Source organism: Rhodococcus sp. I2R, assembly GCF_020889545.1.
Taxonomy (GTDB): domain Bacteria; phylum Actinomycetota; class Actinomycetes; order Mycobacteriales; family Mycobacteriaceae; genus Rhodococcoides.
In genome coordinates, this window is sequence record NZ_JAHUTG010000028.1 from 1 (window position 1) to 54,528 (window position 54,528).

Here is a 54,528-nt window from a genome sequence, read left to right on the forward strand (position 1 = left end):
GAAAGACCCAGTGGAACAACCCGGCACGAGAGGTCGGACGATCACCCACGCCCGCACTCCACTCGAAGCCGCACAACCAAACTCACAGCGACGCCATCAGTTGATCGGTGCATTCGGGCTAAGGCTTCCCACTCGACAACACGCGCGTCGTCGAACGCCGTACTCATTGTCTGAACTAGGCGTCGCGCCCGCTGGGCCGCTTCTGCTTCGTCAGTTCCACGTTCCACTAGCTTCCTAGCCTCGTGAAACTCCAGCTCGTCGAGAATCGCGTCCGACCAGAGGGGGCGGTACAGATTCTCGACGGCAAGCGACAGCAGGAAATCTCGCTGCAGGCTGGGCCACAGCACGCACGTATCCAGCACGGCAGCAAACATGAGTCAACTATCTCAGGCGCGTGTTCCGGCCCTTCGCCGAGCCGCACCAGCCTTGCGCGCCTCACGTAGTTGCTCGCGAATTGTGTCGGGGTCTTCTTCGGGATCGACCGAAACCGATGTCTCAGCCAATGCGTCGTACTGGCGTGCACGGCGCGATTCTTTGTACGCGAGCACGTCATCAAGCTGCAATCGGTGCCTGTTGCCCACTCGATCCGCAGCTATTTTGCTGTCTGAGATCAGACGTACGACAGTAGGACGGCTGACCCCGAGGAGGTCGGCTGCCTGCTGAGTAGTCAGCGTCATGCTTTGCGGTGCAAGCGTCACGGCGCGCCCCGTAAGCATTGCCTCGACCGCACGCTTCAGCACTGCGTGAACACCCTCCGGCAACTCGATTCGGTCGTGCTCGTCCACTCCGACCAGCGCGTATTGGGCTTGCACCGTGTTGCCTGTCGCCATCTCATGGGCCTTAAGGAAGCTCAGCACTGGTGCCAGCTGACCAGCTTCTTCTGGCATGAAGGTTTCCGACCTGACTGCCTGAGCCTGTGCACCCATGACTGACCACCGCCTCGCTAGTCGAACGTTACGAAAGTGCTTTCGCTACGTTCGAATACTGGCATTAATGTCATTCGTTGTCTACTCCTGTCGCACAAATCTTTCACGCGCGTATCGCCGACAGTGGCCCATCGGCATGTCGATCAGCGCTACATCGCAGGTGCTGGTGTCAGACCCTAGGTGTAATCTCGTACAAAGAACACGCAAGTGATTACAGTGGCACTGTAGCGAAGGGGTCGAGATGGTTCACGAGCAGAACGGCTTCCTTGAGTACTTGGAGCTCCAAGATGGCCGTTCGAGCCTAGTTACTAAATCGGAGCTACTCGCCAACGTCCGCAAAGCGGGATACTCCATTAGCGACCGGCAACTTACGTTCTACGTTTCCGAAGGCCTCGTGCCACGCAGTGTCAGGGTCGGAACTCGCGCAGGTGCATACCCAACCAGCGTGGTGTGGCTCATGGAGTGGATCCTTGAAGCCCGCGACGCTGGTGCCTCGATCGACGCGTTGAAGGAACTGTTGCCGGTATGGAAGTTCCTCGTTCGCGCCCGTAACGACAACGTTCTGAATTTGGGCGAGTTCGAGTATGTCGCCCGTCAGCACGTCACCTCTTACGAAGCGTCTCTCGATGTGCCGCGTGTTGTCACCTCAGTCCTGATGCGATCATGCTGCTCGCGCTGCCGCGGCAAGATGAGCGTTGTCTACAAAGACGGCACATCTGCATCCTTCAACGACAGCAACGCCACCGTCGGCTTCGCGATCGCACGCACACAAACCGACAGCGAAGAGGCAGGCGGGCCGACGAGCGGGCCTCAGTGGTGGGGATCTGCACGAATCACCCTGTCCGTACCGCTGAATTACTCAACCGACCCCACGACCGTAATTCTGGGAGTCAAACCCAACGACACGCCCCCACCGGATCCACTCGATGGGCCGAATCATCATGAATCAGCAGCAGAGGCGGAGACCAGCATGTAACTGCAAGATTTGGTCGAGACGGGCACTGGCATGCCCATCCCGACCGAGGCCGCTACGCAACCTCCAACAACGAAGTCAGCGTAACGCCCTCACCTAAGTGACGAGACATCCGCATCGAAGTGAGGACTTCACCCCGTGAGACAGACCATCGATAGTGCTTTCACCGTGTTCGACACGTCGCTCAACTTGAACCCCAAGCAGCGCGAACAAGCCGAACAACGACACAACGCGATACGCAAGGTTCTTGACGAAGCTGGTTTCGTCAAGACAAGCTTTCTCCAAGGATCCTTCGCACGAAAGACGATGCTCGCGCCGCTGAAAGACGTTGACATTGTGATCGTCATCAAAGCCGCCCACTGGCAAGAACTTCAAGGACCGAACGGCCCAGCAACCGCAATGGCCTGGTTCAAAAACGCAGTTCAATCACACTGGCCAAACGCAGAGTTCGACCAGGGTGATACCCCATCAGGCAAGGCGCTGCGCGTCACGTTCTCCGACCTTGATTTCGACATCGACCTTGTCCCTGCCTTCGACCTCGACGAAGGCCCTGAGGTCGTCATCGGCGACCGCGAACAACGAAGGTGGGAAGCTAGCAATACACGACGTCAGATCGCCGCGGTCTCGACGCGAAATCAAGGCACGGGCGGGCGGTTCGTGCACCAGGTCAGGGAACTGAAAGCCCTCGTCAAGAATCACGAGGATCAATTGGGCTTCATCAAAGGGATCGTCGTGGAGTCGCTGGCATACGCCGCGATCACCAAGGAGAAAGCGGACAAGCACGCAATTGCGGCGGCACTCTCACACGCCCAGACTGCCGTACGCGGACCGATACTCGAACCAGCCGGAGACGATGACGTGACAGTCAAGTGGACCGCCTCCGATCGCACCACCGCTGGCCTCATGTTCGCCGACTTCGCCGCCAGGGCCGACGAGGCGATCGAACTCGAAGCGCATGGCGACATCGAGGCTGCCAAGGATGTGTGGCACAGCCTATTCGGTGATGCGTTTCCGCCAGCCAGTGCTCGCGCACCCGAAACAGTGTTAGCCACATGGAACAGCCCAGGAACACGAACAAGCACTGGCCGGCCGTCTTTATCGCAGGGCGGACGCGAAGCCAGCACTCCGGGGCGAGCATGGGCACCACGCTGAACGAACTGTTCGACGATCCCAGGTTTGTTGCTACCCGGATCGAACGGTTACATGCAGGGGTAATAGTCGATCAAGCGTGGGCCCCAAGTATCGGCGGCGCTGTCGTTGAGATCACATACACAGCGCCGCCGGAGTTACGAGCGGCTGGATATGGACGAGAACGAGCCCGTACATATTTTCGAGCAGACTGGGATCCTCTAACCTATCCGCTGGGGCCCGATCGCCGCTGGAAGCATCGCTACCCATCACCGCTGGGCCCAGAATTCGGGTACAGCTGCGGGGAGTTGTGCCTTTGGTTCCCTAACGATCCACGTCCACTGCGATGGATTTCGGCCGATGGAGTCGAAGACTATGTCAATCGGGTGCACCGCCACCTATTTCTCGAAGAGCACTGGCGCCGCACGGACGACTGGCCCACCGAAGACACCCCGCACGGCAGTCCTGTGGCGAACGACCTCTCAGCGACGAGCAGCACCTACCCGATCGCAACCCGGGCGTTCCGGAACGCAGTACGCGATTGGTCAGAAGACCGAACTGTGTTGGAGCAGAACGTATCGTGACCGATATTGATGTCTTTACTGAGATCGTGCCATTGGCTCTGGGGTCTTCCGTAGTAGGGGGACTACTAACGGCAGGAATCGCAGGCCTGCGCGAAGCCGCTGCTTCTCGTCGAGAAGGCTACGCCCAGGCCGCCCGGGCACTTGTCGCACGGTCCGAATACCCGTACCGGGTGCGGCGGCGTACATCTGACGACGGGCAAACCCTCAATGTGCTTGCAGAGATCGGGCACGGTATTCAAGAACAGCTGACTGCGTCAAGAATATGGGTCGCATTGGAAAGTCCACGAATGGGCGAACACTACAGACGAGCTCTTGAAAGAATCGATGAAACCGTTCGGCCGGCGACGCAGGATGCCTGGGAGCAGAGCCCCATTGACCGCGGATCTCGAATGAACTTGGACGGATGGGGACCACGGAACCCAGACGCCACCATTGCGGCGTTCGAGCGTGCTGCCAGATGGCGATTCGGCCCTCGTCGACTGATACCCTTCACACCGCACGTGCAATCGATCCGTGCCCCGGTCGACTAGCGGTCTGCAATCTTACTGCCAGAAGTTAAAGTCTGTCGGCATCTGTGTCCGCACCCGTCTACTGCTAGAGACCGATGTCTGCCACGGCGTTACCCACCAGGGGCGCATGTTCACGTCGGTACACCTCCACGGAATCGAGGCTGGCGTGGCCGGTTTGGCGGGCGATGGCGGATCCGTCGGCGCCGTTGCGGGTGCCCTGGGTGACAAACCCAGCGCGGAGCGAGTGCCCGCCCAGTTTGCTCAATGCGGTGGGGTCGTAGCCGGCCTGTTCGGCGCGGCGACGGATGGTCTGGTGGATTGCTGCTCCGGACAACGCGGTGCTGCCGAGGTTCCCGTTCTTGGCGATGGCGCGAAACAGCGGCGCGCGAGCGGCGGTGCGAGGTACTCCCCCACGGCACACGTGCGCGTCGAACAACTCCCGCTTACGGAGTAGGCGGATCACCGACGGCCTGCCGCCGACGTCGAATGCGCCGACGATCTGGACCCAGCGAACGTACGCGCAGGGCGGGCAGGTCTCGTGAGAGTCGGTGTACGGCAGCGCTTTCACCGCGCCTCTGCCCTCTTGGTCGGTCTTCGACTTCCGCAACCGGATGTGGAGGCCGTCGTACCGATGCACAGTGACGTCCCCACACACCATCTCCGACAACTCGCTGCGGCGGTATGCGCCGGCGAAGCCGAGGAGCAGAATTGCGGAGTCGCGGCGTTCGAGGACCTCGTCGGCCCAGCCTCGGCATCGTTCCCGCGCCGTCTCGACAAGGAGTTTGATGTCGTCGACCAGCAATGGGTCTCGCGGGGTGCGGGCTCGGTCCCCCGCGGCGGCGTACTCCCGGCGTATCCCGGACAGGGTGGCGGTGACGAGTTCGTGTGCGGACGGGGAGAGGTGGCCGGTGGTGCGGTGCTGGTGGTTGATCGCGGCGATCCAGGTCCCGAAGGTAGAGACGGCATAGGACCGCTCCCCCGCTTCGGTGCGGGTATCGGCGGCGTCGACGAGATACGCGGCAACGGTGACCGGGTGCGCCGGCAATGCGGCATGTCCCTCGCGTTCGCACCAGCCGACGAAGCGTCGCCACCCGGCGGCGTAGGTGCGCCGCGTCCCCTCCGACCGCGAAGATTCCACCGCTCTCGCGATCCGCTTCGCGACGGCCGGTGGGATCTCCGGCTCCACGGCCGCAGTTGCAAGTTCCACACGGCCGACCGATGTGCTCACCGCGGGTGTTCTGCCTGGTCGGAAGTCCATAGCGGCAGCCTAGCGCAGGTCACCGACAGAGCTGCGGAGCGAAAACTGTGCTGAACTGGCGTTTCAGCTAAGACGGTGCGGAAAATGCAATTTCCGCACCCACGGTGTCCGCTCCACGCCCGATGGCCCCGCGTCGTAGTGGACGCGTGGCTAATCGGTATCGCCACCTGCTCAATGATCAGTCGAGCTGGTGGTGCCTCGGGGCCGGTCGTCGAGGATTTACAAAGGGTGCACATGCCGGCGGCAGGCTGGTTTTTTTCGTCGGGCTCTGCCAGATAACGACGCAGCGTCGAGGCTTGGCCGGTAGCGACCGCCACCTCGGACCAATAGCCGAGGTGCGGGTCGTTCAGATTGTGGCGTAAGCGTCTCGTACGCAGGCGAATTCACAACTGGGACGTGTGAACTCGCGCGCAACCGACCCATGACGTCATCGATGATTTCTCGAAGATGCGATGGGGTGGGTTGCGAATAGCCTTGAAAGGCTGGTCAACACCGATTAGTATCCAAAGGTGAAACTCCTTCCTGCAAGGTAGAGGTTTCGAAAACGTCCTCGGCCTCGGTGCTTGTAACACCGGGAATCGCCGGGGGCGTTTCTAGTTCGTAGGGGTCGGGTGTCAGCGGCATCTCAGGCGACGCCCGAGGTTACTTCCGACTGTGCTTCCAGGCCCTCGATGTATTCGTCGATTGCCGTGTCCGGGATGAGACGCCGCTTTCCGATCTTCACGCTGCGGATCTCGCCTGTAGCGATCTTGTTGAAGAAGTTCGAGCGCCCAAGCCCCGTGCACGCCATGGCCTCCGGGACTGATAGCAACCGTCTGGGCATTTCCTCACCTTCCGTTGGGTTATGTTGCGATCCCATAATTGAGTCCGGAATCGCAGTGGTCCATGTGACTCCAACGCAGATTATCAACTATGTGATCCCGCCGCAAGAACTAGCGAGAATCGGCTAAGCTCTGTGCTCATGACACAGTCTTGGTCAGAATCCGTGGCCGCTCGCATCATGGGCGAGGTGCGGCGCCTAAGAGGGAAAGAGCACTCCGCGCTCTCCGCAGCCAAACTGGCCGAGCGCACCACCGACATCGGCTTCGGCATCTCGCGCAACGTTCTTGCGGAACTCGAAAACGGCCGAAAAAAGAGCGTCGACGTGGCCGAGCTGCTGGTCCTGGCAGCCGCGCTGGGTGTCTCGCCCGCCCAACTCATGTTTCCCGACTTGCCGAAAGGCGAAGTCGAAGTACTACCCGGGCTCCCCCAGGAATCCCACGATGCCCTGCGATGGTTCAGCGGCGAAGCCGGCCTGCTGAAACCATCTCCTGGCTGGTCCGACACGGAGAACGAGGAACCAGTCGAGATGTGGGTGCGAGAACAGTTCGACCCTAAGAACGATCGCGTCAGCATCACGCGAGAGTGGCTACAGGCCCTTCAGACCATGCGTCGAGCACGTGCACAACTGCGGATTGGACTAACGACGAAGGAGTCGGCGGAGCATGTCGAGACGATGCAGATGGCGTACGAAGATGCCCGTCGACGCTCCGAAGTGCTGTTCCACCAGATGACAGACCTTGACATGGACACTGGAGACGACGAAGCAGATGCCTAGAGAGCGACTTCGACTCGGTGAGTGGGGAAAAATTACCACCCTCAAGTCAGGTGGGCGCACGGTCGCACGGACACGCATACGCGATACCGACGGCAAGAAACGAACAGTCGAGGCGAGCGGTAGATCTGCTACCGAGGCGAGAAGTCGGTTGCAGAAAAAGCTCTCCGAACGCACAGTTCCGTCCGGCGAAATAATTCAGGAGCTCACGAAGTCGTCGACGATGTCACATCTATATGCGTACTGGATTGACCAGAAGGCTAAAGTAGTTGCACCTCAGACGATTACAGGCTACAAGCAGGCCTGGTCCTCGTATTGCGCGAGCCCTGTCGGTGAACTTCTGATCCGCGAGATTACGACGGGCAAGATCGATTCGCTTATCTCCTCGATCTCGGAGCGCACTCCCAGCGGCGCACGAATCTCGCGGGTCATTCTCTCTGGGATGCTCGGGACCGCAGTTCGCTTCGATTTTCTCGAGCACAATCCCGTTCGTGAGGTCCCCCGCCCGACAATCAAACGGCAAGCCATTCGAGCACTGACCCGAGACGAGCTCGACGAGCTTCGCGGGCGGATCCAAAACTACTGTCGCCACCAGACTGTCGACCAGCTCGGAGTGATCTCACCAAAACTCGGCCAGAAGCCAGGAGCGCACCTCGAGGACATTTTGATGTTGCTTCTCGCCACCGGTGGCAGAATCAGCGAAGTTCTTGCCTTGACGTGGCCTCAAATCGATCTGATCTCTCAAATTCCGCGCGTCACGATTAACGCGACGCTTGTCGTCCCGCGTGCAGCGGGTGAAAGTCTGTTCCGACAGGAGCACCGAAAAGGCGACTCGCCACCGCTCACGCTGGTACTACCAGCGTTCGCGGCCGATGGCTTACGCCGACGCCAGGAGCTTCCCACGTACTACAACCCATGGAACGCCGTCTTCGTGACCGCCACTGGCAACTGGGTTTCGCCGGCTAACGTCCGCCGATCATGGCGAGCGGCCAGAGGCGACGAATTCGAGTGGGTGAAACCTCACACACTTCGGAAGACAGTGGCGACTCTTGTGAAGGAAACCTACGGCGTCGAGGCCGCACAGATGCAACTCGGGCACGCCAACACACGTGTGACCGAAGCGCACTATATCCAGCGCGTAACCGTCGCACCCGACATGACCAGCGCACTCGACTCTTTCGCACCAAAAAGATGAGTAAAAGGTGGATTCGTGATTTTCGCGCAGAAAGCAAAACACCCCCTCGCCGGCTTTACGCTGGTGAGGGGGTGTTTCAGGGTGCGCCATCAGGGATTCGAACCCCGGACCCGCTGATTAAGAGTCAGCTGCTCTAACCAACTGAGCTAATGGCGCCGATCCGCACCGCGGTCACTTCTGCGGTGCGGGAGAAACTTTAACAGGATCGACAGCCAGATGTGAAATCGGCTGGTCGGGCCTGGTTTCTAGTTGAAAAACCTGCGGACGATCAGTACTGCGACGACTGCCCCGACACCGATGAGGGTGTACTTGACCGGCGGTTCGTTCATCTTCGCCAGCAGCGACTGCTTCGTGTTCTCGGCGATGCGCTTGGGGCTGGCTCGAACGCTGAGCTCGTCGAGGGTGCTCGCGAGCTGGTTGCGAGCGGCCTCGATCTCGCGTTCGATCCTGTCGGTGTCCCTGGCCACGTGTCCTCCAACTTGTCGCTGTATTGCGTGTGTCAACGTCGAGCGTAGAGCACGCATCGTATTGGTTAGTCTCGTCAGGTGACCGACAACAAGAAGCTCGAAGCCGGAGACACCGCTCCCGCGTTCACTTTGCCCGACGCCGACGGCAACGAGGTCTCCCTCGCCGACTACGCGGGCAAGAAAGTGATCGTGTACTTCTACCCCGCGGCCAGCACTCCGGGCTGCACCAAGCAGGCCTGCGACTTCCGTGACAGCCTTGCCGAGCTGAACGGCGAGGGCATCGAGGTCATCGGAATCTCCCCCGACAAGCCCGCGAAGCTGGCCAAGTTCCGCGACGCCGAGGAGCTGAACTTCCCGCTGCTCTCCGACCCGGAGAAGGCGACGCTGGAAGCCTGGGGCACGTTCGGTGAGAAGAAGATGTACGGCAAGACTGTGCAGGGCGTCATCCGGTCCACATTCCTCGTCGACGAGGCAGGCAAGATCGAGGTCGCCCAGTACAACGTCCGAGCCACCGGCCACGTCGCGAAACTGCGCCGCGACCTATCGGTCTGACGCTCCCAGCGTCTGCAGGAACAGAGCTTCGGCGACGGCGAGGTTTTCGATTTCGCTCGGGTCGACGCTTTCGTTCGGTGCGTGGATCCGGCACTGCGGCTCCTCGACGCCCATGAGGACGATTTCCGCGTGCGGAAACGTCTGGGCAAGAACGTTGCACAGCGGGATCGATCCGCCTTGCCCGGCCGAGCCGACAGGCGCACCGAACGCCTCCTCCAAGGCGTCGCCCAGCGCTGCGTAGCCCGGCCCGTCGGTGCGGGCACGAAACGGTGATCCGATCGCCTCGCGCTCGACGCTCACTCGGGCGTTCCACGGCACATGTGCGTGTAGATGCGCCACCAGGGCGTCCTGGGCAACCTGGGCGTCGATTCCCGGCGGTACGCGGAGATTGAGCCGGGCGGAGGCCGTCGGCGAGATCGCTGCCGCGGAACCGACCACCGGCGGACAGTCGATTCCGAGGATTGTCAGCGCGGGCCGAGCCCACACGGCATCGGCTACCGATGCCGACCCGGCCAGGTCCACCCCGTCGAGAACGCCCGCATCGGCCCGGAACCGTTCCGGTGCATAGTCGACCCCGTCCCACGCCTGATCGGCCGGGAGGTCGTCGACGACGGTGTTGCCGTGCTCGTCCCTGAATGTCGCCAGCAGCGCGATCAACGCGGCCAACGCGTCGGGCGCGGGTCCTCCGTACATACCGGAGTGCACTTCTCCGGCGAGCGTGTCGACCCGCACCACCACGTTCGCAATGCCCCGAAGCGTCGTGGTGACCGTCGGTTGCCCGACGGCAGCGTTGCCGGTGTCGGCGATGATGATGACATCGGCTGCGAACAACTCGGGACGCTTCTCGACGAGGTCCTCCAGGCCGCCGGTGCCCATCTCCTCCGACCCCTCGCTGACGACGGTGACGCCGACGCCCCAATCGGACCCGAGGGCCCGTAGCGCCAGCAGATGCATGACGACGTTGCCCTTGCAGTCCGCCGAACCGCGGCCGTACCACCGCCCGTCGCGCTCGGTGAGCTCGAACGGCTCACTGGCCCACAACGCGCTGTCACCGGGAGGCTGCACGTCGTAGTGCGAATACAGCAGGACCGTGGGCGCGCCGCCGACTGCCTTGCGCTGGCCCACGACAGCGTAGGAGCCGTCAATCGTCTCGATCAGTTCCGCCGACTCGATACCGGCGTCGAGGAATGCACCACGCACCCACTCTGCAGCTGCGACGCATTCCTCACGGGGGTACTGCCGTTCGTCGGCAACCGAGCGAAAAGCGATGAGCTCGCTCAACTCTCGACGAGCGCGCGGCATATCCGCCGCAACCGATGACCGAACAGCCGACTCCCGTTTCGCTGACACAGAGTTCATCCTGACACAGCGATCGGCCCGCCACAGGGCTGTCCCAGGCCGAACTCAACGTGTCTGCGAGGTGGGATCTCAGTTCGCGCCGAGTTCCTGCTCCAACCAGTCGGCAGTGTGCTGCCAGTGCCGATCCCAGGCTTCCTGTTCGAGTTGCTCCTGCGACTTGCCCTGTTCGGGGATGACCACGGGCACGGTGAACTGCGGCGGCTCGACCGTCTTTTGGGGAACGACGGCCGCAGCCGGCGGAATTGCCTGCACCGGTATCGGCGTGAGTATCTCGGACCTGGGGTTCGTTGTCGTCGGGGCGATTGTTGGCCAGCCAGCTACGCCTTGCGCGGCGGACGGTTCCGGTGCGGGGGCTCCGTCGGGGACAGGTTCGGGCCCGGGCGGCGGGGGCAACGGGACGCCGGCGACCGGCTCGGGGATTGCAGCGGAGGTCTCGGTGGCCCCGAGATCTTGGCTTGCTTCGACATCGTGCGTGGCCCCGACCAGTGCGGCGTCGGCCGACTCTGCGCCCGCCGGAGCGTCACCGGGCAGGGTGGACGCCAAGGCCACCCCGCCGGACAGAATGCCGACGAGAAGAGCCGCCGTCAGGACGATCTTCTTCCGAGGCACCCGCGGAGACGACTGTGCAGCGGCCACCGGCACGGTCGAGAGCGGTGGAACCACACTCTTCACCGTTGAGCTCGCCGCCGCCGGCGCAGGCAGCGCAACTGTATAGACCTCGGCGGCATGGACCTCGGTGGCAACGGATGCGGCGACGGGAGCGTCGTGGGCGACGGCAAGCGCGGCCACTCGGGCGGCTCCCTCAGCTGCGAGGCGGTCGGGCACCTCGACTCGGATCACTCGGGCACTCAAGCCCAGCGACAGAATATCGGGCAGATTCCGGTCCGCGGATCCGTCACCGAAGAGCGCGACCGCGTCGGGCTTCATTCCTGCCTCGTCCAGGATTTCCCAGGCCAACGGCACCGTGCCGCCCAGATGCTCCGGACTCTTCGACTCCAGCGACGCGTTCCTGGGTGCGGACAGGGTCTTGTTCGCGGTATCCGCCAAGGACATGGCCACTCCGGCAGACCCCACGTGGTAGAGCAGGACGCACTCTGCCGACTGGAACGCCGGCGCTTCGGCCAGCCATCCCAGGAAGGCGGTTTGCGCGGGGACCATCTCGATCTGCCCGACGCCGTGCTTGGCCAACTCGGACGAGAAGAACGCGCGCTCGTGCTCGGTGCGGTATGCAAAGGCCGTCGCCTCGACCTGGACTTGCAGGTCGGCTGCGGCGGCCCGCATGGACCTCATCATCGCCGACAGCGAATCCGATCCGTTGCTGGACGAGTCTTCGCTGGCGAGCACAGTGCCCGCCTCGGAATCGAAGAGGACAGCATGCATCGCGTTGGATTCGATCGACAAACCAATGATCGCCACGTCAAAACTCCTGTGCCTGAGGGTGAGGCTCCCGACATGAGCGCCCACCGAAGCGAACGCACACCCTGCACGAAACGTAACTTCTGCAGTGAACCATACCCGATGACTGTTTTCTTGACGAGAAAACAACCTATCGCCCGTCACAAAGCAATTACAAGGGCACTGTTACGAATGACAGTTCGCCGACCGCCGACACGACGAGGATGTTGCCTGTTACCGCGCGTAGTGGAGTTGATGTGCGCCGGGCCGCTAGCCTGTGCAGGTGGAGTCCTCTGCTAGCGCCCAGTCCGCGAGACGTCTCGACGCCGCGCTCGAATCGACGGCGGAGACCCAAGAGCTGATGCCACGCCGGCGTCCCACCCAGGAACGCAGCCAGCGCAAGTTCGACGCGCTCCTCGCCGCATCGCGTGAGCTCCTCAGCGATGTCGGCTTCGAATCGTTCACCTGCGAAGAGGTCGCTTCCCGCGCCGAGCTGCCCATCGGGACGCTCTACCAATTCTTCGCCAACAAATACGTCATCGTCTGCGAGCTCAATCGACAGGACCTCGTCGGCGTCCAGCAGGAGCTCGCGGAGTTCAACGGCGAGGTGCCCTCACTCGACTGGCTACGCTTCCTCAACAAGTTCGTCGACCACATGGCGGGGCTTTGGATGTCCGATCCGTCGCGCCGCGAAGTGTGGCTGGCGATGCAGTCGACACCGTCCACCCGCGCCACCGGAGTCATCCACGAACGCGAGTTCGCCGACCAGGTCGCCAAGATGCTCGGGCCATTGACACCGCGCACCCCTCGTGCGAAGCGAAACCTGATGGCGCAGGTGCTGGTGCATATCGTCTACTCGATGCTCAACTTCTCCGTCCAGGACGGCCAGAGTCACGAGGACGCAGTGGCCGAGCTCAAGCAGATCATGACCGCCTACCTCCTCGTCGCCGAGAAGCAATCGCGGCGTTCGGGCGCATCGAGCGTCGACTGACAGTCGGTTCGCCGGTCCCCAAGTGACCGAATGTCACCCTCGCTCCGACCCAAGTGACCGAATGCCGCCCTCGCACACTCAGAGTGACCGGATGTGACATTCGCTCGCAAAAAGGTGACCGGATGTGACATTCGCTCGCAAAAAGGTGACCGGATGTGACATTCGCTCACCAAAACCCGCCCACCAACACCAACGCCGGCCCACCCGAAGGTGGACCGGCGTTCGGAGTACTACTGACTCACTCCTCCAGGATCGCGACGGCGGCGGCGATGTCGCCGTCGTGCGTGAGGGAGAGGTGAATCTTCACCGTCGGCAGGAACTCGAGGGCCATCCCGTGCAGCTTGATGGACGGCCTCCCCCACGCGTCGTTGACGACCTCGATCAGCGGATACGGGTTGTCCCCGATCTGCGGGGGCCTGGCGAACCGCGAGGTCGCCCAGGCCTTCAACACCGCTTCCTTGGCGGCCCACCGTGCTGCGTAGTGGCGGGCCGGTTCGGCACTCTTCGTCGCCGCATGCCGACGCTCACCCGCGGTGAAGCTGTCGCGGATCATCGTCGTGCCTGCCTTGTCCATCTGCTCGGCGAAGTCGGACACGGTGACCAGGTCGAAACCTACTCCGAGAATCGCCATTACTTGCACCCCGGCAGACCGGAGCTGTAGACGTTGTCCTCGCCGAGGCGCGCTGCCTCGGTGAGCAGGACGTCGGCTTCGAGCTCGCGCGACGCCTTGGCCGGCGTCCCGTCGTGTCCGAGCCTGCGGTCGTCGGGACGCTCGTACAGGGCGTCACCTCCCACCATCGCCGAGATGAGCCTGCGTTGACCGGCGATGCGGCGCTCGTTCGCCCGGGCCACGTAGTCGCTCCGACGATCGGCAGGTACCGCCTCGAGGAATGCCTGCGGGTGCACCACGGCGATGAGGCCGGATACGTGCCCGAAGCCGAGGCTGGTGAGCAGTCCCGCCTTCAGCGGCACCGAGTCACCGAACCGCAGGGGTTCGCGAGCCCAGACGAGGTGTTCGAACTCGGTCATCTTGTCGTCCACGCAGTCGAGGCTGCGGTTCGGCGGGATGACGCCGTTCGTGAGCACCTGGCAGAGGCCGATCAGCTGGAATGCTGCAGCACCGCCCTTCGAGTGCCCGGTCAGGCTCTTCTGCGATACGACGAACAGCGGCGCTCCGTCGGTGCGGCCGATGGCCTTCGCGAGGCGGGTGTGCAGTTCTGCCTCGTTCGGGTCGTTGGCTGCGGTCGAAGTGTCGTGCTTGGAGATCACGGCCACGTCGTCGGCGCTGACGCCGAGTGCGTTGAGAGACAACGCGAATGACGAGTCCTTGCCGCCGCGCCCGGCACTGAGGGCGCCGAGGCCCGGAGCCGGGATGGAGGTGTGCACACCATCGCCGAACGACTGCGCGTACGCCACCACACCGAGGACGGGCAGGCCCATCTCGAGTGCTAGGTCGCCGCGAGCCAACAGGATGGTGCCACCGCCCTGTGACTCGACGAAGCCGCCGCGTCGGCGATCGTTTGCCCGAGAGAACCGGCGATCGCTGATGCCCTTGGCTGTCATCGCTGCCGAGTCCGCGGTGGCGGACATATCGCCGAAGCCGATGATGCCCTCGGTGCTCAGGTCGTCGAAACCGCCGGCGACGACGAGCTGCGCCTTGCCCAGCTTGATCTTGTCGACGCCTTCTTCGACGGAGACAGCGGCGGTGGCGCAGGCGGCGACGGGGTGAACCATCGCGCCGTAGCTACCGATGTACGACTGAACCACGTGCGCGGCAACGACGTTCGGCAGAGCTTCCTGCAGGATGTCGTTCGCACGAGCGTCGCCGAGCAGGGTGTCGATGTAGAGCGAGCGCATCGACTCCATGCCGCCCATTCCGGTGCCCTGAGTGTTGGCGACCAGCGTCGGGTGCACCCAGCGCATCAGTTCCGACGGGTTGAAGCCCGAGGAGATGAATGCGTCGACCGTGGTGACGATGTTCCACAGGGCAACCCGATCGACCGAGCTGGCCATATCGGGCGAGATGCCCCACTTGGTCGGATCGAAGCCGGTGGGAATCTGTCCACCCACGGTGCGGGTGAGCTTCATCTTCCGCGGCACGCGAATCTCGGTGCCGGCCTTGCGGGTGACCTGCCAGTCGCTCGAATCCGGGACCGGAGTGATCAGCGTGTGCTCGGGGTCCGCCGCGGCGAACGAGCGTGCGTCGATCTCGCTGCCGACCACGAAGGTGAGGTCGTTGTCGAGGAACACCGACGTCATCAGCGGTGCGGTGTTACCGACCATCGCGCCGTCGTCGGCGTAGGTACGGATACCGCACTTCTCGACGACGATGTCGTGGTACTTGTCGGCGATCTCCTCCTCCGGCACGAGGTCACCGGATTCGATGTCGTACCAGCCCGGCTTGGGATCGTTCTCCCAGGCGATGAGCCCGGTGTTCCATGCCAGCTCGAGAACGCCTGCCGCCGAGAGTTGCTCGTCGACCTCCATCTCGAAACGGGTACGCGCGCTGCCGTAGGGTCCGAGCTCCCCGGCGCCGACGATGACGACCAGGTCTTTCGGATCGACATCGAGCGACGGCCAGGCCGGAGCCGTTGTTGCGGTGAGCCGAGGCGGCGCGGGCAGCGCGGCGATGACCGACTCGTCGACGGCTTCCTCGGTCTTGTCCGCAGCGGCAGCTGCGGCTTCGCGAGCGAGTTCGACGAGGTTGAGCTTGGTGCTGGCCAAGCCGCCGGTGAGATCCGCGAGCAGCGGAGCCTCAGCTGCCTGCCGACGAGCGGAGGGCTCGCACAGCTTCAGCAGTTCGGTTGCCATTTCGTCGGTGGACCAGGTGCGTACGCCCTCGGCCTCGACTGCCTCGACGATGGGATCGTTGCCGCCCATCAGCCCGGTGCCACGCACCCAACCGATGTGAGCGTGGGCGATCGAGACGCGTTCGGCCCAGCTCTTCTCCGAGCCCCACTTCGCCGCAATGGCGTCGAGGGCTGCCTTGGACTCTCCGTAGGCACCGTCGCCACCGAACATTCCGCGGTTCGGCGAACCGGGAAGTACCACGTGCAGGTGCGTGTCGATGTCGTTGTCGTACCCGATCTTCGACAGTCCGCCGATGAGACGTTCCACCGACCACAGCAGCACACGCATTTCCATCTCGGCGCGGCCACCGGCGTCGGACAGTTCACCGACCACGCGAGGAGCGGCGAACGGGAACAACATCGTCGGGGTGATACCGGCCTTGACGAGAGTCTTGGCGCCGCCGGCCGTATCGACCTGATCGGTGCCGATCCACTCGATGAGCGCGTCCACATCGGAGTACGACGCGATGTTGGCGGGCACGATCCACAGTGACGCTCCGGCGCGAGCATTCTCGCGGTAGAGGCTCCGGTAGAACGCCAATCGCTCGTCGTTCAGACGCGAGGTGGTGACGAAGACCGTCGCTCCCCCGCCGAGCAGCTTGGCTGCCACCGAAGCCGCGATCGAGCCCTTGCTGCCGCCGGTGACGACAGCAACCTCATCGGACCACTGACCCTGCTCCTCGGTGTGAGCTGCGATCTCGGCGATGCGGCCGTAGGTCTCGGCCAGCACGGCCTTGTGCTCGTAGTCGGCCTTGGCCTTCCACCACTGTGCCTGCGCTGCGACGGCTTTTCCTGCGCCGGCGAAGCTTTCGACGGTCAGCTCGCCCGAGGTGCCGAGCCACAACCGGGCCAGGTCCTCACGGGCGGTTGCCCAACGGTCGTCGATCAGCACGGCCCTGCGGGCGTCGAATGCCGGCGCCACCATTCGTGGCCAGTCCGAACCCAGCTCTGCAGCAACGAGATCGACCAGTTCGGCATCGGGGTTCTCGGCTGTGAGCGCGTTCGGCGCGTCAGCGAGACCCAGCTGTTCGAGCACCAGGCGCGCAGCCGAGGCGAGCACTCCGTCGCGTCCGGTGATGTGTTCGGTGAACTCACCGAGCGCAGCTGCGTCGACGGTTCCCCCGCCGCCGCCACCGGTCTGGGGCAGCGACACTGCGACACCGCGGCGTGCGGCGACTGCGGCCACGGCCGAGTCGATGACCGCGTCCACGGCGGCGCCGTCACCGAGCGCACCGTCGGCGAGGCCACCGAGGGCTCCGCCGCGCACGGACACTCCCTCACGGGTGCCGAGCGCAACCTCGGCGGTGACGTGGCTGGCCCAGCCGTCGCCGAGCTCCCAGGTCTTCTTGACGCGATCCGCGATCGACGCCGGGCGTCGTCCGGACGGTCCGAAGACCTTGCGGAGGTGATCGTTGATCGAGTCGGTCAGCACGGGGCCGAACGGCTTGTACGTACGAGCGAGCTTGTTGACGGTGCCGGAGAGCGCACCCATGTCCGCATCCGCTGCACCGTCGATGGCACCGAGCGACAGCTCGGAGCCGAGGTCGACGAGCAGCTGGTTGCGACGCGAGGAGACGCCGTCGCACAGCGCCTCGATGGTGTCGGCGGGCCCGATCTGGTCGAGCTGCAGCTTGGTCCACAGTCCGATCAGGATCTTCGTCGCGTCCGACGCGCTGAACGCGATGTCGTCGGGACGCGGGCCGCCGGACGGTGCCGCGGCCGGTGCGGAAGCTGCGGCCGGAGCTGCAGCAGCCGCGGGAGCAGACTCGGCGACAGGTGCTGACTCCTCCTCCTCGTCCACCGGAGCTGGATCGGTGTCGGTGCCGTAGACGATCGCGGCCTCACGTTCGACGTTGAGTACCTCGACCGGTGAACCGAAGCGGCCCGGCAACTTCAGCGTCTGCGATGCCAGGTTGGCGACCGTCGGCGTTGCGCTGAGGCCGATTTCGACGAAGCGCTCGACTCCGAGTCCACCTTCGGACTCGTCTGCGAAGAGCAGGTCCTGGGTCTCGATCCAGCGCACCGGGCTGGCGAACTGCCATGCCAGGAGCTCGGTCAGGACGACTCGGCACAGATCGTGCGGTCGTGCAGCCCAGGAATCGAAGTCTGCAAGCACGGTGTCGAGTGGTTCCGACGGAACCAGGTCCGCGATCTCCTGGATGAAATCACGTTCGAGGGAGAACGGCCTCGGCACCAGGTTCGGGACGTAGCGGCCGAGCAGGATCTCGGGGTCGAGCTCGGCGGGCAGCAGTGCTTCGAGACGCTTGCGGAAGTCGTCGACTCCCCCGCGCAGCACCGTCGAGTGGAACGGCACGTCGATACCCGGAACCATGATGTAGGCGGCCTTGCCACCGAACTCGGCGCGACGCACTGCGATCTTCTTCTCGAGCTCGCCGAGCCCGTCGACCGTTCCCGCGATGGCGTATTGCGAGCCGCGCAGGTTCAAGTTGACGATCTCGAGGAACTCCCCGGACTCCTCGGCGACACCGGCAATGAACGCGTGCACGTCCTCGTCGGCGAGACCGATCTGCGACGGACGGATGGCGGCCATCCTGTAGTCGCTTCGACCAGCGGAATCGCGTGGCACCAGAGCGTGCATGGCTGATCCGCGTTGGAAGACGACCTCGAGTACCGCTTCGAGCGGCAGCACACCGGCGACCGCAGCGAGTGCGTTGTATTCACCGACGGAGTGACCCGCGAGAATCGAGTTCTCGACGAACACTCCGGCCTCACGCATCTCGGCAACCTGCGCGACGCCGAGCACCGCCATGGCGACCTGGGTGAACTGCGTCAGGTGCAGCACACCGTCGGGATGCTTGTGGACGGTGCCCCGAGCTTTGAGGGAGGTCGGGTTGTCGCGCACCACAGCGAGAATCGAGAATCCGAGTGCCTCGCGGGTGTGCTTGTCGGCGCGCTCCCAGACCTCGCGGGCAGCCTTGGACCGCGAGCGGGCGTCGAGACCCATGCCCTGACGCTGGATGCCCTGGCCGGGGAATGCGTACACCGTCTTCGGGGCCGCGGTGCGCGCGGTGGCGACCATGACCAGCTCGCCCTCCACCCGGCACGAGACCTCGACGAGCTCGGCGCCCTGGTCGAACCCGGTGCGGTCGACGCGCACGTCGATCTCGGCACCGGGGCGAACCATGCCGAGGAACCGTGCGGTCCAGGCAGTGAGGCGACGCGGCGGAGTCTTGGTGTCCGCGTAGTCGATCGCGGTGACCACTTGCTGGGCCGCGGCGGAGAGCCACATCCCGTGCACGATCGGGCTGCCGAGACCGGCGAGCAGTGCCGCGGCCTCGGAGGTGTGGATCGGGTTGTGATCACCCGAGACCTGAGCAAACGCGGCCATGTTGCGTGGAGCCAGAATCGTGGCCTGACGACGGCGACGGCGCGGAGTGTCCGTGGCGTCGGCGGAGACCGATCCACCGGCGCGTGCCGGATCGACCAGTTCGCCCTTGCCGGTGCGTCCGCGGATAGCGAAACGTTCGACGAGAGTGGCGATGGCCGGGGCGTCGAGCCCCTCCCCGAGCATGGCGCCGATCTCGACGGTGACTTCCACGACGCGACCCAGGTCGGTATCGAGCACCTCTCCGGTCTCGGCCTTGACGACCAGGATGGAGGTGTCGGTCGGCAACTGGCCGACCAGATCGACGCTGTGGTCGAGGTGAACGAGATCGAGCATGCCCTCGATGACGTCCTGGCCGTCCTGAGTCTGCGTCGCACCGAGGACGGCGAACACAGCAGGCCAGCAGGCGCCGACGAGTACGTCGGGCACGGCCTTGCCGCTGACGGTCAGCGATTCGGGCAGACCCGAGCCGGTGACGCCGGCGTGGTCGGCGATCAGATCAGGAATCCAGGCGAGGTTGATACGGGCGACGCCGTTCTTGACCTTCGGAAGATCCTGTCCGGCTGCAACTCCGAGCAGTGCGGACATCGATGCACTTGCGTCCTCGGCGGTGACGACGGGTGCGCCGCCGTCGATGGTCGAGGCCGGGACGGTCAGGCGAATGCGAACCTCTTTGCCGGGGGCCAGCGGAACTGCCAGCTCGACGACATCGGAATCGTGCACGGTCAGCGTCGCACCGGTCTGCGGATGCGCAGCCACCATCTCGGACTGGACGATCCATTCGGCTGGATCACCGAGGCGTGCAACGGGGTTCTTCGTCATGCGCGAAGCCCAGTTGACATCCGGCGCGGCCAGCACGATGCCGAGCAGTCCGGGAGCGATCTCCGCGTGTCGACGGCTGGCGACGCTGACGGCCTCGACACCGCCTGCGACGAGTTCGTCGGCGGCGGCCTTCTCGAAGCGGTTGAGCAGATCTCCGACCGGCTCGTCGACCTCGGTGATGCCTGCCACGGCGACGGTGCCGGGGATGACGCAGACCTGGTCGGCGGAGTAACGCGGATCGTGTGCCTGCCACAGGGAGTCACTGCGCCACCAGCGACGGACATCGCCGTCGACGACGGGGACGAAGTTGACGGGCTTGCCCGGCAGCTTGCAGAGCGAGGTGAAGAACGTGATGTCGGCCGGGTGCAGCACGACATCTGCGGCGTCCGGGAACTGAGCGAACAGCGAACAAAGGGCTGCGCGGGGCCGCTCGAGCGTCTCTACGTCGGCGAACAGTGTCGGGATCGGTCCACGGTCGACCGGGTGCAGACGTGCCTCGGCGCGCTGAAGCATGTCGAGGAAGCGCTTGCGCCAGGTGATGTCGAGCCACACCGATTCGCGAGCGGAGGACACGTCCTCGGTGAACTCACCGCCGCAGTCGAATTCGCTGTGTCCATCGGTGCCGATGGCCAGGTCGAGGTAACGCGTGAGCCACTGCTGGTAGGTCATCTCGGCGACATCGCCGAAGTACGGCTTCGCGGTTCCGTCGAGCGCGGCGATGATCTCATCGCGCCGCTTCGCTACGGCGTCGGAATCTCCGGCGACCTCGTCGAGCAGGCGGCCGCAGCGTGATGCGGCATTGTCGATCTCGTGGATGTCGGCGCCGAGCTGGCTTCGGCCCGAGGCCATTCCGCCGACCGCGGTGCCTGCGCCGACCCAGTCGGGCGTACCCGGGGTGTCGACGAGGAGCTGCTTGACCTCGGGCGCGGTGGTGGCTTCGAGGGTGGCCATCGCGGCAGTTCCGACGAGAATGCCGTCGAGCGGCATCCTCGGGTAGCCGGCGCCGAGCGACCACCGTCCGGAGAGGTATTCGGCGGCGCGCTCGGGGGTTCCGATTCCGCCGCCTACACAGATGACGAGGTTGGGGCGTGCCCGCAGCTCGGCGTAGGTGGAGATCAGCAGGTCGTCGAGGTCCTCCCACGAGTGGTGTCCACCAGCGCGCCCACCTTCGATGTGGACGATCACCGGGTACGACGGCACCTCGTTGGCAATACGGATGACCGAACGGATCTGCGCCACCGTTCCGGGCTTGAAGCAGACATGGGAGATGCCGGCCTCGTTGAGCTCCTCGATGAGCGCCACGGCTTCTTCGAGCTCGGGGATGCCGGCGGTGACGATGACGCCGTCGAATGCGGCTCCGGCGGCGCGCGCTCGCTGGACGAGTCGGCGTCCACCGAGTTGCAGCTTCCACAGGTACGGGTCGAGGAAGAGCGAGTTGAACTGGACGGCGCGGCCCGGTTCGAGCAGCTGCGAGAGCTCCGCGACGCGGTCGTTGAAGATGTCCTCGGTGACCTGTCCGCCGCCTGCGAGCTCGGCCCAGTGTCCGGCGTTCGCTGCTGCTGCAACGATTTTCGCGTCGACGGTGGTGGGAGTCATGCCCGCGAGCAGGATGGGCGAACGGCCGGTGAGCTTGGTGAACGATGTCTCGACCACGACGCGGCCGTCCGGAAGTGTGACCGGCTTGGGTGCGAACTCGGACCAGGACGGCTGCACCTCGGGCGCTGCGCCCGGGGTGAGCAGGTTGCGATGCCCGCCTCGGGTGGAGGCGGCGACGATGCCGACGCCCTGGCCGCGCAGGGCCGGCGTCGTCATGCGGGTGAGGAGGTCACCGGGGCCGAGATCGAGGATCCACGAGGCACCGGCGTCGACCACCGAGTCGATCTCGCCGACCCAGTCGACCGGATCGACCAGGATGCGCTGCGCGAGGTCGCGTGCGACGTCGGTGTCGAGACCGCAGCGAGCCGCCCAGGCCGAGACGAGTTCGACGGCGTCGTTCAATGCCGGGTGGTGGAAGCCGACCTCGACGGGGAGAAGTTCGAAGACGGGCGAGAACACAGCTCCGCCGCGTTTCTTGGCGTCGCGTTCACGCTCTTCCGACGCAGCGATCTGCTCGCACTTTTCCTGCACGCGAGCGAGCTGGGCGGGTGGGCCTGCCAGGACGACGCGGCGACGACCGTTGCGGATGGCGAGGATCGCCGAGCGCTCGGGGGCGCCGGGGATGGCGAGCTCGTCGACGACGGCTTGCAGGCGGGTGGGGTCGACACCGGAAACCGAGACCATGGGTGCGCGGTCCGCGGCACCGATGATCCCGCGTCGACGGGCAACGAGGCCTGCGGCAGCACCGATGAGCTGTGCGACGGCCAGCAGCGAAGCGTCCTCGCCGCCGTTGCTCTTGACGGATTCTGCTGCGATGAGCCCCTGCGAGTGTCCGATGACGCTGACGGGCGGAGTCTCGGCGGGGTCGAGTCCCTGCAGCTTGAGCGCGCGCAGGGCGGCGACCTGAGTCAGGAAGACACCCGGCAGGGAGACCGCTGCGGAGGTCAATGCCGTTTCCGACGGGCCGAATGTGGCTGCGTCGTCGGCATCCTCGGCGAGATCCTGCTCGAGCATCCAGCCGATCGGATCGAAGCCGACGGAACGAACGACGAGAAGTTCGTCGGCGACGGGGGCCAGGATGGTGGCGGATTCGTTGACGAGGTCGGTCAGTTCCGGCTCGAGCGCGGAATCGCGGGCGAGCTCTTCGAGGGAGCTGAGCCACGGTGCACCCTGGCCTCCGAAGGCGAGTGCGTACGGTTCACCGGCTGCGAAGCGGTCTGCGAGCGTACGAGAACCGCCACCGCTCCTGGGGGACCTGCCCGCGCCCTGTCCGTGTGATGGTGTGCTCTCGTTGATCGTCAAGGTGCAGCATTCCTCTCGTGAACGCCTCGAGGGGTGAGGGTTCGTCGGCGACGCCGTCGTCTCGGCGTAGTGGAGCGAAATCGTGGAGCTCGGACGTCGTCGGCGACGTGTGCTCTATCCGCGTGACACCAGGTTGACACAGAATCATGAGGAAATCCTCACGTTTCATTTGATGTCCTACTGCTACCCGCGAGTAGCCCGCCCAGCAGCGATTTTTCGACACCGTGTCGAACTCGCCGGTAACAAACATCGGTGCTGGCAGCGACGCAATTTGCCGCGGCAAAACATGAGGATTTCCTCGCGTCTATCGTTATCATTTCGTTATGTGATGCTGGCCACAGATGCAGTCTCAAAGACTGTCGGTGGCTCGACGTAGCTTGACCCCGACACATCGAACTCGGGGGGATTTCATGTATTCGTCAGTTACACACATCTTTTCGCAACACGACCACGATGCGGTCCGTTTCCACATCGAAGACACTGCGGCACTGACTGTTTCGCCGTTCTGGACACCGGGGTGGCCGGACGAGCTCGAAATCGCGCTACTCGACGCCGTCTTCACCGCGCGAGCTCCCTACGGAGGTCCCGGCAACGGGGTACGCCGAGTCCTCTCCCGCTGGCGCGCATATCGCTCGCTGGAGCTCCACCGACGAGAGCACTTGGACGACATCGGTGCGCTCGCGAATTTCCAGACATGCCCCGAGGACCTCGCCGAGATTCTCGGGAACCGGCAACGCGTGTCCGGTAACTCCACCACCAAGGCAGACGCGGCGGCCCGCGCAGCAGCGACACTGATTTCGCTCGGTGTGCGCACGGCCGCCGACCTCGATGACCACGGCGATCGGCGTCGGGCCGTCACAGCCATCACCGGTGTCGGCTCCAAAACGTGGGAATGCGCCCTCTTCCTCGTCGGCAGACGCACGCCCGACGCCATCCGCTATCTGGTTGCCTTCATCTCGGATGCGGTGGGCCGGGAAGTGGACCTGAGCGAGGCGTCGGGACTGTTGGGCGCTGCGGCCGAGACGCTCGGGAGCGAGACTGTGGTGCTCGAACACGCCGCGTGGCGCTATCGACGCCGCTTCCCGCTTCCCGCTTCCCCCGCGCTACCGGTTCCGCTCTCCGAGGTCGGCTGATCGCCCGAACCGGGCGCTGTCTCAGGACGGATGCTTGTCGATGAGCGCGGCCACCCCGTCCAGGATGCGTGCCACGCCGAACTCGTACTCGTGCACGGGGTCGCTCGCTGCGTCGTACGAGGTCGACGCAGCGGTCCCGACGCGCCCCGACACCGGGTATCGATCACGGTCCATCACCTGTTCGAGGATCGGTGCGGTGGCGGCCCACCACTGCGCGTCCGTCATACCGGACTCGTCACGGCTGCGCTCGAACACGGTCAGCGCCCTGGCCGTCCCGGCGACGTGAGTGAGTACCAAGGTGAGCACCGAGTCCATCTCGATATCGGTCAGCCCTACGCCGTCGATGACGCGGAGTTCCGCCTCGTACTTGTCGTTGGTGTGCGGTCCCAGCACGGCGCGCGCCCGCTGCACATCGAGCAACCACGGGTGCCGACGGTAGAGCTGCCAGTTGCGCTCGGCCACGAACTCCAGGCCGTCGCGCCAGCCTTCGGAGGAGGCAGCCGGTTCGTCGACGCTCGAATACAGCGAGTCCACGGCACTGTCGATCATGAGGTCCGCCAGCTCGTCACGACCGGGCACGTGGGTGTAGAGCGACATCGCGCCGACACCGAGCTTGTCCGCCACCCGCCGCATCGACACCGCGTCCACGCCCTCGGCATCGGCGATCTCGATCGCTGCCGACACGATCGCGTCCACACTCAACCCAGTACGGCTCGGTTTGCTACCGACACGCCACAACAGTTCGAGTGTGCGTGTCGGATCGAATCCGGAATCGTTCTTGCTCGCCACCGTTGGCACAGTACGCCGTACGCGCAGCGGCTGCGGTCACCAGCTAGCGACGTTGTAGACTTGCCCCGCACTCGCGCGAGTGGCGGAAATGGCAGACGCGCTGGATTTAGGTTCCAGTGTCTTAGGACGTGGGGGTTCAAGTCCCCCCTCGCGCACACCTTGTCGAGGGATCAATGCAGGACAGCAGTTCAATACCCCAGATCGCGGCGTCGGCACCCGACGAAGGCGATGCCTGACAGGCCGGCCGCGACCGCCAGCAGGATCAGCCCCTGCCCCAGATCGAATGGTTCCAGTGGCACCTGCGCGGTGTACCGCAGGGGTGAAGCCCGATCGAACCACTCGGGTAGATCGAACGCGTCGGCAAACATGACGGCGACCGCTACATAGCCGAAAAAGAGCCACGCCACTGCAGCTGCCCGACGCGCAACGCCGACGACCACGGCCGTTGCCGCCACGATTACCCACACTGCGGGGACGTACGCCAGTGCCGACGCTGCCAGGCGCACGGCCTGCAGCGGATCACCGATAGTCACCCCGTACGCCAGGCCGTCGCCGAACCCGCCTGCAACCGATACCAGCGCACTGCCTGCCATCGCCACCACCAGGTACCCGGTGAGCCAACGCACGCGCCCGACCGGTGCTGCCAGGATCATCTCCGCCCGTCCGGCCGCCTCCTCGGTCCGAGCCCGCAGCACACAGCTCACCCCACATGCGGCGGCCAGTAGAGCAATGATCGACAGCGTGAGCGAGTGGTACGAGTCGACGGCGTCGCTCGCGTCCGGCAGATAGGCAGCGAGTTCAGGATTGTCCGCCAGAAACTGTTCGATGCTGTCCGCGAAGGAGCCATAGGCACTTCCGAGAACGAAAACCCCGATACACCAACCGAATACAGTGGCGCGCTGCACACGCCACACCAAACCGACCGGCGAGCTCAGCAGGCGAGAGGCCGTACCGCGCCCCGCCCGGTACCGAAAGACTCCAGCACCGAAGTCGCGTCGCTCAGCGAGGATGAACGCCACGGCGACGAGCATCGCCGACATCACGACATACAACAGCAGTGGCCACCAGCGATCGTCTACGAAGGGATAGGTACGTTGCCCCCACCCGATAGGCGAGGCCCAGGCCACCGCGTCGTTGCCCACATCGCCGACCGCGCGCAGGATGTACGCCACTGCGATCAGTGCACTGACGGCTGCGTAGACGCCGCGGGGATTCTGGTACATCTGTGCGGCGACGGTGGTGGCCGCTGCGACAGTCATGCCGAAGCCGGCGATTGCCAGTCCGAACAGCACCGAACCTTCGATTGCCAGCCCGGTCACCACCGATGTGACAGTCAGGACCACCGCGACGACGCTGTTCGCGAGCACGGCGATACCGAGAGCAGCGAGTACAGGAGCGCGGCGCCCCACCCTCATCGACCTGATCAACTCGGTTCGTCCGGCTTCTTCGTCGGATCGCGTGTTCCTACCGATCAAGAACATATTCATCAGTGCGACGACAATGGCGAGATAGGCGAAGATCTCGAAGAGCACCTCACCGCCGATTGTCTCCAGCAGTCGCGTCGGCCCGCCCATCGCAACCAGTGCCGCGTTCGCACTCATGGTGGACCGCAACTGGGCCAATTTCTCGGGCGAATCGTAGAAGTTCTGACTGCTCGTGGACTGCAGCGCCATCAAGGCAGCCATCCCTGCCAGCCACCAAGGCAGTATCCAGCGCTCGCGACGTAGTGAGAAACGAACAAGCGAGGTGAAGCCCGCTGAGCGCGGAAAGGCCGTCTCCGTGGTGACGATGTCGCTGCTCACGGCGACCCCACTCACGATGTCCCCGCTACCGAGTGGGAATCGACCTCGTAGTGACGCAGAAAGATGTCCTCCAGTGTCGGCCTACTGCTGCTCATCGCGACGACACCGAGATCGGCGAGCGCACGGAGCACACCGTCGAGTTGCGCCGTCTCGACCGCGAACCGTGCGTGTGTGCCATCCGAGACCAGCTCGTGCACCCCCGGCGTCGACGCAAGTGCAGCGGTGGGGTGCACCGTCTCGACAGTGATCGACGTCGTGCTCAAATGCCGCAATTCGACGAGAGACCCGCTCTCCACCGTACGACCGTTTCGAACGATGCTGACTCGATCGCACAGTGCCTCGACCTCGGCAAGCATGTGACTGGACAACAGCACCGTGCGTCCCTCGCTCACCAGCTCACGAACACACCGTTGAAACTCCGCTTCCTTCAGCGGATCCAGACCCGCTGTCGGTTCGTCGAACAAGAACAGTTCCGCGTCCGATGCCAGCGCGGCAACCAGTGCCACCTTCTGTCGGTTCCCCTTGGAATAGGCGCGAGCTTTCACAGTCGGGTCGAGTTCGAATCGTTCGAGCATCTCGGCGCGTCGAGCAGAATTCACACCACCGCGCAGTCTGGCCAGCAGGTCAATGGTCTCACCGCCGGTGATACCCGGCCATAGCGTGACCTCACCCGGCACATAGGCGAGCCGGGCGTGCGCGGCGACCGCGTCCGTCCAGGGGTCCAACCCGAGTAACCGGACCGAGCCGGCGTCCGCACGAAGCAACCCCAGCAGGATACGAATCGTCGTCGTCTTCCCCGCGCCGTTGGGCCCGAGGAACCCGTGCACCTCACCAGCGCGAACAGTCAGGTCGAGTGCGTCGAGTGCGACAGTGTGGCCGAAAGACTTCGTCAGCCCGGAAATGTCGATCACAGCGTCGTCGGTCATCACTTGATCGTGGCCCAGGGTGCGGCCTGCGGGGAGGGCCGAAAGTCCCTGCGATGCACCTCTGTCACCATGGGAAATCTCGCGTCCCGGCTAGAGCTCCTGGCGGTGGGCGAGGTATTTGCGGACGGTGGTGACAATGTCGTTGGCACACACGAGAATCACAGCGATGGCACCTATACCTATCGCGATATCGAGTGCCGTACCCAGATTGCCGTCGTTACCTCCATATCGACTGGCGATGAATTCCGCCGAGAAGTAGGGCCGGTACACCAGGACGGCGACGGCTGTGGCAACGGCAAGCAGATTTGCCGCAATGGATATCACAGTGACCGGCAGCGTCCAGGCACGCACGATCAATTGCGCGCCTGCCACACACACCCACAACCCAGCAACCACGACTACAGCAGGCAACAGTCCCTCGACCACACCGGCATCGAGTCCCTCCGCGGTTTCGGCGAGAAACGACGGTGCCAGCGCCGGGAAGAAGCACAGCGATACGACCAGCAAGGCGACGGCGAACACAAGATCAGCGATCGCGTCGCCGAGGGCGATCTCCTGCCCGTGCGGAACCGGCGGGAGGTCATCGGGATGCCAATCGCGTAGCACCGCATTCGGGGCGAGACGCTCGATGACCGCGAAGACTACGGTGACCCAGAGGGCGGCGTACATCGCGCCCGCGAAGGCCGACGTGAGCCCCTCTTCGACAATCCTGCCGATTGTCGGCGTCGTGTCGTTGTCGACCAGGACGGGCAGCAGACTCACCCCTCCGAAGAGGATCGCCATCACACGGACAGCAGGCCATAGAACACGCACGTACGTGTCATAGAAGCGCGGCCCGATGAGCTGACGCGGCGCTCCGCGGAGTCGGCGCGCCTGATCTTCCGGTGGACCGAATTCGGTGAGAACCTCACGTGTGGAGCGCCCGTAGGATTCGTTCCGGACCCGTTCCCGCAGCTCCTTGTCAGCCTGGTCCCGGCGTGACCTCGGCAAATGCACGAGCACACCGTGAACGTAACGGTCGAGAAGGTCATTGTCGGATAGCGTGTCGGTCATCTTCACTCCCCGCAACCATTCGATATCAATTCCGGCCACCAGTCGACCAACCCGCCGGATCCGGCGCGAGAGCCGTTGGTCCCCGCCCTGTGGGCCATCGGACCAGTCAGGACTCCCCCGGCCCGCACCGAACTACCAGAGGTAGTAGAGACTCGGGTACCTTCGTGGGGTGGCACATTCTCGCTCCGGACGCCGTCCTGCGCTCATCGCGCTGGTCATGCTGTCTGCGGCGGCGTGCCTGGCGCTCGGCTGGTGGCAGTGGGAGCGATTCGAGGCTGTCGGCGGTAACGGTCAGAACCTCGGGTACGCACTGCAGTGGCCACTGTTCGCGGCATTCGTGATCTATGCGTATCGCAAGTTCGTCAAACTCGAAGACGAGGCGGAGTCGCCGGACGCACCCGAGAGTGAAGCCGAGAACGTCCTCCGCGAGATCCCCGCCGATCTACTTCCCGCGCGGCCGGCACCCGGCAGCGTGGACGATCGTGTGTCCGCCGAAGAGGCCGACCTCGAGACTCGTCAACTTCTCGAATACAACAGCTATCTCGCTGAGCTCGACCGCTCACGCGAGTGAAGACAGGAGCCCCATACGTGAGCACGGCACCGGAGAAGCCCGCGCAGACCGACCGGACGAAGAAGATCGCGTCCGCTCTGTTGCGCTACCGAGTGCTCGCGTACATCACCGGCATCTGGCTGCTGGTTCTCACCGGGGAAATGGTCGCCAAGTACATCTTCCGGGTCGAGGACGTGCCGAGCTGGATCGCGGTCGTGCACGGCTGGGTTTATCTGATCTACCTCATTTTCACCGTGGACCTGGCCATCAAGGTCCGCTGGCCGCTGGCTCGCACGATCGGAACACTGCTCGCAGGCACCATCCCGTTTCTGTCCTTCGTCGTCGAACACTGGCGCACCACGCAGGTCAAGCGCGACTTCGGCGTCTGAGTCAACAGTTCACGGCGGCCGTGTTCTCGCCGTCTTCGATCTCGCCCTGTAGGGCTGCAAGCACGAGTTGTTGCGCAACCCCGTCGTAGGAAATTCCGGTGTGCTCGACGGTGTTGCCGGGACAGAGATCCTGCAGGACGATGTTGTGAGTGCCTGGCCCCGTCAGAAGCGAGGCCGTGTACGGGACGACCTGGTCGTAGCGGGTGACGATGGTGGTGTAGCGGACCCCGGGCACGGTGTCAGTCGGGACGTTCAGCCGCTCCAGCGCCTCGTCGACCGGTGGCCCCGGCGTCGGATAGTTCGGCGGAGACAACGCCACGATCTGCGACACGTGTTCGCTCCCGCCGAGGAAGCGTACGTAGTACCGCGGGATCGTGCCGCCTTTGGAATGACCCACCAGCGCCACAGTCGAGGCCCCTGTGGCATGCCGGACCTCGTCGACGAACACCGCCAGTTCCGCAGCGCCGTCGGCGATCGAACCGAACCCGCCCACGGGGACACCGGCGAGTTCGCCGTAGTCGATTGCGAACACGCAGTATCCTTCGGCGGCGAGCGCCGGCCCGAGCGATGCCCAGTTGACATAGGAGTTCTCGAGGAAACCGTGCACCAACACGACCGGCTCGGGGTGCGCAGCAGTCGGCGTGCACGTGTAGTCGTTCACGCCGGGCAGCGTGGCCTCGGGATGCACCACGGAGTACAGCGCAGCCTCGGGAAACGAATCCTGTGCAGGTGAGGCAAGCGCCGATGCCCCCGAGCTCAGCAGCAGACAACCCGCCAGCACGGCGCCTGTCAGTACCCGATTCACCGCTGTCCGATTCACCGCTGATCCCGGTCCTATGGTGCCAGCGCGTGTAGGGCCGGAATCAGCGCCTGCAGTGCACGACCACGGTGCGATACGGCGTCTTTTTCCTCCGCGCTCAGCTCCGCTGCAGAACGCCCGTCTCCCTCGGGCACGAACACCGGGTCATAGCCGAAACCGTTGCTCCCCAATGGAACCCGAGAAACTACGCCCCTCCACTCGCCCCGAACCACCGTCTCCGATCCACCCGGCACCGCGAGAGCGCAGGCGGAGACGAACGCCGCTCCCCTGCGCTCGTCCGGCACGTCACCGAGCTGAGCCAGCAGCAGGGAGGTGTTGGCGTCGTCGTCCCCATGGGTTCCGGACCAGCGCGCTGACAACACACCCGGCATCGCGTTGAGCGCATCGACCTCGAGGCCCGAATCATCGGCGACACAGGGCAATCCGGTCGCCGCAGCACCGTCACGTGCTTTGGCCAGCGCATTTTCCTCGAACGTTGCCGCCGTCTCCGGCGCCTCCGGGAACTCGGGAACCTCGTCGAGACCGACGAGCACGATTCCCGAAATGCCGGCAGAGTCGAGGACCCGTCGCAGTTCGCGCAGTTTCTTCTTGTTCCGACTGGCTACGAGCAGCCGGGTGTCAGCCACCGAACTTCTTCTTCGGTGACTCGGTGGGCGCCGGTTCGGGTAGCACGCCCGGATACGGTTCGGCCAGTGCCGCCTTCTGCACCTCGAACAACTGCTCGATGCCGCCGAGAGCCGAGTCGAGCAGTTTGTCCAGAGTCGAACGCGGGAACGTCGCACCCTCGCCGGTCCCCTGCACCTCGACCAGCGTGCCGGTGTCGGTCGCGACGACGTTCATGTCGACCTCGGCTCGCGCGTCCTCCTCGTACGGCAGGTCGAGGCGGACCCTGCCGTCGACCACTCCGACACTGACTGCGGCGATACGACACGAAATCGGCTGCGGGTCGGCGAGGCGACCCGCGGCGCGCAAGTAGGTGACGGCGTCGGACAAGGCGACGAATGCACCGGTGATGGCGGCTGTGCGAGTGCCTCCGTCCGCCTGCAGGACGTCACAATCGAGTGCGATGGTGTTCTCGCCGATGGCGGCAAGATCGATGCATGCGCGCAGAGATCGTCCGACGAGCCTGGAGATCTCCTGAGTGCGACCTCCGACCTTGCCCTTGACGGACTCGCGGCCGCTACGAGTGTGCGTGGCGGCGGGCAACATGGCGTACTCGGCAGTGAGCCAGCCCAGCCCGGTTCCTTTGCGCCACCGAGGAACGCCCTCTTCCACGCTCGCCGTGCACATCACCCTGGTATTACCGAATTCGACCAGAACCGACCCTGCAGGGTTGCTGGTGAAACCTCGAGTTATTGCAATGGTGCGGAGTTCGTCATCCGCTCTTCCGTCTTCTCGTCTGGACACGCAGCCAGCCTATCGAAGGTTCATTCCGCAGGCTCCACTCACGGCCCTATCGAAGGTTCATTCGACAGGCTCCACTCACGGCCTACCTGAACATCTCGCTACACGGTGAAGACATCCCCCGGCGACACCGCGTGAACGGGCCCGCTGAATTCGGCTTTGGCTTCGGCGATGACATCCTCACGAGAGGTCCACGGCGGAATATGCGTCAACAACAGCTCGCCGACGCCAGCCTCGCGCGCAAGTTGGCCGGCCTCCGTGCCGGACAGGTGGACCCCTACGGGTCGATCCGGGGAGTGCGTCCAGGAGGCCTCGGCGAGCAGCACGTCAGCGCGGTCCGCGATATCGCGGACAGCCTGACACATTCCGGTATCGCCGGTGTACGCGAAGATCTTGTCCTTGGCGGTGGTGATGCGCATCCCGTATGACTCGGGCGGGTGGTAGACCTGGCGAGGGAGAATCGACAGCCGTCCGTGGCGCACCACACGCCCGTCCGTCCATCTCCGCAGATCGAGAGTGTCGGACATGTCGTCGATCTGACCGCCACACTCGGCGGAGGCGACACCGAGCCTGAACGCGGTGTCCTTCGGCCCGTAGACCAGCGCCCGCCCCTCGGGGGGATTCGGATGGTAGCGCCGCCACACCAGCAATCCCGGTACATCGAGGCAGTGATCGGCATGCAGGTGCGTCAGAAAAACGCTCACATCGCCCGGGTCTGCGTAGCGCTGCAGCGCTCCGAGAACGCCGGGGCCGAAGTCCAGCACGAGTGGCGATGTTTCCGACTCGTCGAGGAGATAGCCCGACGCGGGGGAATCGGGCCCGGACACACTGCCCGAACATCCCAGGACGGTAATTCGCATACCGCTCATGCTGCCACGAGATCGGCCGACGCCGAAACGCATCGCGTTTTTTGCGCCGGCGATTTCACCGCACGGCCCGTGCCGCCCGCGCGTCGGACGACAGCGCCCACGCAGCCACGACGCCGCCGATCGCCCCGAACAGGTGGCCCTGCCAAGAAACACCCGGTGTGGCGGGCAGAACACCCCACAGTGCGCTCCCGTAGACGACGAACACCACCACGCCGATCGCCAACTGCCCGAGCTTGCGGGTGAAGATTCCACGAGTGAGTAGGTAGGAGATGAATCCGAAGATCAGAATCGACGACCCGATGTGATTGTCGTTGCTGCCACCGATCAGCCAGGTGCCGACGCCGCCGATAACCCAAATGATCCCGGTGGCTGTCAGTCCACGCGCCACTCCCGAGAGCAACACCAAGAAACCGAGGATGAGCACAGGAATCGTGTTGGCGAACAGATGCGCCCAGTCGTCGTGCAGCACCGGCGCGAACAGGATGCCCCACAGACCGTCCATACTGCGAGGTTCGATTCCGGCCTGCTGGACTCGACTCCCGGATGCCACATCGATGATCTCGATGATCCACAGCAACACCACGAACGCGCCGACGAGCATGCCGGCCTCCTGCCACGCCGGCCGCTTCGGAGCCGGGGTCGGCAGGTACGGGTTCGCGCTCATCGGTGACGCCTTTCCTCGAGCGGCCGGTTTGTCCTGTTCATCACCAAGCGTACCGACGTTCAGGACTCGAACGCCGACGGAAAGATGGAGCGATAGGTGGGAATGCCCGCCACCGATGTGGCGTCGAGCAGGGCGCGGACGATGGCACGTTCGACGACGTTCGCTGCCACCGCGGTGACCGCGTCGAGAACCGGCAGGTCCACCGCGAAGGCTTTCGGCATCGACGTCTCGGTGACGACCGATCTCGTTCCGGTGGACAGCGCGAAGATCGTGTCCCCGTCGAGCGGCGAGTGGGCGGGACGGATGGCCCGCGCCAAGCCGTCGTGACCTGCCACGGCGAGTCGCTTGCACGAGGCTGCCGTCAGATCGACGTCCGTGGCGACCACGCCGATGGTGGTATTGAGGGCCGTTCCCTTCGCCGCGAGCGAGTTGGCGTTCCACAGCTCGTGCACGTCGGGCTTGCGCATTCCGAAGGCTTTCGGGCCTTCCGAACCGACGCCCCAGGGCAGTCCGGTGCGGGGATCGAAGACCGAACCCACCGGGTTGGTGACCATCAACGCCCCGACAGTGACCCCGTCGGCCGGTCCACCCTCGATGATGGTGCTCGCGGTACCCACCCCACCCTTGAGGACCCCGGCTCGGGCGCCGACGCCCGCGCCCACCGAGCCTGTTGCGAAATCTGCGGCGGCAGCCTCCGCGGCAGCGAAACCGAAATCTGCCGTCGGCCGAACGGCCCAGTCCCCGACCGGCAGGTCGAAGATCACCGCCGCCGGCACGATCGGCACAACCTGATCCGGACTGCCCATGGGGATGCCGTGCCCGTGTTCCTCGAGCCATCTCATGACGCCGTCGGCGGCGGCCAGACCGTACGCGCTGCCACCGGTCAACAGGATCGCGTTGATCTGCTGCACAGAGTGGCTCGGATCGAGGAGGTCGGTCTCGCGGGTGCCTGGTCCCCCGCCGCGAACGTCGACCGCGGCCACGGCCCCGCCGAGGGTCCGCACAACGGTGCAGCCAGTCGCAGCGCCGGAGCCGAGAGTGGCCGACGGATCGAGCGCGTGGTGGTGACCGACCAACAGTCCCGCTACGTCGGTGAGTGAATCAGCGCGGCCAGTCACGTGGCGGCCCTCCTACGGAGTGAGGACCTGCACCAGGGAATCCTGCATCCAGGTCAGCCAGTGGTACACGTCGAGGTGAGGCGCTCGCGGGTCCTCGTCGTCGAGAACTTCCGGAGTGTCCGCGTCGATACCCAACGTGGTTCCGAGAGCCAATCGTACGTCGTTGAGGCCCATCAACCAGGCGTCTGCCTGCTCGGGCGTCAGGACGATTTTTCCGCCGGAGGCCGGAAGCGTGTCGAGGATGACGCTGCCGGCATGCAACTTCTCGTCGATGATGTCCGGTTCGTGGAGCCCGCGCAGCGCGCCGTTGAGATCTGCGGTGTCCGAGCCGTCCTCGCTCTGGTCGCGTCGGTGAAAGTCCGGGAGCAGACGGGCCAGGGCAGCGTCCTCCGGCGGAGTGCTGTGCCCGGTGCGCAACCCCGTCATCGCCGCGAGCTCGTCAGTGGGCACGTCGGCGGCACGGTCGCGGAGCAATCCGATCACCGATCCGACGAGCGATCTCAGGACGGCGGCCTCACGTGCATCCATGTCCGAGCGAATTTTTACTCCGCTGAGTGAGTTCTTCCTGCTCCACGTGCGCACAGCGTCAGCTTTCCTTCATCTCGGATGCAATCGGATCCTACGGTCGGCGTACTACTTGTCCTGCTGCATCGTCGCCCACAGGCCCGCTGCGTGCAGTTTGCGCACATCGTTTTCCATCTTGTCTCGTTCACCGCTGGACACGACGGCCTTGCCCTCGGAGTGCACCTGCATCATCAGCTCGGTCGCCTTGGCCTTGCTGTATCCGAAGAGCTTCTGGAACACGAACGTCACGTAGTGCATCAGATTGACCGGATCGTCCCAGACGATCGTCACCCAGGGCACGTCGTGCGCCTCGTCGGCGGCCACGGTGGCCGATTCGGCGGGCGCGGCTTGTGGCGACGCCGCAAGAACCGGGGCCCCGGCGGCGATGTCCGCGATCTCGTCAGCCGTCGTTGAAGCCATACGAACAGGGTACGACGGCTGGGCCGAGGTGCACACCGTCACCCCCGAGCCTCGTAGTGTTGATCCCGTGCCTACCGCATCGACACCGGGTCCGGACATAACGGACAGCGACCCGAGTACAGCTCTCTTCACCGATCAGTACGAGTACACGATGCTCTCGGCGGCCCTCGCCGACGGATCGGCTCACATACCGTGCAGTTTCGAGGTCTTCGCGCGGCGCCTGCCGAACGGACGCCGGTACGGCGTCGTCGCCGGCACCGCACGCTTCATCGAAGCCTTGACGCGGTTTCGCTTCGGGCCGGACGAACTCGACACACTGGGATCGTTTCTCGACGGATCCACCCTGGAATGGTTGAGGAAGTATCGATTCTCCGGCGATATCGACGGATACCGCGAGGGAGACCTGTACTTCCCCGGCTCGCCGGTGCTGTCCGTCCGGGGCACCTTCGCCGAATGCGTGATCCTGGAAACCCTCGCCCTGTCGATCCTCAACCACGACAGTGCCATCGCCTCCGCGGCAGCCCGGATGTCCAGTTCGGCGGGCTCACGTCCCATCATCGAGATGGGCTCGCGACGCACGCACGAGGAAGCCGCTGTCGCCTCGTCCCGCGCGGCATACATCGCTGGGTTCTCCGCTACCTCGAACCTGGAAGCAGTTCGTCGCCACGGACTTCCTGGCGCCGGGACCTCCGCGCACGCGTTCACCCTGCTGTACACGGGCGCGGACGGACCGAACGAGAAGGCCGCATTCGCCGCACAGATCCGAGCGCTCGGCGTCTCGACGACCCTGCTGGTCGATACGTACGACATCAGCGCGGGAGTCGCCAACGCGATCGAGGTCGCCGGCCCCGATCTCGGCGGCGTGCGCATCGACTCCGGCGATCTGGGCGTGCTGGCGGGACAGGTGCGGCGCCAACTCGACGATCTCGGTGCCACCAAAACCAAGATCGTCGTCTCCGGCGACCTCGACGAGTACGCCATCGCCTCGCTGCGCGCGGAGCCCGTGGACTCCTACGGCGTCGGGACCTCCCTGGTGACCGGATCGGGCGCCCCCACTGCGGGGATGGTCTACAAACTCGTCACCGTCGACGGACGCCCCGTGGCCAAGCGCAGCGACCACAAGCAGACACGGGGCGGCGCCAAGGCTGCGCTGCGCGCCACCCGCGCCACCGGAACGGCAGTCGAGGAGGTCGTGTATCCGTTGGGCAGCCCGCCGCCGATCGACGACGACCTCGTCGGCACCCCACTGACCGTGCCCTATGTCCGCGAAGGCCACGTCGTCGACGGGTTGCCGACGCTCGCGGACTCACGAGCGCTCCTGCGTAGCCGACTCGTGAGCCTGCCATGGGAGGGGCTCAAGCTCTCGAACGGCGATCCCGCGATCCCCACGCGATTCGTCGACGCCTAGGCGCCTTCGGCGCATGTGCGCGGAAATACAGGACGGGCTATGTATTTTCACGCACGTGCGCGGAGCGCCGCCCATGGAAGTACCCTTCTTCGGTGCCATCCAAGACCGAACTGCCCACAGTGCCCGCCCTCCTGAAGGTCGCGGTGCATGCACTCGGCGGCAAGGAACGCAGCAACCAGCTCACCATGGCGTCGGCTGTCGCGCACTCGATCGACACCGGCGAGCACCTCGCGGTCCAGGCGGGCACGGGTACCGGCAAGTCGCTCGCCTATCTCGTTCCCAGCATTCGGCATGCTGTCGAGTCCGGAAAGACAGTGGTCGTCTCCACCGCCACCATCGCGCTGCAGCGCCAGCTCGTCGACCGTGATCTCCCGCGCCTGTCCGACGCGCTCGCCGAGGCACTCGGTCGGCGCCCGAAGTTCGCGATACTCAAGGGGCGCAACAACTACCTGTGCATGAACAAGATCCACACCGGCGCTTCTGAGGATGCTCCGGATGCCGAACTGTTCGACGCCTTCGCCATCTCCCGACTCGGCCGCGAGGTGGTGCGGTTGACGAAATGGTCCTCCGATACCGAGACCGGTGATCGCGACGATGTCGTACCCGGCGTCAGCGACCAGGCGTGGCGCCAGGTCAGCGTCACCGCGCGCGAGTGCCTGGGAAAGTCACGCTGCCCTGTCGGCGAGGACTGTTTCGCCGAACGGGCGCGCACCGAGGCCTCGCAGGTCGATGTCGTCGTCACCAACCACGCGCTGCTTGCCATCGATGCCATCACGGGCATTCAGATTCTGCCCGAGCACGATGTCGTCGTGATCGACGAGGCGCACGAGCTGGTCGACCGGGTCACCGGTGTCGCCACCTCGGAGCTGTCGGCCGCGACGGTCACAGCCGCGGCACGACGATGCAGCAAACTGATCGAGGAAGACATCGTCGACGCCCTTGACGGCGCCGCAGAGAACTGGGGCGCCATTCTCGACGATCTGCCGGCGGGTCGGTGGGCCGCGCTACCCGACGGTGTCGGACCAGCATTGGCCTCCATCCGCGACAGTGCCTGGGCAGTGCGCACTGCGATCGGCCCGCAGCGATCCGGTTTGGCCAACACAGACCCCGAGGCCGCCGCCGCGCGCAACGCAGCTCTCGTTGCAGTGGACGAGGTGCACGACAGCGCCGTCCGGGTCCTCACAGCCTTCGACGAGCCCGACCCGGCAAAACGCAAGGACGTCGTGTGGCACGCCGTCGACGACTTCCGCGGTTCGGTCAAACGCACCGTCCGGATGGCTCCCCTGTCGGTGGGCGGGCTGCTGCGGTCACGATTGTTCGCCGAATCGACGGTGGTGCTGACCTCGGCCACTTTGACCGTCGGTGGGTCGTTCGACGGACTGGCCGTCAACTGGGGGCTACCGGCCGAGAATTCGGCGCGGAGCGAGACTGCCATGTCCTCCGGTGCAGAACCGCCGTCGGACACGGCCTCGATTCACTGGAATTCGCTCGACGTCGGCTCACCGTTCGACCACGCCAAAGCCGGCATCCTCTATGTCGCGGAGCACCTCCCGCCGCCCGGCCGCGATGGACTCTCACCGCTGTACCTCGACGAGATCGAAGCACTCGTCGGCGCTGCGGGTGGCCGCACGCTCGGCCTGTTCTCCTCGATGCGCGCCGCGAAGACAGCAGCCGAGGCGATGCGCGAACGCCTCGACACACCGGTGCTGTGTCAGGGCGATGACGCCACCGGCGCTCTGGTCACCAAGTTCGCCGAGGACGAAGCCACCTCGCTGTTCGGCACGCTGTCCTTGTGGCAGGGGGTCGACGTACCCGGCCCGTCGTTGAGCCTGGTCATTCTCGATCGAATTCCGTTTCCCCGACCGGACGATCCGCTGCTCGTCGCGCGTCAACAAGCCGTCCAGTCACGTGGGGGCAACGGATTCCTGTCCGTCGCCGCCAACCACGCAGCACTGTTGCTCGCGCAGGGAGTCGGCCGGCTTCTCCGGAGCGTCGACGACCGCGGGGTGGTCGCGATGCTCGACTCGCGGCTGGCGACGGCCCGCTACGGGGGCTACCTCCGGGCCTCGCTTCCACCGTTCTGGGAGACGTCCGACCCCGAGGTCGTCCGAAGAGCACTCACCAGGCTGGCCGAGCGCTGACCGACCCTCACACGTTCGGTGTCTTCACCAAACCGAGTTCGGCGTCTTCGACCAGCAGTTCGTGGTGCGGTAGCACCCGGACGGTGTAGCCCACCGCACCGCTGACCGGGAGCGCGGCATCGGTTGCGAAAACCTCCCCGAGGGACTCGGTTCCCGTGTGAGCCATCCTCACGGTACGGATGTCGGTCAGATTCTCGTCATCGTCGACTCGCCCCAACACCGCCTGGACGACCACATCGTCCGGCGACAGGCCACCGAGCCGAACATACGCTCGCAGTGTGAGTTCGGCGCCTATCACCGGCGTGTCGGGCAGGCCCTCGCTGTCCACCTGAACTACCTCGACCGAGTGCCACGCGTCCTCGACGCGGTGTCGGTAGGCGGCAATCGATCGTGCGCCCGCGTAGCTGTCGGCATCGACGGCGCGAGCCGATTCAGCAGCCGGCGCGTAATAGCCCAGCGTGTAGTCGCGAACCATCCTAGATGCAAGCACCTTCGGCCCCAGATGTTCGAGGGTGTGACGCACCATCTCTATCCATCTGCTCGGGACGCCATCGGTGCGGTCGTAGAACTTCGGCAGAACCGAATTCTCGAGCAGTTCGTAGAGCGCGGATGCCTCGAGATCGTCGCGCCGATGCTCGTCGGTGACACCGTCGGCCGTCGGGATGGCCCAGCCGTTTTCACCGTCGTACATCTCGTCCCACCAGCCATCGCGGATGGAGAGGTTGAGACCGCCGTTGAGCGCGGACTTCATCCCGGATGTGCCGCATGCCTCGAGCGGACGCAGGGGGTTGTTGAGCCACACGTCGCATCCCCAGTACAGGAAGCGCGCCATGGACATGTCGTAGTCGGGGAGGAAGACGATTCGGTGACGCACGTCTGCTTGGTCGGCAAACCGCACGATCTGCTGAATGAGTGCTTTGCCGCCGTCGTCTGCGGGGTGGGACTTGCCGGCCACGACCAGTTGAAGTGGCCTGTCCGGATCCAGCAGCAGTCGCTTGAGCCGTTCCGGTTCACGCAACATCAGCGTCAGACGCTTGTAGGTGGGTACGCGGCGAGCGAAACCGACTGTGAGCACATCGGGATCGAAAACACCTGATGTCCAACCGATTTCGGCCTGCGTAGCGCCACGTTCGAGCGCCGAACGGCGAACCCGGCGGCGAACCTCGTCCACCAATCTTCCGCGCAGCTCGTTCCGCGTTGCCCACAGAGTGTCCGCCTCGACGGTGTGCAACTGCTCCCAACCACGAGCCTCCTCCACCGCCTGCGGGCCCGCGACAGCACGCGCGATGTCCATCCATTCCGGCGCCGCCCAGGTCGGCGCGTGCACCCCGTTGGTCACCGAGCCGATCGGAACCTCCGAGGCATCGAATCCGCGCCAGAGTTCGCTGAACATCTCGCGACTGACCGTGCCGTGCAGCTTCGACACACCGTTGGCGCGCTGACCAAGACGCAGACCCATGTGCGCCATATTGAACACGAAGCGATCGGTCTCGCCGCCCAGCGCGAGGACACGTTCCATCGGAAGCCCCGGTAGCAGCGCCGAATCGGCGGTGCCATCACTGCCGAAGTAGTGCCGCACCAGGTCTGCCGGGAACCGATCGATCCCCGCAGGCACGGGTGTATGCGTGGTGAACACCGTGCCCGCTCGCACCGAGGCCAGCGCCGAGTCGAAATCCAGTCCCTGCACCGTCACCAATTCCCGAATGCGCTCCGCACCGAGAAAGCCTGCGTGCCCCTCATTCATGTGGAACACTTCCGGGTCCGGCAGTCCGTACTCGTGGGTGTACGCGCGGATCGCTCTGACTCCCCCGATGCCCGCGAGGATCTCCTGCTTGATTCGGTGATCCTGGTCGCCGCCGTAGAGCCTGTCGGTCACTCCGCGAAGCTCGGGATCATTGTCGGAGATGTCCGAGTCGAGCAGCAGCAGCGGGACTCGCCCGACCTGCGCAATCCAGACGCGCGCTCGCAGCACTCTGCCGCCGGGCATCGAGACACGGACCAGGACGGCGGCTCCCGACTCATCCGCCAGCAACCGGACAGGCAACCCATGAGGGTCGAGGGACGGGTATCGCTCGGCCTGCCACCCCTCGGCGGTCAACGATTGGCGGAAGTAGCCCGACCGGTAGAGCAGCCCGACGCCGATCAGTGGCAGCCCCAGGTCGGATGCAGCCTTCAGGTGGTCTCCGGCCAGGATTCCCAACCCTCCGGAGTAATTCGGCAGGACTTCACTGACTCCGAACTCCATCGAGAAGTACCCGATACCCGTCGGCAGAGGCAATCCGTTGCGCAGCTGCTTCTGGTACCACAGCGGTCGCGTCATGTAGTCACGAAGATCGGCGGCCAACTGGTCGAGGCGGCTCACGAAGTCCTCGTCGGTCGCCAGTGCTTCCAGGCGCGACGGTCCGACGGCACCGAGGAGAGCAATCGGGTCTCGCTCGAGGTCCACCCAGAGCAGCGGGTCGATTTCCTCGAACAGCGCCTGCGTGGGCGGGTGCCACGACCAGCGAAGGTTTGTCGACAGCTCGCCCAGGGCATTCAGGCGTTGAGGCAAGTGGGCGCGGACAGTGAACCGACGCAAAGCTTTCACGGCTCGAAGCCTACCCACTTTGCCCGATGCTGCGTAGCGTCACGCTCGATCTTGTCCGACTGCGACATGACCGGCGCTACTGCACTACGGTTGACAAGGAGAGTTCGCGGACCATCGGTAACTGTGCAGCTGCATCACCTGCGGCCTGCAGTAGAGGGAAAAGAATGGAGCGTGAAGTGACAGGTCGACTCGGTATCGACAATGTCCTTCCAGACACCACTACCGGTAAGTATCCCGCGAAAGCAGTTGTGGGCGAAGCTTTTCCGGTATCAGCGGTCGTCTGGCGCGAGGGTCACGACGCCGTAGCGGCGACACTGGCGGTTCGTGGACCGGGTATGCGGTCTTCCCAGCGCACAACAATGACGCCCGGATCGGAACCGGACAACTTTCACGCGGTGTTCACTCCTTCGACCCCCGGATACTGGATATGCCGGATCGAAGCGTGGTCGGATCCGGTCGCCACCTGGAGGCATGCCGTCGAGGCCAAGTTGGGAGTCGGCCAGAACGCAGCCGAACTTGCAAACGACCTCGAGCTCGGCGCGCGCGCGTTCGAGCGTGCAGCCGAAGGTGTGCCCACCGAGGACCGAGCACTGCTCGATGACGTGGTGACCGCACTGCGGGATACCGACCGCCAACTGCCCGGACGAGTCTCGCCCGCGTTCACCTCCGAAGTCACAGCACTGCTGGCCGAACATCCCCTGCGTGAGCTGGTGACTCGGTCGGCGGCGATCAACATCTGGGTCGACCGCACTCGCGCGCTGCACGGGTCGTGGTACGAGTTCTTCCCACGATCGACGGGCGGGTGGAACGAGGACGGTTCGCCGCGCCACGGCACGTTCGCGACGTCGACAGCCATGCTGCCGCGGATCGCGCGCATGGGTTTCGACGTGGTGTATCTTCCGCCGATCCACCCGATCGGAATCGTCAACCGCAAGGGCCCCAACAACACCCTCACACCGGGTCCCGACGACGTGGGCTCACCCTGGGCGATCGGGTCCGCGGACGGGGGCCACGACGCCATTCATCCCGAACTCGGTACCGAGTCGGACTTCCGGGCCTTCGTCGACGCAGCCCACGAGCTCGATCTCGAGATTGCGCTCGATCTCGCCCTGCAGGCCGCGCCCGACCACCCGTGGGCTGCTGAACACCCGGAATGGTTCACCGTCCTCCCGGACGGCACCATCGCCTACGCAGAGAATCCACCGAAGAAGTACCAGGACATCTACCCGGTCAACTTCGACAACGATCGACGCGGCATCTACGACGAGGTGCTTCGCGTGGTGCGCTACTGGATTTCCCTGGGCGTGAAGATCTTTCGGGTCGACAACCCGCACACCAAACCGCCGAACTTCTGGGAATGGTTGATTGCGGAGATCAAGAAGACCGATCCGGACGTGCTGTTCCTGGCCGAGGCGTTCACCAGACCTGCACGGATGTACGGGTTGGCGATGCGCGGGTTCACCCAGTCCTACACGTACTTCACCTGGCGGGTAGCAAAGGGTGAGCTGACCCAGTTCGCCGAGGAGCACGCCCTCCGAGCCGACGACGCTCGCCCGAACTTGTTCGTCAACACCCCGGACATCCTGCACGAGAGCCTTCAGCACGGCGGGCCTGGAATGTTCGCGCTGCGCGCAGCGCTGGCGGCGACGATGTCACCGACATGGGGGGTCTACTCCGGGTACGAGCTGTACGAGCATCAGGCGGTGCGCCCCGGCAGTGAGGAGTACCTGGATTCGGAGAAATATCAGCTTCGGCCACGCGACTACGAGGGCGCTCTGGCGCGAGGCGAGTCGCTCGAGCCGTGGCTGGGCAAGTTGAACTCGATCCGGCGCGCGCATCCGGCTCTGCAGCAACTGCGCAACATCCACTTTCACCACGTCGACAACGACGCACTGATTGCCTACTCGAAGTTCGACGCCAACACCGGTGACTCGGTTCTGGTGGTGATCAATCTGGACCCGTTCGGCCCGGAGGAAGGCACCATCTGGCTGGACATGCCCGAGATCGGTCTCGATTGGCATGACAGCCTCACGGTCACCGATGAGGTAACCGGACAGCAATACCTTTGGGGCCAAGCCAATTTCGTCAAACTCGAGCCGTTGAAGGCCGTCGCGCACATCATGTCGCTACCGCCCATCCCCTACCCACAGCGACTCGAACTGGCCTACCGCGGCAACTGGAAGTGAGTGCAAACCAACGTGAGCGACAAGCCGAGCACGCCTGACATCGCCCCACCGAGCGACAACGACATCGAGTTGCTCGCTCAGGGCAAGCATTACAACCCGCACTCGATCCTGGGTGCGCACACCGTCGAGGGTGGCACCGCGATCCGCGCGCTCAAGCCCAACGCCGAGTCGGTGTTCGCCCGCATCGGCGATGCCGACTATCCCCTGACGCACGTCGCCCACGGCGTGTTCTCGGGCGTCGTTCCGTTCGAGGATCTGATGGACTATCGACTGGCGGTGACGTGGCCCGGTGGCCATACTGCGGTCTCGGCCGATGGCTACCGCTTCCTACCCACCCTCGGCGAACTCGATCTTCACCTGTTCGGTGAAGGGCGTCACGAGCGGCTCTGGGACATCCTCGGCGCACACGAGCAGAACTACACCACCCTCGACGGCGACGTCAGCGGCGTCTCGTTCGCCGTGTGGGCGCCCGCGGCCTCGGGTGTCACCGTCATCGGAGACTTCGACGGTTGGACAGGCCGTAGCTTTCCCATGCGCGCACTCGGATCCACCGGTGTCTGGGAGCTGTTCATACCCGATCTCGCTCCGGGAGCCGTCTACAAGTACCGGGTACATGGCTCCGATGGTGTCGCTCGCGACAAGGCCGATCCGATGGCCTTCGCGACCGAGATCCCGCCTGCCACCGCATCTGTCGTGTCGAGCTCGTCCTTCGAGTGGACCGATGACGGATGGCTGGATGCACGCGCCGCCGTCGAACCGACCGCAGCGCCGATGAGCGTCTACGAGATTCATCTCGCGTCGTGGCGGCAGAATCTCGGGTACCGAGAGTTGGCCGAGCAGCTGGCCGATTACATCCTCGAGACCGGCTTCACGCATGTCGAGCTGCTGCCCGTGGCCGAGCACCCCTTCGGTGGCTCGTGGGGCTACCAGGTCACCTCCTACTACGCACCTACATCGCGTTTCGGCAGCCCCGACGACTTTCGATTCTTCGTAGATCATTTGCACGCCAAGGGAATCGGCGTTATCGTCGACTGGGTTCCGGCCCACTTCCCCAAGGACGAGTGGGCGTTGGCACGTTTCGACGGCGGCGCTCTGTACGAGCACGGCGATCCCCAGCGCGGCGAGCAACTCGACTGGGGCACACTGGTATTCGATTTCGGTCGCCGCGAAGTCCGCAACTTTCTCGTCGCCAACGCTCTGTTCTGGCTCGACGAGTTCCACATCGACGGACTGCGCGTCGATGCTGTCGCGTCGATGCTGTACCTGGACTACTCCCGCCCCGAGGGCGGGTGGAGCCCGAACATCCACGGTGGCCGCGAGAACCTCGAGGCGGTGTCGTTCCTGCAGGAGATGAACGCCACCGTGCACAAGAAGTTCAGTGGCGTCGTCACGGTTGCCGAGGAGTCGACGGCGTGGCCAGGCGTCACACGTCCGACGAGTGTCGGTGGTCTCGGCTTCAATATGAAGTGGAACATGGGCTGGATGCACGACACGCTCGGGTTCCTGGGGCGTGATCCGATTCATCGGACCTACCACCATCACGAGATCACCTTCTCGGCCGTCTACGCCTGGAGCGAGAACTACCTACTCCCCATCAGCCACGACGAGGTGGTGCACGGCAAAGGCACGCTGTGGACGCGCATGCCGGGCGACGATCACGCAAAGGCCGCCGGATTGCGCGGGCTGCTCGCCTACATGTGGGCGCATCCCGGCAAGCAGTTGCTCTTCATGGGTCAGGAGTACGGGCAGACGCGGGAGTGGTCGGAGGAACGCGGCCTCGATTGGTATCAACTCGACGAGAACAACGACCACGGCCTGCACCGAGGGATATTGAGCCTGGTCAGCGATCTCAACAGGGTCTACTGCGACCACCCCGCGCTGTGGACACTCGACACCTCTCCCAGCGGATATTCCTGGATCGATGCCAACGACACCGAGAACAACGTACTCAGTTTCCTGCGCTACGGGTCCGACGGTTCGGTGATCGCGTGCGTCTTCAACTTCTCCGGAGTGGTACGCGGCGACTATCGTGTCGGATTACCGGAACCTGGACGTTGGGTCGAGATCCTCAACACGGATGCAACCTCGTACGGCGGGACAGGCGTCGGCAATTATGGAGAAGTAACCGCGACGTCGCACTCGTGGCACGGTCGGCCGGCGTCAGCACAGGTCGCACTGCCTGCCAACGGAGCGATCTGGATCAAACTGGAGCGATAGATGAGTGGCGGTCGTACCCGACGCATTCCGAGTACGACCGCATTGCTCGCCTCGACCCTCGCGGCGGTGTTGCTGCTGGCCGGTTGCGGTCAGGTTGTCGACGGCCGAGCCGTTTCCATCTACGAGAACCCGTTCAACGTGGCCGGTCTGCCCGTCACCGACGGACCCAGCGGACCTCGACCGGGCGCACGGAACTCCGACCTCGAGGTGCAGGGCTCCGAGGGGACCGACTCCGACATCATCGCCACCAACGCGATCGACGACATTCAGCGCTACTGGACGCAGACCTATCCCGAGCTGTTCAAGACTCCATTCAGACCCGTGGCCGACCTGATCTCGTGGGATGCGAGTGAAGCCGACGGCGACGGCGTCAGATTCTGCGGGTTCCGCACCGGGGGTATTCCCAATGCGGCGTACTGCACGAGAGAGGACTCGATCGGCTGGGACCGAACAATTCTGCTGCCTGCCTTGATCGACGCCTTCGGGCCGATGGCAGTGGTCATGGTCATGGCTCACGAATACGGGCATTCCATCCAGCACCAGTCCGGTCTCGTCGGCGACGACACCCCGACCATCGTCGCCGAGCAGCAGGCTGACTGCTTCGCCGGCGCGTTCATCCGGCACGTTGCCGAAGACAAGTCTCCGCACTTCACGATCAACACCTCCGACGGACTCAACGGGGTCCTCGCGGCAACCGTCGCTGTGCGAGATGTGGATCCGAACGACCCGGAATCGGTGCACGGCTCGGCCTTCGAACGCGTCACCGCGGTGCAGATCGGATTCACCGACGGCGCATCCGCGTGCCTGAACATCGACGAGAACGAGATCGAATCACGTCGCGCAGACCTTCCACAGAAGTTCAGCGATGCCGAGGACGACGGCGAACTGCCGGTCACCACCGAATCGCTCGACGCGTTCGTTCGCTCGTTCGAAACGCTGCTGCAACTGAGCGATCCGCCCACGGTGTCCTATGACGGAAGCGACACCAACTGTCCCGACGGCACATCCACGGAACCGGTCTCGTACTGCGCGTCGACGAACGTCCTGGGCGTCGACGTCGACGCGCTCGCCGAACTCGGTACCGCCGAGGAGCCTCGCCGCGGCGATGTCATTCCGCTCAACGTCTCCGGTGACTACAGCGCGTACGTGCTCTTCGCCTCGCGCTACACGCTGGCGGTGCAGAAAGAGGCCGGTCAATCGCTGGACAATCCCCAGACCGCGTTGCGATCCGCCTGTCTGGCCGGGGTCATCACGGCAGGGCTCAGCGCCGAGAATCCAGAGGCCTCGGGACTCGAGGTGTGGCTGTCCCCCGGCGATCTCGACGAGGCTGTTTCCGGACTTCTCAGCGACGGCCTGACCGCGAGCGATATCAACGGCGTCACGCTCCCGAGCGGGTTCTCGCGGGTCGACGCCTTCCGCTCGGGAGTGCTGGGCGGGCAGGAGACCTGCACCGTCCGCTACCGGTAGATCAGTACAGGGCCGAAGCCAGCTTTCGCCGAGCCGCCACCACCACTGGATCGGCAGGGTCGAACAACTCGAACAACTCGAGGAGCCGAGTTCGGAGCTGCGTGCGCTCGTCTCCGGCTGTGCGCTTGACGCCGTCGATCAGCCGAGCGAACGCTGCTTCTGGTTTCTGCTGCGACAACTCGACGTCGGAAGCCTCGATCTGCGCGGCCACATCGCCCGGTGCCGCATCGGCCTTCGCCACGGCACTCTCGTCGACGTTCTGTACACGGGCAAGAAACTTCACCTGGCGAAGCGCAGACTTGGCGTCGGAGTTCGCAGGCTCGGCGTCGATGATCGCCTGGTATTGCGCGATAGCGGCGTCGAAGTCGCCCTCACCCAGGGCCTCCTCGGCCGCAACGAGCCGCGGATCCTCGGGCTCGGGTTCTTCTTCGACCGATGCGGCTCCGGGAGGCCCGGTCAGCTTTCCTGCCGTGGCCTGCTCTATCGCCTCGAGCCACTTGCGGAGCTGCTCCTCGGACTGCGCGCCCTGGAGGTCCGCCAATGGCTGGCCCCCGGCAACGGCAACGACCGTCGGGATGGCCTGGACACCGAAGGCCTGTGCGATCTGAGGATTGCTGTCGACATCGACGCGCGCGTGAACCCACCGACCGCCGGCCTCAAGTGCCAGCTGTCCGAGCTGGCGAGTCAGCGCGACGGACTGGGGTGACCGAGCAGATCCCAGATCGACGATGACGGGAACCTGCGAGGATCGCCGCAGTACCTCCGCCTCGAAGGAAGCAGTCGTCACGTCGACGATCGGAGGCAGGCCCGACGCGTCCTCGTCGCCTCCCGCCGCAGCTGGGGGCGCCGGCCGATCTTTCAAACCGGAGAGATCGACGGCGCCGGCGATGGATGCGGGAACGGCTGCTGGAGGACGGGCTGACGAGCGAGATCCGGGTCGAGTCACGCCGTACAGTTTGTCACCATCCGGGTCGGTCTTCTACCCGCGAGGTCGGTTAAGCGGCGCCCACACCTTTTGCCAGACTCGGCTGCTGGGTGTTCAGCTCCGCCATCCGTCCGGTTCGGGCAGCCCACACCTCGAATATCACCGTGCCGAAAGGCGGCACGCTCGCCACAGCGGCAAGAATCGTGGTGACCGCATTCCACTTCAACTTCACCGCGGTGATGACGGTCACGACCAGATAGAGCACGAACACAGCTCCGTGAATCGGTCCGAAGATCTTCACGCCGATCTCGTTGCCATCAGCGGGGATGTACTTGAATGCCATACCGATCAGCAGTCCGAGCCAGGTGAAGGCCTCGAGGACTGCGACGAAGCGGAAACGCTTGGCGGTGGTGCTCAGATCGAAGAAATTCAACATGACGACCATTGTGCCCGACCCCTACGACACTGTGTAGTGGCCCGGCGTGGTGGCTCTGGTCTCATTGGAGTGCATCGATCAGAGCCACCGTCACCGCTACTTCGCCGGGACGCGGACGATCAAGGCGTCACCTTGGCCACCACCACCGCACAATGCCGCTGCGCCGGTTCCTCCGCCGCGGCGCTGCAGTTCCAATGCCAGATGCAGCACGATACGGGCACCGGACATGCCGAGGGGATGCCCGATCGCGATGGCACCGCCGTTGACGTTGACCTTGTCCTCGCTCACCCCGAGTTCCCGCGTCGAGGCGATACCGACCGCCGCGAATGCTTCGTTGATCTCGATCAGATCGAGATCCTTCGGGTCCACGCCTTCCTTTTCGCACGCCTTGGCGATTGCGCGAGCCGGCTGAGACTGAAGTGACGAATCAGGGCCCGCCACCACACCGTGCGCGCCGATCTCTGCGATCCAGGACAATCCGAGACTCTCGGCCTTCTCCTTGCTCATCACGATGACCGCGGCGGCCCCGTCATTGATGGTGGAGGCATTGCCGGCCGTGATCGTGCCCGTCTTACTGAAGGCCGGACGTAGGGCGGCGAGCGTGTCGGGCGTGGTGTCCGCGCGAATGCCCTCGTCCTCCGCGAACACGATCGGATCACCCTTGCGCTGCGGGATCGAGACCGGGACGACTTCGTCGTCGAAAACACCATTCTTCCAGGCTGCCGCCGCTCGCTGATGCGACTCCGCCGCAAACGCGTCCTGTTCTTCGCGGGTGCTCGCGGTAGCGCCCTCGTTGCGGCATTCGGTCAACCCGCCCATTGCCTGATCGGTGAAAATGTCGTACAGGCCGTCGAAAGCGAGATGGTCGCGCATGGTGACGTCACCGTATTTGAAGCCGGCGCGGCTCTTCTCGAGCAAGTGCGGAGCCTGGGTCATCGACTCCTGACCGCCCGCGACGACCACGTCGAACTCGCCTGCACGAATCATCTGATCCGCCAGCGCTATGGCGTTGATACCCGACAGACACACCTTGTTGATCGTCAAAGCAGGAACGTCCATCGGAATACCCGCCGCAACGGCCGCCTGACGCGCCGGAATCTGGCCGGCACCTGCGGTGAGAACCTGCCCCATCACGACGTACTCCACGAGTTCCGGCGCGACACCTGCTTTCTCGAGCGCACCCTTGATCGCGACGCCGCCCAGATCCGAGCCCGACAGACCCTTCAGCGACCCGGACAACCGACCGACCGGGGTTCGAGCCCCAGCCACGATGACAGACGTGGTCACGTTTTTCCTCCACTCGTTCTCGATCGAACAGTCAGATGCCGATTTCAGTCGACAACCCCGGTGGGCATTTCGACGGCACTGACGCTAACGTCGACTCTATGACTTCAACTACGCCGTCCACCACGGGGACCTCTACCACGTCGTCCTCCGCCGGACTCCCGGTCCGATCCGAGCTTGTCACCGCGATCGACCATGCTGGCGTAGCCGTCCCCGACCTCGATGTCGCGATCGCCTGGTACACCGAGCACCTGGGGATGGTTTCCGTCCACGAGGAGATCAACGAGGGCCAAGGCGTTCGGGAAGCGATGCTCTCGTTCCCCGGCGCGCCCGCCGGCGCAACGGCACTTCAGCTCCTGGCCCCTCTCGACGAGAACTCGACGATCGCGAAGTTCATCGGCCGCAACGGTCCCGGCCTGCAGCAACTGGCCTACCGCGTCACCGACATCGACGAGATCTCGGTCGACTTGCGCGGCCACGGAGTTCGGCTTCTGTACGACACGCCCCGACGCGGCACCGCTGATTCACGAATCAACTTCATCCATCCGAAGGATGCCGGTGGCGTGCTGATCGAGCTGGTCGAGCCTGCCAGTGCACCCCATTGACCCACCCGATGGCCACGCACCCTACGCACCGGTAAATTGACGCCATGGCCTACGAGCAAGAGCGCAGCGGTGTGCAACTTCCCTTCTCCATCGTCCGGAAGGGATTCGATCGCGACGAAGTCACCAACTATTTCGAACGATTCGACGCCGAACTGCGGCTGACCACTGCCGACCGTGACGCCGCCGCGTCGCAAGCGCGCGACCTGGCCAAGCAACTCGACGACGCTCGCGACGAGATCGACGAACTTCGCAAGGACATCGATCGCCTTTCCGTTCCCCCGACCACTGCCGAGGGGATGAGCGACCGTATCTCGCGAATGCTGCGGCTGGCATCGGACGAGGCTTCGGAGGTTCGCGCCAAGGCACACTCCGAGGCAGAGGAAATGGTGTCCGTCGCCGAGCAGGAGAGCGCACGTCTTCGCGCCCGCCACGAGTCACTCGTCGCAGAGCTGGAAGAGCGGCGCACCGCGCTGGCGACCGAACACGAGCAGACGATGGCCCAGGCGCGTACCGAGGCTGCTCGTGTCGTCGAAGCCGCACAAACCGAGCGCGATCGTCTGGCCGCCGAATCGGAGGCCAAGCGCGCGAAGGTTCAGGAAGACTTCGAAATCACGATGGCGGAACGGCGCACCAAGATACTCACCGCGCTCGAGGACCTCGAGTCGTCGAGCAAGGCCGACGCTGCGCACCGCATCGAAGAAGCCACCAGCGAGGCCACCCGCCGACTGCAATCGGCAACCGAGCAAGCCGAACGCCGTATCGCCCATTCGAAAGAGCTCGCCGAGGAACTTCGGGTCCTGCGCAGCCGCGTGCTCGCGCAGCTTCTCGGTATTCGCGGTCAGCTGGACTCCGTGCCTGCCATGCTCGCCTCGGTCAACCGCGAGAGTGAACTGTTGGACGGGTCCGATGCCAGCGAAACAGGCAAGGACGGCAACACCAAGGGCAACGGAGCGAAGGACAACGGCGCCTCCCCCGAAAAGGCGGAAGCTACATCCTGAATGCGTGACCGGATCGAGCCGATGGGGTGCTGGCCGACTACGACCAGCGCCTCGTCAGGCCGCGCGTCCCGCGTCCGGACCAGCAGCCGGTGTGCCAGTGCCGCCGATTGTCCGGACCCCCGAGTTCGTCGGCGGGCCACGCCACGACGTGGGCGACACCAGGACGTATTTCGTGATCACACCCTGGGCACCGATAAGTCTTGGTTGCGCGATTGCCAGGCACAGTTCGCGAGGTGAACTCCTCGTCAGCCCAACCGGACGGGCCCGCTTCGACGCGGGCGCCGCCCATCAACGAATCGGGATGCGGCCCACGTGCGTTGGCAGTCTTCCGATTCGGTCTGCGGTCGTGGTTCCGTCGAGGCACATCTCGAGTGTAGGAGATGTAGTCAGAAGAGCCGGAATTCCGTGCTGTCGGTTCCCCTCAGCACGTCGTAGTCCAGCGTGAGGCATCGAATGCCCCGGTCGGTCGCCAGCGTCTTGGCCTGGGGCTTGATGCTCTGGGCCGCGAACACGCCGCTCACCGGAGCCAGCACTGGATCGCGGTTCAGCAATTCGAGATAGCGCGTCAGCTGCTCGACGCCGTCGATTTCGCCCCGCCTCTTGATCTCGACCGCCACAGTTCCGCCATCGGCGTTTCGACACAGCAAATCCACGGGCCCGATCGCCGTCATGTATTCGCGCCGAACAAGCGTGTAGCCGTCGCCGAGAGTCTCCACGTGCTCGGCGAGCAGCTCCTGCAGATGCGACTCGACTCCGTCTTTGATCAGTCCCGGATCGACGCCGAGCTCGTGGCTGGAGTCGAGCTCGATGTCCTCGATGAGAATCCGCAATTCCTCACCGGCTTTGTTGGTCACGATCCACGTCAGCTTGCCGTCCTCGCTGCTCTCCGCCATCCAGCATGGCGGTGACATCCAGTTGAGAGGCTTGTACGCACGGTCGTCTGCGTGGACGCTCACAGAGCCGTCGGACTTCACCAGAAGTAGGCGTCTAGCAGGCGGAAGGTGAGCAGTGAGTCGGCCGACATAGTCCACTTGGCAACGAGCAATAACTAGACGCACCCACCTACCCTAAGCCAGACCGACAGTTAGTCTGTGACGACCATGCCGCAACTGACACGATCCGCCGCGCCCCTCGGATCACATCTTCTCGGTGACACCACCGAATCACCCAGGCGACGACGCATTCGTGTCCAACTTCTTCTGACGACTTTCTTGTTGGGCTCAAATCTGATCGGGGCGATCATCGTCGGCGCCCTCGTCAGCGTCGTCGTCCCGGGGCCGAACGTGCTTGACGTCGAGAAGTACTGGTGGGTCAACTTCATCGTGGTCCCGGTGTATGTCAGCCTGGCGTTCATCGTCGGTGTTCTGGTGGGTACGACGCGGGCTGTGCGCGCTCTACGGTGGGCGATCGAAGACCGACATCCGACTCGCCACGAACAGGTCACGACGCTGTCGATGCCGTGGCAGCTCACGAAGCTGCAAATTGTTCTGTGGACCGGCGGGTTGGTCCTCATCACCACGATCGACGGCATGATCGACCCTGAGGCGATCCCGAAAGTAGCCTTCACGATCGGCGCCGGCGGGACTGTCGTTTGTGCCTTCAGCTACCTGCTGAGCGAATTCGCGTTGAGGCCTGCCGCCGCTCGCGCGCTCGAAGCCGGAGATCCGCGACGCATCCGAATCGCGGGAGTCATGGGACGGTCCATCCTCTCCTGGCTACTCGGCACCGGTGTACCGGTGGCGGGCCTGATGATCATTGCGATATTCAGCTTCATTCGCCCGTACCGCACCGGTTCCACGCAATTGGCCGTCGCCATCCTCGCGCTCGGTGCCATCACTCTCGTCTTCGGTCTGCTGCTCACACTGCTCGGCGGAATCGCCACTACAGCACCAATTCGCAATGTCAGGTTGGGTATGGCGGAGGTCGAACGCGGAAATACCGAGGTGAAGGTGGCTGTCTACGACGGCACCGAGCTCGGTGAATTGCAGAGCGGGTTCAACAGAATGGCCGACGGAATTCGCGAGCGCGAAAAGATCCGGGATCTGTTCGGACGACACGTGGGCCAAGAGGTGGCCGAAGCAGCACTGAACAAAACGTCCGAACTTGGTGGAGAGGAACGCGACATCGCAGTCTTCTTCATCGACTTGGTCGGATCGACGGAAATCGCGTCGTCACAGCCACCGACGGAAGTCGTGGCTCTTCTGAATCGCTTCTTCGCCGTGGTCGTCGACGAGGTCGACCAGCACGGTGGTTTCATCAACAAATTCGAAGGCGATGCCGCGCTCGCCATCTTCGGCGCACCAGGCGATATCGAGGATCACTGCGGGTGCGCCCTCGCGGCTGCCCGCAAGATCAGCTCTCGTCTTGTCGACGAAGTCCCCGAGTGCAGCGCAGCGGTCGGCGTCGCTTCCGGTCGGGCCGTCGCCGGCAATGTGGGGGCGAAGTCCCGGTTCGAGTACACAGTGATCGGCGATCCGGTCAACGAGGCAGCACGCCTATCCGACCTGGCGAAGAACGCCCCAGGCGCAATCCTGGCATCCAAGGTCACCGTCGACGGTGCCAATCGGTCCGAGGCTGGGCACTGGGAATTCGGTGAGAGCGTCACACTTCGCGGACGATCCGCCGAAACCGTACTCGCTCACCCGACCACCTGATCCGAGACGACACCCTCACACTCTCCCGCTACGCTCCCCCAGGCTCTCGCCAACCACCCGTCCCGACGGGCGTACATGGTCGCTCTCCCATCGATGGGCGCGGTGGGGTGTGCTCGGGGTGATGTGCTCGGGGTGGTGGTGGGTTATTGGTGGTGTGGGAATGCAGAAATACCCCCTCGACCTGGTGGTCGAGGGGGTATTTCTGGGGTTTGTGTTCGGCGGTGTCCTACTCTCCCACACCCTGTCGAGTGCAGTACCATCGGCGCTGGAGGG

Annotated in this window: 43 protein-coding genes and 2 tRNA genes; 18 read left to right on the forward strand and 27 right to left on the reverse strand. The window is 64.5% G+C overall.

The window, feature by feature from the left end:
• Positions 1-386: 386 nt before the first annotated feature.
• Positions 387-887: a helix-turn-helix domain-containing protein gene (locus KVY23_RS21635; RefSeq protein WP_230558203.1), complete on the reverse strand. Its 501-nt coding sequence runs from the start codon at positions 885-887 to the stop codon at positions 387-389.
• Positions 888-1,167: 280 nt separating this feature from the next.
• On the opposite strand from KVY23_RS21635, the gene KVY23_RS21640 reads away from it, so the two are divergent.
• Both KVY23_RS21640 and KVY23_RS21645 read left to right on the forward strand, forming a co-directional pair.
• Positions 1,168-1,902, forward strand: a complete 735-nt coding sequence (locus tag KVY23_RS21640) for a hypothetical protein (RefSeq protein ID WP_230558204.1) — start codon at positions 1,168-1,170, stop codon at positions 1,900-1,902.
• A gap of 135 nt (positions 1,903-2,037) precedes the next feature.
• On the forward strand, positions 2,038-3,051 hold the full coding sequence (locus KVY23_RS21645) for a nucleotidyltransferase (protein WP_230558205.1): 1,014 nt from the start codon (positions 2,038-2,040) through the stop codon (positions 3,049-3,051).
• Positions 3,052-4,205: 1,154 nt separating this feature from the next.
• On the opposite strand, the gene KVY23_RS21650 is transcribed toward KVY23_RS21645, so the two are convergent.
• Both KVY23_RS21650 and KVY23_RS21655 read right to left on the reverse strand, forming a co-directional pair.
• Positions 4,206-5,378 (reverse strand): site-specific integrase, encoded by a 1,173-nt coding sequence (locus KVY23_RS21650; RefSeq protein ID WP_230558206.1) that lies wholly within the window; start codon positions 5,376-5,378, stop codon positions 4,206-4,208.
• A gap of 625 nt (positions 5,379-6,003) precedes the next feature.
• Positions 6,004-6,201: an AlpA family transcriptional regulator gene (locus tag KVY23_RS21655; RefSeq protein WP_136171689.1), complete on the reverse strand. Its 198-nt coding sequence runs from the start codon at positions 6,199-6,201 to the stop codon at positions 6,004-6,006.
• A gap of 177 nt (positions 6,202-6,378) precedes the next feature.
• On the opposite strand from KVY23_RS21655, the gene KVY23_RS21660 reads away from it, so the two are divergent.
• Positions 6,379-6,975 carry a helix-turn-helix domain-containing protein gene (locus KVY23_RS21660; RefSeq protein ID WP_230558207.1) on the forward strand — a complete coding sequence of 199 codons (597 nt, stop codon included), beginning with the start codon at positions 6,379-6,381 and terminating at the stop codon, positions 6,973-6,975.
• A gap of 148 nt (positions 6,976-7,123) precedes the next feature.
• Positions 7,124-8,167 carry a site-specific integrase gene (locus KVY23_RS21665; protein ID WP_230558208.1) on the forward strand — a complete coding sequence of 348 codons (1,044 nt, stop codon included), beginning with the start codon at positions 7,124-7,126 and terminating at the stop codon, positions 8,165-8,167.
• An 82-nt stretch (positions 8,168-8,249) separates the two neighbouring features.
• Here the strand turns inward: KVY23_RS21665 and KVY23_RS21670 are convergent.
• Positions 8,250-8,323, reverse strand: a tRNA-Lys gene (locus tag KVY23_RS21670).
• Between the two features lie 89 nt (positions 8,324-8,412).
• A complete protein-coding gene (locus KVY23_RS21675; RefSeq protein WP_075839837.1) occupies positions 8,413-8,634 on the reverse strand; it encodes a DUF3618 domain-containing protein in 222 nt (73 codons plus the stop codon).
• Between the two features lie 78 nt (positions 8,635-8,712).
• Here KVY23_RS21675 and bcp point away from each other — a divergent pair, with 78 nt between their 5' ends.
• Positions 8,713-9,186, forward strand: coding sequence for a thioredoxin-dependent thiol peroxidase (bcp, locus tag KVY23_RS21680; RefSeq protein ID WP_206508306.1), 474 nt, complete (start codon positions 8,713-8,715; stop codon positions 9,184-9,186).
• Here bcp and KVY23_RS21685 read toward each other — a convergent pair.
• Entirely contained in the window at positions 9,175-10,536 is a 1,362-nt protein-coding gene (locus KVY23_RS21685; RefSeq protein WP_308071111.1) for a dipeptidase, read from the reverse strand. The two genes, bcp and KVY23_RS21685, sit on opposite strands and share 12 nt — an antisense overlap.
• A gap of 78 nt (positions 10,537-10,614) precedes the next feature.
• Positions 10,615-11,961, reverse strand: a complete 1,347-nt coding sequence (locus KVY23_RS21690; protein WP_230558209.1) for a hypothetical protein — start codon at positions 11,959-11,961, stop codon at positions 10,615-10,617.
• Positions 11,962-12,301: 340 nt separating this feature from the next.
• Between KVY23_RS21690 and KVY23_RS21695 the strand changes: the two genes are divergently transcribed.
• On the forward strand, positions 12,302-12,931 hold the full coding sequence (locus tag KVY23_RS21695) for a TetR/AcrR family transcriptional regulator (protein WP_083667847.1): 630 nt from the start codon (positions 12,302-12,304) through the stop codon (positions 12,929-12,931).
• 238 nt (positions 12,932-13,169) lie between these two features.
• Here the strand turns inward: KVY23_RS21695 and KVY23_RS21700 are convergent, their stop codons facing one another.
• On the reverse strand, positions 13,170-13,562 hold the full coding sequence (locus KVY23_RS21700) for a holo-ACP synthase (RefSeq protein ID WP_075839836.1): 393 nt from the start codon (positions 13,560-13,562) through the stop codon (positions 13,170-13,172).
• Entirely contained in the window at positions 13,562-22,846 is a 9,285-nt protein-coding gene (locus KVY23_RS21705) for a type I polyketide synthase (protein WP_230558210.1), read from the reverse strand. The genes KVY23_RS21700 and KVY23_RS21705 overlap by 1 nt, the downstream gene beginning before the upstream one ends.
• Before the next feature lie 410 nt (positions 22,847-23,256).
• Between KVY23_RS21705 and KVY23_RS21710 the strand changes: the two genes are divergently transcribed.
• Entirely contained in the window at positions 23,257-23,979 is a 723-nt protein-coding gene (locus KVY23_RS21710; protein WP_230558211.1) for a hypothetical protein, read from the forward strand.
• Between the two features lie 21 nt (positions 23,980-24,000).
• Here KVY23_RS21710 and KVY23_RS21715 read toward each other — a convergent pair whose 3' ends face one another.
• Entirely contained in the window at positions 24,001-24,768 is a 768-nt protein-coding gene (locus KVY23_RS21715; protein WP_230558212.1) for a TetR/AcrR family transcriptional regulator, read from the reverse strand.
• A gap of 73 nt (positions 24,769-24,841) precedes the next feature.
• Between KVY23_RS21715 and KVY23_RS21720 the strand changes: the two genes are divergently transcribed.
• Positions 24,842-24,923, forward strand: a tRNA-Leu gene (locus tag KVY23_RS21720).
• Positions 24,924-24,956: 33 nt separating this feature from the next.
• On the opposite strand, the gene KVY23_RS21725 is transcribed toward KVY23_RS21720, so the two are convergent.
• The 3 genes from KVY23_RS21725 to KVY23_RS21735 all read right to left on the reverse strand — a co-directional run bounded on the left by KVY23_RS21725 (position 24,957) and on the right by KVY23_RS21735 (position 28,549).
• On the reverse strand, positions 24,957-26,570 hold the full coding sequence (locus KVY23_RS21725) for an ABC transporter permease (RefSeq protein ID WP_230558213.1): 1,614 nt from the start codon (positions 26,568-26,570) through the stop codon (positions 24,957-24,959).
• A gap of 11 nt (positions 26,571-26,581) precedes the next feature.
• The gene (locus tag KVY23_RS21730) at positions 26,582-27,496 is read right to left on the reverse strand and encodes an ABC transporter ATP-binding protein (protein WP_075839833.1); all 915 of its coding nucleotides are present in this window, start codon (positions 27,494-27,496) and stop codon (positions 26,582-26,584) included.
• Positions 27,497-27,586: 90 nt separating this feature from the next.
• Complete coding sequence (locus KVY23_RS21735) at positions 27,587-28,549, reverse strand: hypothetical protein (RefSeq protein ID WP_230558214.1); 963 nt, start codon at positions 28,547-28,549, stop codon at positions 27,587-27,589.
• Positions 28,550-28,718: 169 nt separating this feature from the next.
• Here KVY23_RS21735 and KVY23_RS21740 point away from each other — a divergent pair, with 169 nt between their 5' ends.
• Together KVY23_RS21740 and KVY23_RS21745 are read left to right on the forward strand one after the other, a co-directional pair.
• Positions 28,719-29,120, forward strand: coding sequence for a transcriptional regulator (locus KVY23_RS21740; RefSeq protein ID WP_075839832.1), 402 nt, complete (start codon positions 28,719-28,721; stop codon positions 29,118-29,120).
• Between the two features lie 17 nt (positions 29,121-29,137).
• Positions 29,138-29,488 (forward strand): DUF3817 domain-containing protein, encoded by a 351-nt coding sequence (locus KVY23_RS21745; RefSeq protein ID WP_075839862.1) that lies wholly within the window; start codon positions 29,138-29,140, stop codon positions 29,486-29,488.
• Between the two features lies 1 nt (position 29,489).
• Here the strand turns inward: KVY23_RS21745 and KVY23_RS21750 are convergent, their stop codons facing one another.
• The 8 genes from KVY23_RS21750 to clpS form a co-directional block, all read right to left on the reverse strand.
• The gene (locus KVY23_RS21750) at positions 29,490-30,308 is read right to left on the reverse strand and encodes a triacylglycerol lipase (RefSeq protein WP_230558215.1); all 819 of its coding nucleotides are present in this window, start codon (positions 30,306-30,308) and stop codon (positions 29,490-29,492) included.
• A 14-nt stretch (positions 30,309-30,322) separates the two neighbouring features.
• The gene (rdgB, locus tag KVY23_RS21755; RefSeq protein WP_075839831.1) at positions 30,323-30,934 is read right to left on the reverse strand and encodes an RdgB/HAM1 family non-canonical purine NTP pyrophosphatase; all 612 of its coding nucleotides are present in this window, start codon (positions 30,932-30,934) and stop codon (positions 30,323-30,325) included.
• A complete protein-coding gene (gene rph, locus KVY23_RS21760) occupies positions 30,927-31,715 on the reverse strand; it encodes a ribonuclease PH (protein WP_206508290.1) in 789 nt (262 codons plus the stop codon). The genes rdgB and rph overlap by 8 nt, the downstream gene beginning before the upstream one ends.
• A gap of 98 nt (positions 31,716-31,813) precedes the next feature.
• A complete protein-coding gene (locus KVY23_RS21765; RefSeq protein WP_230558216.1) occupies positions 31,814-32,572 on the reverse strand; it encodes a cyclic nucleotide-degrading phosphodiesterase in 759 nt (252 codons plus the stop codon).
• Between the two features lie 64 nt (positions 32,573-32,636).
• Positions 32,637-33,245 carry a rhomboid family intramembrane serine protease gene (locus KVY23_RS21770; protein WP_075839830.1) on the reverse strand — a complete coding sequence of 203 codons (609 nt, stop codon included), beginning with the start codon at positions 33,243-33,245 and terminating at the stop codon, positions 32,637-32,639.
• Between the two features lie 59 nt (positions 33,246-33,304).
• Positions 33,305-34,363: a P1 family peptidase gene (locus KVY23_RS21775; RefSeq protein ID WP_230558217.1), complete on the reverse strand. Its 1,059-nt coding sequence runs from the start codon at positions 34,361-34,363 to the stop codon at positions 33,305-33,307.
• A 12-nt stretch (positions 34,364-34,375) separates the two neighbouring features.
• A complete protein-coding gene (locus tag KVY23_RS21780; RefSeq protein WP_075839829.1) occupies positions 34,376-34,945 on the reverse strand; it encodes a DUF2017 domain-containing protein in 570 nt (189 codons plus the stop codon).
• A gap of 51 nt (positions 34,946-34,996) precedes the next feature.
• Complete coding sequence (clpS, locus tag KVY23_RS21785) at positions 34,997-35,347, reverse strand: ATP-dependent Clp protease adapter ClpS (protein WP_075839828.1); 351 nt, start codon at positions 35,345-35,347, stop codon at positions 34,997-34,999.
• On the opposite strand from clpS, the gene KVY23_RS21790 reads away from it, so the two are divergent.
• Both KVY23_RS21790 and KVY23_RS21795 read left to right on the forward strand, forming a co-directional pair.
• The gene (locus KVY23_RS21790) at positions 35,313-36,755 is read left to right on the forward strand and encodes a nicotinate phosphoribosyltransferase (RefSeq protein ID WP_268995333.1); all 1,443 of its coding nucleotides are present in this window, start codon (positions 35,313-35,315) and stop codon (positions 36,753-36,755) included. The two genes, clpS and KVY23_RS21790, sit on opposite strands and share 35 nt — an antisense overlap.
• A gap of 92 nt (positions 36,756-36,847) precedes the next feature.
• A complete protein-coding gene (locus KVY23_RS21795) occupies positions 36,848-38,896 on the forward strand; it encodes an ATP-dependent DNA helicase (protein WP_230558218.1) in 2,049 nt (682 codons plus the stop codon).
• Positions 38,897-38,903: 7 nt separating this feature from the next.
• Here KVY23_RS21795 and glgP read toward each other — a convergent pair whose 3' ends face one another.
• A complete protein-coding gene (gene glgP, locus KVY23_RS21800; RefSeq protein ID WP_230558219.1) occupies positions 38,904-41,483 on the reverse strand; it encodes an alpha-glucan family phosphorylase in 2,580 nt (859 codons plus the stop codon).
• Positions 41,484-41,659: 176 nt separating this feature from the next.
• On the opposite strand from glgP, the gene KVY23_RS21805 reads away from it, so the two are divergent.
• From KVY23_RS21805 to KVY23_RS21815, 3 genes are read left to right on the forward strand one after another with little or no spacing between them, the layout of a single operon-like run.
• Positions 41,660-43,669 carry an alpha-1,4-glucan--maltose-1-phosphate maltosyltransferase gene (locus tag KVY23_RS21805; protein WP_230558220.1) on the forward strand — a complete coding sequence of 670 codons (2,010 nt, stop codon included), beginning with the start codon at positions 41,660-41,662 and terminating at the stop codon, positions 43,667-43,669.
• Positions 43,670-43,681: 12 nt separating this feature from the next.
• Positions 43,682-45,886, forward strand: a complete 2,205-nt coding sequence (glgB, locus tag KVY23_RS21810) for a 1,4-alpha-glucan branching protein GlgB (RefSeq protein WP_230558221.1) — start codon at positions 43,682-43,684, stop codon at positions 45,884-45,886.
• Positions 45,887-47,353 (forward strand): metallopeptidase, encoded by a 1,467-nt coding sequence (locus KVY23_RS21815; RefSeq protein ID WP_230558222.1) that lies wholly within the window; start codon positions 45,887-45,889, stop codon positions 47,351-47,353.
• Between the two features lies 1 nt (position 47,354).
• Here KVY23_RS21815 and KVY23_RS21820 read toward each other — a convergent pair whose 3' ends face one another.
• The 3 genes from KVY23_RS21820 to KVY23_RS21830 all read right to left on the reverse strand — a co-directional run bounded on the left by KVY23_RS21820 (position 47,355) and on the right by KVY23_RS21830 (position 50,001).
• Positions 47,355-48,299, reverse strand: a complete 945-nt coding sequence (locus tag KVY23_RS21820; protein WP_230558223.1) for a tetratricopeptide repeat protein — start codon at positions 48,297-48,299, stop codon at positions 47,355-47,357.
• Positions 48,300-48,348: 49 nt separating this feature from the next.
• Positions 48,349-48,723, reverse strand: a complete 375-nt coding sequence (locus KVY23_RS21825) for a DUF3817 domain-containing protein (protein WP_187346783.1) — start codon at positions 48,721-48,723, stop codon at positions 48,349-48,351.
• Positions 48,724-48,810: 87 nt separating this feature from the next.
• Positions 48,811-50,001 carry an acetyl-CoA C-acetyltransferase gene (locus tag KVY23_RS21830; RefSeq protein WP_206508282.1) on the reverse strand — a complete coding sequence of 397 codons (1,191 nt, stop codon included), beginning with the start codon at positions 49,999-50,001 and terminating at the stop codon, positions 48,811-48,813.
• 98 nt (positions 50,002-50,099) lie between these two features.
• Between KVY23_RS21830 and mce the strand changes: the two genes are divergently transcribed.
• Together mce and KVY23_RS21840 are read left to right on the forward strand one after the other, a co-directional pair.
• A complete protein-coding gene (mce, locus tag KVY23_RS21835; protein WP_075839857.1) occupies positions 50,100-50,603 on the forward strand; it encodes a methylmalonyl-CoA epimerase in 504 nt (167 codons plus the stop codon).
• A gap of 44 nt (positions 50,604-50,647) precedes the next feature.
• Positions 50,648-51,601, forward strand: a complete 954-nt coding sequence (locus KVY23_RS21840; protein WP_075839825.1) for a hypothetical protein — start codon at positions 50,648-50,650, stop codon at positions 51,599-51,601.
• 37 nt (positions 51,602-51,638) lie between these two features.
• On the opposite strand, the gene KVY23_RS21845 is transcribed toward KVY23_RS21840, so the two are convergent.
• Entirely contained in the window at positions 51,639-51,965 is a 327-nt protein-coding gene (locus KVY23_RS21845; protein ID WP_187346782.1) for an ATP/GTP-binding protein, read from the reverse strand.
• A gap of 22 nt (positions 51,966-51,987) precedes the next feature.
• Positions 51,988-52,659: an endonuclease NucS gene (nucS, locus tag KVY23_RS21850; RefSeq protein WP_230558224.1), complete on the reverse strand. Its 672-nt coding sequence runs from the start codon at positions 52,657-52,659 to the stop codon at positions 51,988-51,990.
• A 42-nt stretch (positions 52,660-52,701) separates the two neighbouring features.
• Between nucS and KVY23_RS21855 the strand changes: the two genes are divergently transcribed.
• Complete coding sequence (locus KVY23_RS21855; protein WP_075839855.1) at positions 52,702-54,255, forward strand: adenylate/guanylate cyclase domain-containing protein; 1,554 nt, start codon at positions 52,702-52,704, stop codon at positions 54,253-54,255.
• Positions 54,256-54,528 lie beyond the last annotated feature (273 nt).

Coding starts and splice junctions, on each gene's coding strand:
- KVY23_RS21635 (WP_230558203.1), bottom strand. CDS start 887: ATGCCAGAAGAAGCTGGTCAGCTGGCACCAGTGCTGAGCTTCCTTAAG.
- KVY23_RS21640 (WP_230558204.1), top strand. CDS start 1,168: ATGGTTCACGAGCAGAACGGCTTCCTTGAGTACTTGGAGCTCCAAGAT.
- KVY23_RS21650 (WP_230558206.1), bottom strand. CDS start 5,378: ATGGACTTCCGACCAGGCAGAACACCCGCGGTGAGCACATCGGTCGGC.
- KVY23_RS21655 (WP_136171689.1), bottom strand. CDS start 6,201: ATGCCCAGACGGTTGCTATCAGTCCCGGAGGCCATGGCGTGCACGGGG.
- KVY23_RS21660 (WP_230558207.1), top strand. CDS start 6,379: ATGGGCGAGGTGCGGCGCCTAAGAGGGAAAGAGCACTCCGCGCTCTCC.
- KVY23_RS21695 (WP_083667847.1), top strand. CDS start 12,302: ATGCCACGCCGGCGTCCCACCCAGGAACGCAGCCAGCGCAAGTTCGAC.
- KVY23_RS21700 (WP_075839836.1), bottom strand. CDS start 13,562: ATGGCGATTCTCGGAGTAGGTTTCGACCTGGTCACCGTGTCCGACTTC.
- KVY23_RS21710 (WP_230558211.1), top strand. CDS start 23,257: ATGTATTCGTCAGTTACACACATCTTTTCGCAACACGACCACGATGCG.
- KVY23_RS21730 (WP_075839833.1), bottom strand. CDS start 27,496: ATGACCGACGACGCTGTGATCGACATTTCCGGGCTGACGAAGTCTTTC.
- KVY23_RS21735 (WP_230558214.1), bottom strand. CDS start 28,549: ATGACCGACACGCTATCCGACAATGACCTTCTCGACCGTTACGTTCAC.
- KVY23_RS21765 (WP_230558216.1), bottom strand. CDS start 32,572: ATGCGAATTACCGTCCTGGGATGTTCGGGCAGTGTGTCCGGGCCCGAT.
- KVY23_RS21770 (WP_075839830.1), bottom strand. CDS start 33,245: ATGAGCGCGAACCCGTACCTGCCGACCCCGGCTCCGAAGCGGCCGGCG.
- KVY23_RS21790 (WP_268995333.1), top strand. CDS start 35,313: ATGTCCGCGATCTCGTCAGCCGTCGTTGAAGCCATACGAACAGGGTAC.
- clpS (WP_075839828.1), bottom strand. CDS start 35,347: ATGGCTTCAACGACGGCTGACGAGATCGCGGACATCGCCGCCGGGGCC.
- KVY23_RS21815 (WP_230558222.1), top strand. CDS start 45,887: ATGAGTGGCGGTCGTACCCGACGCATTCCGAGTACGACCGCATTGCTC.
- KVY23_RS21825 (WP_187346783.1), bottom strand. CDS start 48,723: ATGGTCGTCATGTTGAATTTCTTCGATCTGAGCACCACCGCCAAGCGT.
- mce (WP_075839857.1), top strand. CDS start 50,100: ATGACTTCAACTACGCCGTCCACCACGGGGACCTCTACCACGTCGTCC.
- KVY23_RS21840 (WP_075839825.1), top strand. CDS start 50,648: ATGGCCTACGAGCAAGAGCGCAGCGGTGTGCAACTTCCCTTCTCCATC.
- KVY23_RS21855 (WP_075839855.1), top strand. CDS start 52,702: ATGCCGCAACTGACACGATCCGCCGCGCCCCTCGGATCACATCTTCTC.